Below are 55974 nucleotides of genomic sequence, written 5' to 3' on the forward strand. Positions count from 1 at the left end.
GGGGCTACATTTCGAGCTTGAAACGCTCAAATGAATCGACAGGTCGTTCATTCGCTCTTCAGTTTTCAAGGAACGCTTTTTCGCTGTCTGTCGCATGTTTCCGCGACTGCCACTCGTTCGTAGCGACAAGATCTATCTTATCACCCTCAGTTGATCTTGTCAACAACTTTTTTTGATTTCTTTTGTTGCCGCTCAGGCTGTTGATCCTCATCTTGCGGCGACAAGTAATAATATATCATGGCCTTTTCATTTGGTCAATACCTTTTTTTGATTTTTTAGGGGTGAATGAGAAACACCTTGACTGCGATCAAACATAAAACCCCTGGAACCCCTAAGATCCCTGTAATCAACGAAGTGACAGGATTAATGGGAATTCGAAAATCCACCCAATCCCCCGCGAGATTTAATAAAAACAGCACAACACTTCCGATTGCCGTATATAACAAGCTGTACCAAAGCCACCAAAGTGGCTTAACAAAGGACTTACTGATCAACATAAACGCAACCATCCCCCCAACAGCCGCCATCACCCACCAATGGATCTCCATTCGCCTCACCCTTTGTCCGATGATTTGTACAAGCATATGACATTTAGAGTTTGCTTAGAACCTGATAAGGCTTTTGATCAAATGATTGGGCGATAAAGCTTCCCAGATTCAGCTTTTTTGCTTGGTGGCCGGAGACAGGGGGGAGCGCTTCAATGGATCGCTAAAATTATAGGAAAGGAAAATCCTCTAACCTTCAACTCACCAAATCCAGTATTACTGATACGACATTATTAAGGATGTGAAACAATATCGGAGCCCATAAACTTCGGAAAAGAATATAAAGAGTGCCAAGTATCAATCCCATCACAAATAACGGTGCAAAAAATACAACGTCCACATGAAACAGAGCAAACAAAGTGGAAGAAAAAAGAACCGAAGCCACCTTTCCCACTTTGGGCAGAAGAACCCCCTGCAACACGCCACGAAACGTTATTTCCTCTGCGATGGGTCCAATGACACCGATCAACAGCAGTTGTCCCCCGGCATAGATCCATCCATGGCTTACTGCACGATTAATCCCATCTGTAATGCTGTGCTCCCTCCAAGATTGGATCTCCAAGGAAAAAAAGCGAGCCACCGGTTCGGTAACCAAAGGGTCCAACAGAAAATAAACAAACAGATACCCTACCCCAACCGCGAACATCATTGCAAGCCAATGCCGGGCAGGTAATCCACAGAACCCCACTTGACCAAGGCACCGTCTAAACAAAACGAAAGCCAAGGCCATCATCAACAGGTGAGGCAGGTAGGGCAGCAAAGTGGAAAGCCCTCCTCCCATTTCACCGGGCAGCAGATCGTACAGGATGAAAAAGCCCAAACTAAGAACTTGAGACCATGCAAAATAATAAGCCAGGTCCCGTGGGCGAAGCGTTTCGTTTCTCCTGTTCCTTTCATATCCGAACTTCTCACCCAAACTGGTACCCAAAAAGAGAAGTACTCCCAGAAACGTAATTCCCATCCATAAAACATACTGGATCATAAACCAAGAGCCCGGTGATGTTCCTTCGGTCACTTGCCACAGTCCATTGTTGCTCTTGTGCCACTGAAGGGCGGAAAATTCCAAAGGAATCATATAGAAGTAACTGAGACATAGAATCCAAGCAGCTCCCAATCGAATCTTGGATACGGTGGAACCGTTGCCCGGATTCGGCCCAAAATCCGGAGAAGTCTTTCGGGAGGAAACATGGGGTAACATCTAAGAACCTCCTTCATCATTGCATCATTGACCCAACTCTTTGAAGGATCAATATTTAGATCTCTCTTCGTCCCTCCAGTGCTTTGGTCAATGTTACTTCATCCGCATACTCCAGATCCCCACCAACAGGAAGGCCGTGTGCAATCCGAGTCACTTTCAATCCAAAAGGCTTCACCAACCGTTGAATATACATGGCGGTTGCTTCCCCTTCTATGTTTGGATTGGTTGCAAGAATCAGCTCTTGCACGGTTTCATCTTCTAAACGTTTTAAAAGATCCGGAATGCTTAATTCATCAGGCCCAATTCCTTCCATTGGAGAGATGGCACCGTGTAGAACATGATAAAGCCCGTGATACTCCCGTGTGCGTTCCATCGCAATCACATCTCTTGGGTCCTGTACCACACAGATGGAGGCACGGTTTCGACTTTTATCACGACAAACGGAGCAGACCGACTGATCCGTAATATTACTGCATACCTGACACTTTTTAAGATCTCTCTTGGCACGGACCAAGGCTTTAGCCAGGTCCATCACGTCCTCCTCTTCCATCCCCAGAACAAAAAAAGCCAAGCGCTGAGCCGTTTTGGGTCCAATGCCCGGCAAACGCATAAAACCGTCAATCAGCTTGGATATAGGGTCCGGTACATTCATGGAAACACCTCCCGACAGGATCGATCCTTTGATACAAGAAAAGCCTGTTCATCAGAACAGGCCTGGGATATTAAGGCCACCGGTCAATTTCCCAATATCTTTGTTGACCAAATCATCCACTTGTTTCATCGCTTCATTAAAGGCTGCCGTCACCATATCCTGTAACATCTCCACATCTTCCGGATCGACTGCTTCCGGATCGATCTCCACATTCAGCACTTGCTTGTGCCCATTCATAGTTACCTTCACCACTCCGCCACCGGCTGTTCCTTCCACTTCCTTTTTTCCCAGTTCCTCCTGTGCCTTTGCCATTTGTGTCTGCATTTTCTTCATCTGCTTCATCATCTGATTCATATTCTTCATGATTCAAAGATCCTCCTTATCAATCAATCCGTAATCTCCACCATATCTTTTCCAAACCATTCCACTGCACAATCCACCGGATCACTTGTCCCAGCGGAAGTGTTCGGCTGGCCGGAACCTCGGTCATTCACTGCTTCTTCAGAAACAGATGGCTTGGATGACCTGCGGGATTGTTCCCAATCCGCCTTCATTACTGTGGTCAATTGCAACGGAAAACCCAAGACCTCCTGTATCACCTGTTCAATTAAGGTTTTATGGGTCTTCTTTTCCGTTGTATCACGATGAATCTTGTTTTTAAACGCAACTAAAACACGTTCATCTGTAGCTGCAACGGGTTCACCATCAATTAGCCAGGCATGAACCGTAATCTTCTGCTCCTTGACCTTGGCCAATACTTCCGGCCAGCTTCGGATCAGTTGTTGCAAACGCTCAGGCGAGCTCTCTTGCAAAAACGCTCCCAGTCGTTCCGTTCCCGCCAGCTTTTGATTATTGGATGAACCCGGACTTTTTATCGTTTCATCGGATTGGTCCGACAATGGTTTGCTCCGCTCGGAAGGTCGAACACGGCTGAGCTCTTCCACTTTTTGTTCCAGTTTCTTCAGCTGCTGCTGTAAGCGGATCGTTGTTGCTTGGTCCTCATTGGAGCGATCTGTTTTTGGGGATTCCTGCTGACAAAGGCGTACCAGTGTCATCTCCATGACAACCCTGGGCAGTGCAGCCCATTTCATCTGTTGTTGCGCTTGAATCAATGTATCCAGCATCGTCTCCAATCGTTCAACCGATGTCTGCTCTGCTAAAGATGACCACTGACTTTCCCCTGCCAAGCGCTCTTTTACTTCCTGCAATTCCGGAGCTGCCAAAAGCAGAAGAAGATCACGGGATGATTGAATGAGGTCATGGACCAGCCGTTCCGGTTCCAAGCCATCCATCAACAATTCATTCACGGTTTCCAACGCCATGGTAAGGTTCTGATCCAGGCAAAACCCCATTAGTTCCCTGAGAGTGGACCGGGATACTGAACCTGTAACAGCGGCCACTGACGATTCATCCACTGTTTGGTCCGAAAAGGCAAGCACTTGGTCCAATAGACTGAGCGCATCCCGCATCCCTCCATCAGCTACTTGAGCAATCGTAGCCAACGCTACTTCATCCGCTTCAATCCCCTGGGATTGACAGATGGTTTGCAAATGGTGCAACATATTTCTGGCCGTATGCCGCCGAAAGGAAAATCGCTGACAGCGTGAAATAATCGTGGATGGCAATTTATGTGGTTCTGTAGTCGCTAAGATGAACAGGACATGCTCAGGTGGTTCTTCCAGGGTTTTAAGAAGCGCATTAAACGCCTCTGCAGTCAACATATGAACCTCGTCCACAATATATACCTTGTAACGAACCTCCGAAGGTGCATATTTCACTTTATCCCGAAGATCCCGAATTTCATCCACTCCCCGATTGGATGCCGCATCAATTTCCACCACATCCATCAGAGAACCATCCATAACCTTGCGACAAGCTTCACAATGATTGCAGGGTTCCGCTGCCGGCCCATCCAAGCAATTGACTGCTTTGGCCATAATTTTGGCCGCACTCGTCTTACCTGTCCCGCGGGGACCACTAAATAGATATGCATGAGAAAAATGCCCTTCGCGAAGCGCATTCTTCAGAGTCGTGGTTACATGATCCTGTCCAATCAGGTCTTCAAATGTCTGCGGTCGCCAAACACGGTACAACGCCCGATAGGACATGAGCACCCCCCCATCTCTTCCCTATCGCGGCAGAGCGCATGATAGCATGATAGATGATGTACATATCATACTACAGAACAGTCGATTTTTCCAAAACAATACCCCGCCCAATCACAGACGGAGTCAACCAGAAAAACAGGGGAGTTTAATGCGGAATACAGCACCTGTTTCTCCTGAAGAAACCTGTATATCCCCTTTGAGATCTTGGATAATTCGTTTGCATACGGGAAGACCGAGCCCGGTTCCATTTTCCTTTGTCGTATAAAATGGATCAAAAATTTTATTCATCGCTTGTGAAGAAATCCCAGGTCCGTTGTCCTGAACTTCCAACGTTAAAAAATCATCGTTGGGCAGGAAGATTAACCGAATGGACAAGATTCCTCCTTCATCCATCGCTTCAATTCCATTTTTGCAGAGATTGAGAATCACCTGTTTCAACAGTTCTTCCCCGGCCCAAACTGGGCGGCACGGTTTTTCGGGGGAAATATACCGCACCTCAATATTGTGGAGAAGGGCCTCGTTTTCAATAATCGGCAAAAGCTCTTGGATGACCTGATCCATCTTTACTGGATATCTTTTCAGACTGCGGGGTTTGTTTACTCATCATCAGAAACTCTCCGACCAGATTATTGATCCGATCGATTTCCCGGAGCATAATTTCCGTATATCCCTGACCTTTCAAATCTTTTTTCTCATCGGAAGAATGCCTCATCACCTGCAAAAATCCCCGGATAGAAGTCAGAGGATTTCGGATTTCATGCGCAGTCCCCGCTGCAATCTGACCGATCATCGCCAAGCGGTCCGTCTGACGCACTTGCATATCCAACAGATAGGATTGTGTCACATCTGTTGTGATCAAAAGTGTATCGGATGGAGTACCGTCATTCGGTTTTTTTCCAATGATTTTGTGATCCATATGAATGGCAAGCGAGCGGTTTTGATCTACCCAGCAAGCAGAAAGTCCGTGAAAAGGTTCCCCACGCAAAATCCGATTCCGAATATCATTTAATCCTTCATCCTCACCCGGATGCACAAAAAGACAATCCACAACCTTTCCAATGACCTCGTCCTTTTTTACACGAAACATTCTGCACGCTTCCGGGTTGATTTCCATCACTTTTGAATGACGAAGGAGTATCACTCCTTGGGTGAGTTCATGAAAAATTCGATCTGCATATTTTGTCAGAAGGTTGGAATGCTCCTCTTCTGGAATTGTTAGCAACAAATGGCGCCACCCCCTGGGAGTTTTTCCGCTGAGAAGCTGAATATCGGCGACCATAGGGGATGATCCAACGGGAAACAACATCCCCTTGATCGAACACAGGGGCGTTTCGTGGACTTCCATCGGTTGGTTCAATTCTGATATCTCTTGAGGGAGCATCAAAAAACGGTCCAGTGAATTCCCGATCACTTGTTCCTTATCCATCCGAAGCTTCTCTAAAAGGCTCCGGCTCACCGCCTCGACAATCCCCCGTTCATCGACGGCCACGGCGAGTTGGGGCATCTTTTCCACCCAAGACATCTGTTCTCCCGGATGCATGTTGAGATCGAAAGCGATAGAAAGCTTACGATCTCTTTTATCCCCGTTATACTTCACTGGAAGCACCTCTCACCAACAAATGACCGATTTCAAGCAACCAATATTCTTCCTCAATACTCTATAATTCGTCTTCATTTGCTAACCTCCTGCTAAAGAAAACAAATTCCATGAAACCAATAAAAATAAACAAAATAAAAAAGCGCATAACCTGTCGGTTATAGCGCTTCTACTATGTACACCGCGCCCCGCCATTGATCTTCTTCGCCTAGGCGGGCTTCATGTGATCCGCTCAGATCAGGCACTCCTGCGGCACACGGAAGATTCCCCTTAGTGCTGCTTCCGTCAGGACCTGACACAGTTCGGAGATTTCCGTTGCGCAGGACCTGTTCGTCAACACTTCTCACATGAACCGGACCCCACACAATGAAGACCGCTGACGGGTATTCGATCCCGCTAAGGCGGATTGCAGGCTACAGGGCACCGCCAGCTCCCCATCTAGCGCGGCTTTCCCATTATAACACACAACTGTTGCTTACTCAATGAAAAGAATGGAGTTAAAAAGAAACGAACCGCTGACGAACCGCCAAAAAATGAAGAAAAAACTCTTTCATACCATTAAAATAATTAATAAATCCATTATTTACAAGGAGTTGAAAACCAATGCCTATGATTCAGCGGAAATGTATAACAGGGCTTTTATGTTTCGTTATCATTCTGATATTCATGGACAACATATCGTTTATCGATTTCTGGTTGCACCTACATCTCACATTCCCATCAATCGTGATCTATGGAGGCATCATTTCCTATTATGCGGAAAAACTGGCCAAACATCGTCTGTGGCTCTCTTTGCTTTACCATTGGTTGGGAGGGATTCTTTTTCCCCTTGTCGCGTTTATTGTCACCTTACAATTTAACCTTCAATATTCGGCAATTGACGTACAAACCCTGTTTACTTTTCCCAGTGTTGTCATCGCCTTTATTTACTGGGTGATCGACCGAATCCTATTTTATGTAAGCCGGTATAAAAAAAGAGGGTTACAATAACGCATTTAATCCAAATTGCTGTGCATCCTTCTACATATATTTTCTATAGTAGCAAAAGAACCAATTATTGAAATAACAAGATTCGACAGGTATAGTAGTATAGTCAAAATAATTGAAGGAGATGGAAGGATGGACGACAATCATTCATATGAATCGGCTCAGAGTCGTGCCAAGTGGGTACAGGGATTATTTATAACCTATATCATTCTCTATCTAATTGAAGTTCCACTCTTGATCATGGAAAATTCCAGTTTATCCAATCCATATGAAATATTCCTAAATAAGGATTCAACTTACTTCACCGTGGTCAAAATCAAGGCACTGTTGGCCTTATTCCAAATTCCGCTCTTTATTGCTATGATCGTTGCTTTTTGTATGTGGGTTCATCGTATCCACCGCAATCTTTCATCCCTGGGAGCAAAAGATCTAAAATTCACACCTGGATGGGCGGTAGGCTATTATTTCATTCCCATCGCCAACTTATTCCAACCCTTTCGCGCAACCCAAGAAGCATGGAAAGCCAGTGATCCATCAGTGGAAACCAAACCAAACACCTCATGGAAGTCGCAAACCGCTCCCGGCTTTATCTTGGCATGGTGGTTGGTGTTTATTGTTTCCAATATCCTATCCAACAGTGCATTCAGAATGTCCCTACGTTTGGAAGAGACCATTGAAAACATGATCTTTATAAACAACATGTATCTTTTCAGTGATCTGGTTGATATCGTTTCTGCTCTTTTAGCCATGTTTGTAGTATGGAAACTGACAGCACGGCAGGAGGAACGGCACCGTCTTCTGTCTCAATCGGGGGAATCCCAACAACAAACCATCCAACCGTAACTCTTTCTAGTACTTGGATCGGCAAGAGAAGATGAAAAAGCCTCACCGCCCAAGGCCCAAATCACGGCAAAGGGGGTGGGGCTTATGATAAAATGATGCGACAGACATAATAAGGGAGGGTATGCTGTGACGACCAAAGCATTTGAAAAGCATTTGAAAACTGCAAACGACTTACAAACGACATATGCCGAATATAGAGCTGGTTTCATAGCCTTCGCCTTAGAAAAAAACAAACGGTCTACCCCATATATTGAGAGAGCTAGAGCATTAAAATCTGCTGCATCTTCAGCAGAAACTCCGGAAGAATTACTTGAAATCCATGATATACAAGACGCTCTGTTATATGCCTCTGGAATATCAGACAAAGCTAAGAAATTCTTGACAGATGTTAATAAAAAAGAATCCATTGAAAATTTAATCGAAAATTTTTTAAAGCCCGCTGGAGATGAATTTATCGATGAGCTCGTTTTTCGCTACTTGTTGTTCCAGGGAGACTCTCTCGGCGGAAGTATGAGAAATATTGCCGGAGCTCTTGCCCAACAAAAGTTAACACGATCAATCATTGCAGCCTTGGACATTGCGAATATCCCCTATAAATGGTTAGATTCGCGTAATAAAAAATATAACTGGTTAGATAAGCCGGAAGACGATTATGATATTGAAATATTTGCCAAGGGAATTAGCTGGAATCATAACGGTACTCCACGAACCTTAGTGTATAATATTAATGTCCCTTTGGTACGAAAAAATGTAGACATTTGTTTATTTGATTGTGAACCGGATATATATGTTTCTCAAAAAATCAACAAACAACCCAAAAGATATTTGTTACTAGGAGAATTAAAAGGTGGAATTGATCCAGCAGGTGCAGACGAACACTGGAAAACAGCCAATACTGCCCTTTCGAGAATTAGAGATAAGTTTCAAGAAAAGGGATTGAGACCAAAAACCATCTTTATTGGTGCGGCGATCGAAAAAAGCATGGCAATAGAAATCTGGAATCAATTACAGTCTGATCTCTTAACCAATTCCGCTAATTTAACAAAAGCAGAACAAGTCAGTTCTCTCTGCAGATGGTTGATTCACCTTTAATCTTGGAGGAAGGCTTCCATGAAATATGAACAAATAGAAATGGACTTATCACTAGATCATACGAATAACAATATAAACTTTGATTCAGACTATTTTTTACATAACTTTTCACACAACCATATTGCACCTGAATCTGAGCGTCAAAAGTTAGAGAAAAAATATATCAGAATTGTTGAGGTAACAGATAAGTTCAACAGGAGGATTGTAAGTTATCAGGCAAATAAAGAAGAGTCGATTCATAAGTGGATCAAATACAAAGAGGGTTTTTCATCAAGTTTAGTTAAGACACTCATTGATGAGTTTGGTTTATCTCAGGGAGATACATTATTAGATCCTTTTTTAGGCTCTGGTACAAGCAGTCTTACAGCAAATACATTGGGAATAAACAGTATAGGAATTGATATCCTTCCCATATCTCACATAGCAACTCAAGCAAAATCCTTTGTATATGATTACAATCTTAAAGAACTCGGTCAGGTATACCAAGAGATTGAAAAACTAGTCCCCAAGGATATTGGTAAACATTTTAATCACTTGGCGATTACTAAAGGTGCATTTCCCAAAACAACCGAGCAAAACCTCTTGTTTTTCACAGATTGGAACAACAATTCATCGTATAGTCATGAAACCAAAACACTTATTAAGCTAATTTTAACAAGTATATTAGAAGAAGTAAGTTACACAAGAAAAGATGGACAATACCTTCGTTGGGATTACAGATCATCTAAAGTGATTGAAAGTAATAAAAAAAGGGCTCTAAAAGGAAAACCCCCCATTAAAACGGTTCTAGATAAAGGAAAGCTTCCTACAGTTAAAGAGTCTCTATTAAGTGCTTTAGGCATAATAATTAAAGATATTAAATCAATTCAAATGCAACAGTCCAAAGTGCCTTCACACAAATTGATTAAAGAGAGTGCTCTTAGTGCGTTACCTAAAATAGAGGATGATACGATTGACGGCGTAATCACTTCTCCTCCATATTGCAATCGGTATGATTACACAAGAACTTATGCACTTGAACTGGCTTACCTCGGTGTAGATGAGAAAAAGATTAGACAGTTAAGACAGGCTCAACTATCCTGCACCGTGGAGAATAAATCCAAATTGGAACAACTAGAAGATTATTATCAAAGATTGGGGCTTGAAAAACGATACGAAAAAATTCATAAAGTGATAAAAGAAAACAGCGTATTAAATGAGGTAAACCAGGCTTTATATTTACGTAACACCAACGGTGAAGTAAACAATAAAGGGATTCTCTCGATGGTAAACGGCTATTTTGTTGAACTATCCTTTATTTTTTATGAGTTGTTTCGAATCTGCAAATCAGGTGCAAAAGTCGCTTTTGTCAATGATAATGTCCGGTACGCCGGAGAAATTATCCCTGTAGATTTTATATCGACAAAGATCGCCGAAGATATTGGATTTACTCCACTTAAAATATATACCCTTAAGCAGAAAAAGGGGAATAGTAGCCAACAAATGAGCAGATATGGAAAAGTCGCTCTACGCAAGAGCATCACAATATGGGCAAAACCTTAAATACGATTCTTACGGGAAAGGGGGTGAGTATATAAAACGGCTTCAAGTATTGCGGTGATGATCGTCGCACTTGTGGCTATGCTTGCCTCTTACCCAGATTGAGCGAAAAAAGCGGTCACCGGAAGAAGCAGCACCGCTTAGTATGTCATGCCAATCATACAAAAAGAAGCCGCCCAAAAAACTGGACGACTTCCGTTTTAGCAAAGGTTATGGCGGAGAGGGTGGGATTTGAACCCACGGTACGGCGTAAACCGCACAACGGTTTTCGAGACCGCCTCCTTAAGCCACTCGGACACCTCTCCATACCTGACGATTAATAATCATACCTGAAAAAATGGCATCAGTCAAGGTTGATTTTCTCTCAACCTCTGATGAATTTCCCTTTCACCCTTTACGGTAGGTTTCTTTTGATGCTTTTCCGTTTGCGCAGTTTTCGAAAGAAATCAGTGAGAAGTTCTGCACATTCCTCTTCCATGATCCCGTTGATTACTTCCGGTTGATGATTGAAACGCGTATCCTGCAACAGATTCATCAATGTCCCGGCACAACCGGCTTTGGGATCATACGCTCCATACACAACTGAATCCAACCGCGCCAATATAATCGCACCTGAGCACATGGGACAGGGTTCCAATGTAACATACAGATGACACCCTGTCAGCCGCCAGTCACCCAATTGTTGAGCCGCCTGTCGAATCGCAATCATTTCCGCATGAGCTGTGGGGTCTCCGTCCGTTTCCCTCAGATTGTATCCACGACCCACAATTTCTCCATTTTGAATGATCACCGCTCCAATTGGCACCTCGCCGATCCTTTCCGCTTTTTCAGCTTCCGCCATCGCTTCTTTCATCCATCGATCATGCCTCACTGCCACACCTCCTTCCCGGTTGGATGAGACACTATCCTATATTTTCAGGCTCACACCGTTGGCAATATCCAAAGATCTCAAATTTATGGTCTGTAATCATAAAATCCTTTGGCTCTCCAAGAATGGCATCCATGGGACAAACATTGATACGCCGGGTTCGGCCACATTCTTTACAAATCAGATGATGATGGTGATGATCACCCCCACAGTGCAAGCGGTAACGGCGTTCTCCTTCCCATTCCGTTCCCTCTACAATTCCCAGCTTTTCAAAGAGGGAAAGATTGCGGTATACCGTATCCACACTTAATCCCGGATACTCTCCCTGCATTTGTTCCAGTACTTCTTTCGCTGTCAGATAGCGGTCTTCACCTGTAAAGATTTGGACCAACTTTTCCCGTTTCCCAGTATATTTGTACCCTTTGGACTTTAATCGGTTTAGCGCTTGGTGCAAGTTCACGATGACCCCTCCTGATGCCGGGAATGCGTCCGACTTTTGATCTGTCTGTTCACAACATGCATCAACCGTTTTCCGCTGCTCACAAGAATGAGGATGAAAACAGAGACCAAGACAATCGTTCCACCAGAAGACCAATCAAAATAGTAAGCTGCAGCCAGTCCACTTAAAACAGACACCTGGGAAAAAGCAATCGACCAAAACATGGCTTGACGAAAGCTGGAAGCCAATTGAAGACTCGCGGCTACCGGAAGTGTGATTAAACCGGAGACCAGGAGAATCCCCACCACCCGGATGGATGCCGTAATCAATAAAGCAATCACCAAGTTGAACAGGATATTGATACTGCGACGAGGAATGCCGGACAAGGCGGCGCTTTCTTCATCAAACGAAAGAGCAAACAGTTCCTTATAAAACAGAAGAATGACAGTGGTTACCAGAATTCCTACACCAATAATCACATGTAATTCCGATTCACCGACAGCAAGAATGCTGCCAAAAAGATAACCAGCCACATCAACGCTAAAGCCGTCCGCAGCACTGATCAAGACCACACCCAGACCAATCCCCCCGGACAGGATGACCGGGATGGCCAACTCCTGGTACGAGCGGTAAAGATGTCGAAGCCGGTCCACAAAGATGGAAGCTGTCAATGAAAAAACCATTCCCATATACAAAGGATTCCATGATTGAAAAACGGGAAACTGTTTTTGCAAAAGAAGGCCGGCTGCCACTCCGGACAATGTAACATGCGACAGAGCATCCGCAATCAATGATAACCTTCGTACCACCAAAAAAAGACCCACCATTGGAGAAATGACTCCAATGATCATCCCTGCAATCAACGCCCTCTGCATAAAGTCATAGTGAAGAATCATTTCTATCATAACAGAGGATGTGTGTCATTCACATCCAACTCCCTCCTTTTCAATCATGTTTGTTCAGGATGAAACATTCTCCTCATGGCGGTGATCCATCACATGAATGGGATGACCGTAAGCATCCGTCAAAATGCGTTCTTTCTCCCTTGAAAAATCCTCCCCGTTTCCGTGGAAAAACAACCTTCGGTTTAAGCAAGCAATCCGATCCACATAAGCGGTTACGGCTCCAATATCATGGGTAACCAATAACAGGGACAAACCCTTCTGTCGATGAAGATGAACCAGCAGCTTGTAAAATTCTTCAGCAGAATGAGCATCCACACCTACAGTGGGTTCGTCAAGGATGAGGAGTTCTGGGTCACTCACCAATGCACGAGCAATAAATACACGTTGTTGTTGTCCTCCCGACAGACGACCAATATTCCGATCAGCAAAATCGTTGAGTCCCACTTGTTCGATCGCTTGATTCACCCGCTCCCAATGTTGCTGTTTCATTCGGCGGAAAAGTCCAAGCTTTCCATAAAGGCCGGAAGCAACCACTTCCCGAACAGTGGCGGGAAAGTCTTGATTAAAACTGTTGGCTTTCTGAGAAACATAACCAATCCTTGACCCTTCCCGAAATTGACGGGGTTCTGAACCGAACAGGAAAATATTTCCGGAATCGGGGTGAAGAGATCCGAGAACCAATTTCAAAAGCGTGGATTTCCCCGAACCGTTTGGCCCGACCAAAGCAAGAAATTCCCCGGCTCGCAACGTAAGGTGAATGTGTTCCAATACGGTTTGGTTCTCGTAGGAAAAAGAGACGTCTTCCATTCTCAACACCGGTTTTGTCATATGAAAATCCCCACTGTCGGGGAGTTCCTCCTTTACACAGATTTCGATTTCTCTCATTATAAAGCGTAACCTACCATTTTGTAAATCGTAATAATTACGTTTTGTCTGATTCCATAAAAAAGCGGGGATTCATCCCCTCTGGTTTTATCATTGTTGCTCCGCTGTTTTCAACTTTCTTTGCTTCAATCGTTGAGGCAATTCACGCCACATCCATTCTGCCAGCAATTTCAACAACCAAGCTCCCACACCAAATCCAATCAATATTTTGGCCTGTTCCATCATGACGGATAAATCCCCTGTGGAGATAACCGCACGCAATCCCTCAATGGAATAGGTCATGGGCAAGAACGGACTGACTCCTTGGAAAAAGGAGGGTAACAGTTCCACCGGATAGGTGCCGGAACTGGATGTCAGCTGAAACATCAATGTCAGGATGGACAGGAAACGCCCCGGATCTTTAAAGGCCGCAACGAGGAAGTGGTTAATCGATATAAACACCACGGCGATCAACACTGTAAATGCGTAAAGCCAAAGGGTTTCTTTCGCTTCAATCCCCACGACATGAAGCAGCATCCAGACGAGCAGCAATCCCTGAATCACACCGATCAGAGCCACGGACAGGCCGGAATAGGGGCGATAATCGTCAAGTAGCGGTCTCTTCATATCCAAAACGGTAAACAGGAGCATCGCTCCAACCCAAAGTGATAGGGAGATAAAGTAGGGTGCAAATCCAGTCGCATAATTGGGCACCTCATTCAGTTTATCTTCATCCACCTCAACGGGATTGGACATCTGATCCGCTTTATTCTCCTTGCCATTCAAGGCTTCCCGTGCCTCATCGACTCCATCCGCCAGTTTCTCTGTCAATGTACTTTGTCCGTCGGAGATCTGGTTTAATGCGGAGGCCAATCGATCCAGCCCACTGCTTAGTTGGTCAAGCTTCGTTGCCACCAGGGAGGCTCCGGAATAAAGTTTTCCGGTTGCATCTTCCAGTTGATTCATACCGGCTTCCACTTTTTTGATTCCTGCAACTACCTGGGATTGCCCATTATACAATTGATCAAATGAATTCTGTATCTTGTTCAAGTCTTGTTCCAGACGAGAAGCCCGATCCAGAACGGTTTCCGCCTTGCCTAAGATCCTTTCCACCCGTTCCTTCAAGTCGCTGTGATTGCTTTGTTCTTCATTTAAAATCTCTTTGACACGCATGGCTTGCGGATCATCAGCTAGTTCCGGATTGTTCTTTAACACCTGCTCATAGGATTGAAGCGCTTCGTTGTTTTTGGCATTCAGATCTTGAACAATCTTTTTCAGTTGACTGATATCTTCCTTCAGTTGACGGGCTTTTTCAGAAACGACAGCAACCCCTCGATCCAGTTTTGGGTTGTGAATCAGTTGATTGAAGGTACCAATTCCTTCTTGAACCTTTTCTGCACCATTTCTCAACTTTGGCAAATCCTTGTTGCTTGATTGGATCTGGGAGTGCATTTGGCCGAGGCCGTTTGCCACTTTTTTGGCCCCCGCCGTCAATTTTGTCGCTCCATTTTCCATCAGGCCCGTTTTCTCTTCCGCTTTTCCGGTCGCTCCAGCCAGCTTGGACGAACCATCCTTGGCTTTAATCAATTGAGCAACGGATTGATCCATTTTGTCAAACAACACTTCTGCATAGGCATGAATCATATTCTCCTCGATGCTATCCTGCAATCCTTGAATCATGCGCTTTCCAATTTGAGAGGTGAGATAACTTGACCCCTCATTGGCATAATACTTTATTTCCCCTTTCAACGGTTCCGGATCTTTCACACTGATTGCCCGTTCTGAAAAGTCTTTCGGAATCAAAACAGCGAGTCGGTATTTTCCTTTTTTTACGCCTTTCTCCATCTCTTCCCGATCCACAAAGGTCCAGCCGAACTGGTCATCCTCCTTCAGCCGATCGACCAGCTCCTTACCCACGTTTACATTTTTCTCTTTGTATGATACTCCCTCATCTTCATTCACAACGGCAACCGACAGATTTTCCATCTCTCCATAGGGGTCAAAAAATGCTGAGAGATAAATTCCACTATATAGCAAGGGAATACATATAATACCTAATAAAATCACAATCATACGACGTTCTTTCCACATATCATTTAAAGCGAGAGTACGTTCTCTCCGCTTGCGCCACCACATCATCACAAATCCTCCTCAATAAACTGACTGGTCAGTTCAATACTAATTATATAATGGGTATGCCATTTTGAAAAGGTTTATTCTTGATACCCTGAAATCACCACACCTTGATACACCATCTGTTCTATGCTATCCACCATTTGACTGATTCGTTCCTCAGATATCGATTGCGTCTGTGGATCACGGAATACTTCCTGAAGAACCAACACACTGACCGCACCAAATATAGAAAAAGAGGTATCCGACTCGTTGGAGGGATAAAAACGTTCCTGAGAGATCCCTCGATGGATCACCCGTTCGATAATATCGACCAGTTCACGAATACGTGCGCGAAACTCCCATTGTCTCTCTACCGATCCCCACGCTTCACTGATCAGCAGTTTGGCAAAGGTTCCGTTCTGAACCAGGTAGGTTACCATCATTTCCAGTAAATTGCGCAATTGTTTGACAGGATCATCCGTATCACTCATGCACCGGTTCAGCATCTCCTTGATTTTCTCCATTCGATTGTTCATTAAGGCGACAAACAGCTCTTCCTTGCTTTTAAAATGATAATAGATCGTTCCTTTGGCCACTCCAGCATGACGGGCGATTTCGTCCATTTTTGACCGCTCAAACCCGTGTTGGGCAAAAATTTCTACAGCTGCCTGAAATATTTGTTCCGTCTTTTCCTGGCTCATCTGTTGTCCTCCATTCCATCCAAAATAGAAATGCCTCCCTTGGAAAAAAGGAAGGCAGCCGACGTTTCTCTGGTACGCCCGAGAGGAATCGAACCTCCGACACGCGGTTTAGGAAACCGCTGCTCTATCCACTGAGCTACGGGCGTATAATCTCATTATACATCTTAGCATGGTTGATAACGGATAATCAACCCTGAGAAAAGGAAGAGCCGCCCTTTATTTGGCGGCTGGAAACCTGCTGAAAACGTGTACCTTTCCGCATTTTCTCCCACAAAAGGCAATGAACCTGTCCAATGCCAACCAACGATTGAGACCTGCAACAGCTCTTCAGCTTGCTGAATCGATTCCCTTCCCAGAAATGTTTATCGGGAATTCCTCCTTTTGCTATACCGTTTTTTTCGATACCAACCGTTCCACTTGTTCATCATTTGAGGCAGTTCAAGGAGAAGCCTCAAAAAGGAAACCGTTGCAACCAGCAGTTGAACCCACTTTTCCATGAAACCCCCCCTTTAAGTGGGATGGGCTCCTGTCCTTATACAGCATTATAGAACATATGTTCTATAATGGATAGTCATTCGACAAAAGTTTTGATAAATTTTATGCAATCGAAAAACCTTTGCCGATTTAATTGGCAAAGGTTTTTCGCAAAATGAAGCCAATTTTATTTAATTTGCACTTGGTATTCCCGCATCCACAAATCCAGTTGGATAATAAACGCAAAAAATTGGGGTACATTCATCAATTGACCAAACCATGGAAAGTGCTCCTCGGTCAAATCCCTTTTCGTGAACTGCCGCAAGGCATCTTTATTCAAGAGATCCAGTGCCGGAGAGGTTCCCTTGTTTAATATGTCCACCACCCTGTCCTGAACCTGTCGGAGATAAAGCGGATGATGCGTCTTGGGATAGGGGCTTTTTTTCCGCCACAGAACATCGTCAGGCAACATTCCATGCATCGCTTTGCGCAACAGTCCCTTTTCACGCCCATCCGCCTGTTTTAAAGACCAGGGTACATTCCAGAGATAATCCACGAGATGGTGATCACAGAAGGGGACACGCACTTCCAATCCCACAGCCATACTCATCCGGTCTTTCCGATCAAGCAGTGTCGGCATCCACCGGGTGAGACTCAGATAAAAAATCTCCCGCATTCGTTCTTCCCCAGAACTCTCTCCCTGAAGACGAGGAACTTCATTCAGCGCTTCCTGATAGCGATCCGCAACATACTCCAAGGGACGAATATGATTAATCACATCGGGAGAGAGGAAACGGACTTTTTCCTCTGTAAAACGAGCCCACGGAAATGTATTCGCATTGATTAACTCCGGACGCTGAAACCAGGGATACCCGCCAAAGACTTCATCTGCGCATTCACCTGACAATACGACGGTCGCTTCTTTTTTAATCTCACGACAAAACAGATACAAGGAAGCATCCACATCCGCCATACCGGGCAAATCTCTTGCATACAGAGCCTCCTTCAATGCCGGTACCAAGTCAAAGGAATCAATCAGAATATGATGATGCTCCGATCCAATATACTCAGCCATCCTTTTTACCCATGGAGCATCGGCATTCGGTTGAAACTCATTCGTTTTAAAATAGCGATCGTTATCCACATAATCCACGGAAAACGTATTTAACGTTTTCATGCCTTTTTCCTGAAAGTAACGCGCCGTACAGGCGGAAATGGAACTGGAGTCCAATCCACCCGATAACATCGTTCCAACCGGTACATCAGAAACCAGCTGGCGACGAACGGCATCCGTAAACAATTCCCGTACCCGTTTTACCGTCCGATCCATGTCCTCTTCATGCGGGTGACTCTTTAACGACCAGTAAGCCTGGCACTGAAGGTGATCCCGTTTCGCTCTCAACCAAGTACCCGGCAGGAGCTCCTTGACTCCTTGAAACACACCATGCCCCGGTGTACGGGCAGGCCCCATCACCAACACTTCCGCCAATCCTTCTGCATCCAGCTTGGGAGTCACATCCGGATGAGCCAGCAACGCTTTTAATTCGGATGCAAACAGCATCCGCCCCTCTTGTATCTTGTAAAAGAGCGGTTTGACCCCAATTCGGTCCCGGGCCATAAACAGACTTTCCTCCATCTCATCCCAAATGGCAAAAGCGAAAATTCCGTTTAAGTGTTTTGGGGCCTCCACTCCCCACTCTGCATAAGCAGCCACAATCAACTCCGTATCCGAACGACTCTGTAATCTATGGCCACGGGATTTCAGTTCACCGGCCAACTCATCCATATTGTACAATTCACCGTTATAGGTGATGATCAGATTTCTGTTTCCATATCGTCGCACCATCGGCTGGGAACCGCCTTCCGGATCGATGACAATCAGCCGTTGGTGACAAAGACCGGCTCGTTGGGAAAGCCACATTCCCTGTGCATCCGGACCTCTGCAAACCAACTGTCGATTCATGCGTTCCAGTGTCTCCCGCTCCCGGCTCAAATCCTGCTCCCAGTCAATCCAACCGGTTATACCGCACATGGTCAACTCCCTCCCAGACGGAGATGGTGAATGCGCAATCAGAATAAACCACCTTTATTCGGTGGTTTGATGCCCAATACATCATATGTGGGAGAAGAAAAGAGGTGCGAGATAGAAACTATCTTTTTATGTGGGGTTTCAAATCTTCTTTCGGATCTGATTTCCTCAATGGTCAGAAAAACCGGGCAGGGGTGAACCCACCTAGTTTTTCTTCTTCTGTATAAGTCTTAGTCTAGTCTATCATTCCTCTGCATGGTAAAATATTCATAGGCAAGGGAGAATGGAAAAGCCTCACCGCCTGGGCCGAGTTTACGGCAAAGGGGGTGAGGCGTATGGAATGGCTACAAGCTATTGCGGCGATCATCGTCGCACTTGTTGCTATTGCCCGCCTCTTTCTGGATTGGCGCGAAAAGCGTCACCGGAAGATGCGGCGCTGAACCGCTGTAAGTAGGGTCGTAATTTAAATGCCATAAGTAAAGCACCACCTTTACTTATGGCTACAGGCCCACGGTGGGGCAGTCCTACACTATTCTCTCTTGCCTTTATTATACACGTTTCGTTTGAGGATATTCAACAAGCAACGTGTGAGAATATCATATACAGTTCATATGCCAAAATTCCGTCGCCCCGGTCATGTAAAGATTCACTGGAGCAATATAAAAGAGAAGGAAAGAATCTCATAATAAGCAGACTTGTTCCGCCTTTTTAAATTATAAATTTATTTGGACTACAATGCCTATAGCAGCGACTATATCTTCAACCTGATCTTCGGACAAAACCCCTCTCTGCTCTTCAAAACGATCTACCGATAATGACTTAACTTGAAACGCATCCGCACCAGAGAGCTTATCCAATCCATTTTTAGCATTAGGTTCGAGCTGTACAAACCATGGCACCCCTTCGTAAGATGGCTTCCATTCAGTTATGGGAACAACGACTTTTAAAGGTAACCTACCGATATAATCAGCGCTTACAATAACACAGGGGCGGATTTTTTTCATTTCCGCCCCTTTCGATGGGCTCAGATTTACATTCCAAACCTGGCCTCTACTCATTTTACTCATACAAATCCTCCAAAGCAGCACCCTCAAAAGCCGTTAGTTCCTCATTTTCCGCATATTGCTTAACTAAATCTGATGAAGGCTCTGAGAGCTGCATAGTCTCAGCATCAAACAGAGATTGCGGGGTTTTGTTTAATAGTGTAGCAGCAAAAGACGGAGTTACAAGTTTTTCAGCTAGCGCTCGGTGTACAAGTTGATCGAGTCTGTACGGTTTTTCTGGGGCCACATGCTCTGGTTCCTCTGAACGCCATCCTCGGGCGCTAAGACGCCTAAATAGTGACGTATAAGTTGATTTGTCGATGATTTTTAGATCATAGGCACGGCGAATCCAAAGTTGGATGCTGACACCATACTTTCGTTTAAGGAGTCGCAGTTCATTGAAACTCAGATTTGATCTTTTTTTGCCTAGTTCAGCGTAAACCGCTTCATCCGGAACCAGAAATGCACCAGCAAAACGGTGGGCAGCTTTTTCGATGTCCACATCTGGGGATTCATCGTGAACAAGGTGCCCCAGTTCATGGGCTAAGTTAAAGCGCTGACGATCCCCTGGAACATTTACGTTAAATGCAATAACAGGAACTTGGGCATCGTTTTTAACCCAGCATGAAAACCCATCGAATCCTTTAGGGCCTTCAATAGCTATTACTTTTACACCACTTTTTTCAAGTCGACCGCATAAATCATCAATCGGGTCTGTCCCAAGCTTCCATTTTTCCCGCAATTCATTAGCAGCCAGTTCTGCATCCTTAACGCTGTTAATTCGGATTTGTGGCAAGACCTCTTTTAGCGACAATTCATCTGGAAAAAGATCATCGACCATTAAATAACGTTCAACCGTTTCAAGAATTTTTGCCTCAATTGTCTCCTGTAAGCGTTTCCCTATCTTAGAATGCTTCCGGTATGCGGGAGCAATTGTATCCACTTTGACTTCTCGAAAGAAAAACTCGACACCAACAGACAAGGATTTAGCAAGACGTAAAAGGGTGCTTTGACGAGGAGCGGTCTCTCCTTTTTCAAATTTTGAAACGGCTGTTTTAGACACTCCAACCTGATTCGCCAGCTCTTGCATAGTTAGTCCCGCTCTAACCCTGGCTAGCCTAATTCTTGAACCAATATTCATATTGGTCACCCCTTTTGTTTACATTCTATGCTTTCTTTTGCACTTTGTAAACCATAAGTTTACCTATAAGATTGCCAATGAGATCCTGTTTCAACCACCGGTACGGTTCTCCATGATCAGGTTGTGAGGCCCAATATACAAAAAGAAGCCGCCCAAACATTGGACGACTTCCTTTTTTCATTGGCAGAGAGGGTGGGATTCGAACCCACGGTACCCGCGAAGGTACGGCGGTTTTCAAGACCGCTGCCTTCAACCACTCGGCCACCTCTCCATAGCGTACAGTTCTACATTATATTTCTTGTCCTCGCTTTTGTCAATAGGAAATCACTGGATGAAAAACAATAAAAACATCGAAGGGTGTGAGAAGTGCCCCTCCGATGTTTTGAATCATTTTTCAATTTTTTTCAATCCACCCATGTAGGGTTGCAATGCTTCCGGAATCCGGATGCTTCCGTCCGCCTCTTGATAATTCTCCATAATGGCTGCTACCGTACGCCCCACTGCGAGACCGGAACCATTTAGGGTATGGACAAATTCCGGTTTGGCACCGGCTTCCCGTCGAAATCGGATGTTGGCCCTCCGAGCTTGATATTCTTCAAAGTTACTGCAGGAAGAGATCTCCCGGTATGTATCAGAGCTGGGCAACCATACCTCCAGGTCATATTTCTTGGCGGCAGTAAAACCGAGATCAGCCGTACACATCAGCACCACTCGGTAAGGAAGGTTTAATAATTGAAGAACCTTCTCCGCATGTTGCACCAAATGTTCCAATGCCTCATAGGATTCCTCCGGTTTAACCAGTTTCACCAATTCCACTTTGTTAAACTGATGATTCCGGATCAAACCTCTTGTATCCCTTCCTGCGGAACCGGCTTCCGAACGGAAATTGGAACTGAAAGCAACAACCTTTACGGGAAGTTCCTGTCCATTTAAGATCTCTCCCCGGTGGTAATTGGTGACAGGAACTTCCGCTGTCGGGATCAGGTAATAATCAGTCTCTGCCACCTGAAATGAATCCTCTGCAAACTTGGGCAATTGTCCCGTTCCCGTCATACTGTCCCGATTCACCATGTAGGGCGGGATCATCTCGGTATAACCATGTTCTTCAGTGTGCAGATCCAGCATAAAATTGATCAATGCCCGTTCTAGACGGGCTCCAATTCCCTTGTAGAACACAAAGCGGGAACCGGTTACCTTGCTTGCACGTTCAAAGTCGAGAATACCCAGTTCTGTCGCCAGCTCCCAATGAGGTTTGAACGGAAAAGCAAAATCGGGAAGATCACCCCAATGACGTACCGGTTGATTATCCTCTTCACTCTCCCCGATGGGAACGCTCTCATGAGGAATATTGGGGATCGTCAGCAAAACATGTTGCAATTGGTCTTCCACGTTGCGAACTTCCTGGTCCAATTCCTTGATCCGGTCCCCTACACGGCGCATTTCTTGAATGGTTTCTGTTGCATCTTCACCCGATTTTTTCTTTTGAGCAATGGCTTTTGAAACCACATTCCGCTGATTTTTCAGTTGCTCCACCTCTTGAAGCAACGTCCGGCGACGCTCATCCAGTTGGATAATGGAATCCAACCCGCTCACATCTTCTCCTCTGTGTGCCAATCTTTGCCGAATGGAGGGCATCTCTTGTCTCAACAATTTCAGATCCAACATAAACCTCACTCCCTTCAAAAAAATAGAAACCTCCATCCCCCAAGGGACGGAAGCTCCGCGATACCACCCTGATTGGTCGGAATGTATGTTTCCAACCCACTCTATGACGGGATAACGGTCCGCCTTCCCCGGTTGCGCTTCGTACGGAAACCCGATTTACACGCACAGCTCCAAGAGGGATTCCCCGTTTTGGCGGGACGGTTCACACCCACCACCGTCTCTCTGAAACCGCTTAAAAACGAGTACTGATTCTTATCATTGCCTGTATGCTTATCCATTTAATCAAATGGTGGTCATCTTCATGGAATCCTGAACCATCGTTACAAATAAAGAATGAAGCCGATGATCCTCTGTCAATTCCGGATGAAACGCAGCCCCCAGGAGGTGCCCTTGACGGACAACCACAATCCGGTCATCGACAGAACTTAACACTTCCACTCCAGGTCCCACATCTGTAACGGAGGGGGCTCGAATGAAAACCGCTTCATAATCATCCGCCACACCGGAAATATCCAACGCTGTCTCAAAACTTTCCCGTTGTCTTCCAAAAGCATTTCGACGAACGGTAATGTCCAACAAACCCAAATGACAGGAACTAACTCCTTCAATTCGACGTGCCAACATAATCAATCCGGCACAGGTTCCAAAAAGTGGCTTCCCTGCCAACCCCATCTGTTTAATCGGTTCAGTCAACTTGTACTGATGCATCAGTTTACTGATGGTTGTTGATTCACCACCGGGAATCACCAATCCATCCAATGTTTCCAATTCATGCGGATGTTTAACGGACAGAGCTTCCGCTCCTGACTTTTCCAACATCCTTACATGTTCCTCTACCGCGCCCTGCAAGGCGAGAACACCGATCTTCATGGCAATCCCTCCCGGACTCCCTTTACCAGCCGCGCTCCTGCATGCGGTCAGCCTGTTCCAACGCAGAGATTTCAATTCCTGGCATCGCGCTGCCTAGGTTTTTGGATAGTTCAACGATCCGGCTGAAGTCCTCATAATGTGTCGTCGCTTCCACAATCGCTCGCGCAAATTTGGCCGGTTGTTCCGATTTAAAAATACCGGAGCCGACAAAAACGCCATCGCTGCCCAAATGCATCATCAATGCAGCATCTGCCGGAGTTGCTACTCCACCAGCCGCAAAGTTGACCACGGGCAAGCGTCCCTTTTCGTGAATCTCCAACAGGAGTTCAAAAGGGGCACCGATGTTTTTGGCTTCTGCCATCAGTTCATCCCGTGACATATTTTGTACTTTGCGGATTTCCGCCATCATTTGACGCATATGTTTGACAGCTTCCACAATGTTTCCCGTTCCGGGCTCCCCTTTGGTCCGAATCATGGAAGCTCCTTCACCGATTCTCCGGAGTGCTTCCCCCAAATTGCGTGCTCCACATACAAAAGGAACCGTAAAAGTGCTTTTGTCAATATGATATTTATCGTCTGCTGGGGTCAACACTTCACTTTCATCGATATAATCGACTCCCATCGCTTCCAGAAGACGGGCTTCCACAAAATGACCGATTCGCGCTTTGGCCATCACAGGAATCGTTACTGCATTCATCACTTCTTCAACCACCCGCGGGTCGGCCATACGAGCTACGCCGCCAGCCGCACGAATATCGGCAGGAACGCGTTCCAATGCCATGACAGCCACCGCACCTGCATCTTCCGCAATTTTAGCTTGCTCAGCATTGACGACATCCATAATGACGCCGCCCTTCTGCATCTGTGCCATTCCTCGTTTTACACGCTCTGTTCCAGTGGCAAATCTACCGCTTTGATCCGTCATTCATTCTTCCTCCCAATCTCCCGGAATCCGGTTTCATTAAGATTCATTGTAACGAAACGCCCGCCTGTTGACAATACAACCCCTCAGTCAATCATATAAACCAATCAGCCAGTATCCCAAGCAATTGAGTAAACCACCCGGCTTTTTCCACATCCTCCTTTACCACGATACGAGCGGGTTTGACTCCAGGGATCTTTTCTCCATCATACAGGATTCGGGCCTTTCCAACCACCGTTCCGGCCTGAACCGGGGCTTCCAATTCATACTTCAACTCTACTTGTACGGAATAACGGTTCTCCTCCCCATCTTTTACGAGAATCCTCCGAGTGTCCGCCGACACGACGGGTACTTTCCTCTCGCTCCCATTTTGCACTTGGATATAAAGGTCTTCAGAAATCTCTTTCCCTTTTTTTAGTTTGGGTTTCATCTGATATTCTTCATACGCATAGTCCAAAAGCTTTTTTGTTTCCGTAAACCGCCGATTTTTGGAGGGGGTTCCCATCACTACCGTAATCAAGCGCATTCCTTTCCTTTTCGCTGTACCGACAAAATTGTAACCGGCCTTGGAAGTAAATCCGGTCTTGACTCCGTCCACCCCTTTGTAAAAATGCGGGAGACCGGGAAGCATCGTGTTTCGGTTGATCACGGTATGTTTTTTATTCCCTTTCTGAAAGGTGTATGTAGGAAGGGAAATGATTTTATTCACCTCAGGATGTTTTTGGAGCATGTGACGGGTCAACCGGGCAATATCCAATGATGACATGCGAAGTTTGCCATCGACCTCCGGAGGATCCGGATAACTGTGTCTCGGTAGCCCTGTAGCATTGGTAAAATGGGTATTCTTCAGACCCAGGCGTTCCGCTTCCCGATTCATTTTTTTCACAAATGCTGTTTCACTGCCTGCCACATGTTCAGCCAGAGCCACAGTGGCATCATTCGCGGAATAAACAGCCATCACCGTAAAGAGTTCTTTAACGGTATGGGTTTCACCCGCTTTGAGATATACCTGGGATTCTCCGATGGAGGCTGCACGATGGGAGACATTTACCGGATCATCCCAATCCAGTTTCCCCGCTTTCATTTCCTTGAGTACAACATATTCCGTCATGATCTTCGTCAGACTTGCCGGTGGATAAGCGTGATTTTCTTTCAATCCGTTTAGGATTCTGCCCGTTTCCATTTCCATCAGGACATAGGAACGAGCGTTTAAAGGTTGGGGTAACTCAGCATATGTATTCTGAGCTTCAACGGCTGGTCGGGCAGGTAAAATAAACAGCAGACAACAAAAGAGAATGAAGAGTATTTTCTTTTTACCGACCACCTAGTATGCCACTCCGTTTCATGAAGATATAGGATATACCACAAAGGCAGCCAAATGATGCCATTTCACATCTCCCATCATACCGGAAGAGAAACCAGAAGAAAATGGATAACAATATTTTTTCCAAAAATAAAACACAGGGAGTATTCCCTGTGTGAGGTTCATGACAAAGTGGGGGAGAGGGGATTTCCGTCTCCGCATCTCTTTCCTCCAGCAAAGAAGTGGAAGGAGTCCGCTTCACCCCCTCCGGTCGCAACCAGCGGACAAAATATCCGCTAAGCGGTTGGAACTTCCAGGGGTTCCGCTGGGTCGTCGGAAAAAGGATGCTCCACCGGATATCCCCTTCTTATTATTTTTGTCAGCAGTCTCTTCCCTGTGTTTTGGTCAGATAACAGCCAATCAGAGGTTATAATTGGGAGCCTCTTTTGTAATCTGGATATCGTGCGGATGGCTTTCTGCGAGGGAGGCATTTGTAATCCGGATAAAACGGGAACTTTCTTTGAGAACGTGGATATTTTCCGTACCACAATATCCCATTCCCGCCCGAAGGCCTCCCAGAAGCTGGTGAACGGTATCCGCCAATGGTCCCTTGTAGGGAACGCGTCCCTCAATGCCTTCAGGAACCAGTTTTTGCTGGTTTTCCTGGAAGTAACGGTCTTTACTTCCTGCTTTCATCGCTCCCATCGATCCCATTCCACGATATACCTTAAACTGACGTCCCTGGTAAATTTCCGTTTCCCCTGGGGATTCTTCCGTACCTGCGAAGATACTGCCCAACATCACCGCATCCGCTCCGGCCGCCAGAGCTTTTACAATATCTCCGGAGAAGCGGATTCCGCCATCGGCAATAATGGGTACTTGATATTGACGAGCCACGGTGGCACAATCATAAATCGCTGTAATCTGAGGAACACCGATTCCGGCCACCACACGTGTCGTACAGATGGAACCGGGACCGATTCCCACTTTCACCACACTGGCTCCTGCTTCAATGAGATCCTTTGTCCCCTCCCCTGTAGCCACATTACCGGCAATAATGGTGAGGTCGGGATACTCCTTGCGAAGTTTGGCCACTGCTTTCAATACACCTTCAGAGTGGCCATGCGCCGTGTCCACCACAAGTATGTCCACTTCCGCTTCCACCAAGGCAGCGGCCCGTTGCATGGTATCAGAAGACACCCCGATCGCCGCACCAACCAGAAGACGACCCTGATGATCTTTGGCGGCATTTGGAAACATCGTTGCCTTTTCAATGTCCTTGATGGTAATCAGACCCTTTAAAACACCATCGTCATCCACCAGTGGCAACTTTTCTATTTTGTGCTTCTGAAGAATCTCCTCCGCATCACGCAGAGTCGTCCCCACAGGAGCTGTAACCAGATGATCGCGGGTCATTACCTCGGAAATCGAAATCGAATAATCCCTTATAAAGCGCAAATCCCGATTGGTGATAATCCCTACCAATTTTTTTTCCCGATCAACAATAGGGACACCGGAAATGCGAAATTTGGCCATTAGGCTTTCCGCATCATAAACTTTATCTTCTGCATAAAGATAGAACGGTTTGGTGATTACACCGCTTTCCGAGCGTTTCACCCGGTCCACTTCCTCGGCTTGTTCAGCAATTTCCATGTTTTTATGGATAATGCCGATCCCGCCTTGCCGGGCCATGGCAATCGCCATGGGTCCTTCAGTCACTGTATCCATTCCGGCACTGATCAATGGAGCATTCAGCTGAATCGTCTCTCCCAAACGCGTGGTGACGTCCACATCTTTTGGAAGTACCTTTGATTTGGCAGGCAACAGCAAGACGTCATCAAAAGTGAGGCCTTCTTTGGCAAACTTTGTTTCCCACATTTAAATTCCGTCCCCTTTTTAATAAATCCCTGTTATAGTTTTTGCAATCTTAACAGACGGCAAAATCCCTGTCAAGTTGCGATTTGACAAGGGTTTAGAGGCACGTCATGTTCCGAAAACAATATATTTTCAAATAGAACAAATACACATTAAAAATAAGTTATCCACAATCCCAGTAAGTTATCCACAGGTTATCCACAGTTTTTTGTCATCTGGTCATAAACTGAAGGAATCTCAGACAGAATAAGCCTATCCAATCTTTTGTGGAAAGCGGGTCCGACATGAATTCTTCGATTCGGCGCATTCCCTGCGATTCACCCACAACAAAAATGTGGAATCTCTTTTTGCTTTTGGAGAATGAATCCACTGTGCGACCTTTTCTGGAGAAAAAATATCAAAAAATAGGAATCGATCAACCACAAAAAGTTGCATTTTGGACAGCGCCGTCACTGATCTTTTATGTGAAACAGGCAAGGGAGTACTATCGGGCTGCACAAAAGAGCGACTTATTTGTTCGTCCTCTATTGGTTTATTACGGAATGATGACCCTGTCCAAAGCGCTGATGCTGACGCTTGATCCAGAATACCCGAAAAATTCCTCTCTGCTGCGTCACGGTGTCTCCACCCGAAAACGGAAGCGAGAACATTTCCGCTTTTTTACGGATGAGGTGAAGGCACAACGGGAAGGACTTTTTTCAGCATTGGCACAAACGTATGGTTGGAACGAAATCATTGGGGAAAAATGGATCATGCAAGAGATGTTTGCTTTAATCCCTGAAATACAGGATGGCTATCGGCAGCTTTTTTCCAAGGAAACGCTTTATCCCATTGCTCTTCCTGATCTTTCAGCAGATGCAAATGAGGGCATGCCTTTCATTGTGGAAGAACGGATCTTGGATGTTCTTCATCTTACCCCTCAGGCAATGGTGAATCGACTAAACAACTTCCCAGAAACAGAGGTTCAATTTTCCTATGGAGAGAAACCTTTCCTTAAAAACCGTCTCTTGTTATACTGGCATCATCCTTCTGTCCAACATGTGGACCAGTGGAGTCTCGGATTTCATCATCCCATGTTCCGGGAAGATCTTTCCGGAGGGTATTTTCTGTGTCCAAACGTAAGGGATCACACCCGCTGTCTGCCTGAACGATTTGTTCACTATATCCTCTTGTTTGCTCTCAGTATGCTGTGCCGATATGAACCTCCTCTGTGGGGAGAAATCATTTATGGGATGATCTCGGAAGAACGCGTCTTAATTGAGGAATTTCTGCAGGTAACCCAGCGAAAATTTCCCAATTTGATCCTGAATGAACTGTTTGAAGAAAAAATTCTTTTTCAACAGATTTGATCCCGAACAAAATATAAAAAGCTCGCTGACTGAACAGCGAGGCTTTTTACTCACTCTTTTACAACCCCCAGAACAAATCCATCATATCCTTTTGTCCCCACCGTTTGAATGGCCGTTGAATCAATACGTGGCTCTTCCGATAACCAATCAACCATTTGACGAATACCCTGTACACCTAAATCTTCACTGTTATCATCGATGACATGTCCTTTGCGTACTACATTATCCACAATAATAACGGCTCCCGGTCTGGAAAGTTTTAATGCCCATTTCACATAGTGAGGGATGTTGGGTTTGTCCGCATCAATAAAAATGAGATCAAAATCGGAAAATCCTTTGGGTTCCAGCGTTGGCAGTGTATCAAGAGCAGCTCCCACAAGGATTTCAACCTTTCCATCCAATCCTGCATTTTTGATATTCTCATGTGCCACTTTTGCGTGTTGATCATTGGATTCAAGCGTGATCAGCTTTCCATCGTTCGGCAATGCACGTGCAAGCCAAATACTGCTGTAACCGCCAAGTGTCCCGATTTCCAAGATGTTTTTTGCGCCTTTCAGTGTGGCAAGTAAATAAAGCAACTTCCCCTGGTTTGGAGAGACATCAATCGCAGGCAAGTTGGCTTCTGCATTTGCTTTTCGCACAGAATCCATGATCGGATCAGAGGCATGAAGATTTGTACTGAAGTAATGGTCGATCTCCGTCCATTTTTCGGATTGGTCCATCCTATTCTCTCCTTCAATCAATAGTCCTTAATCCATTCAACGGACTCCATTTCATTTCCTGCTAACAAAGATACTAAAAAGCTTCGCTGTTCATTCAGCGAAGCTTTTACCGGATTTATTCCTCTGCGTTCTCCTCTTCTTCCTCATCGGTAGGGACGCGGGCCAAAGTGGCCACTTCATCCTCTTTGAGTGAAATGAGCTTCACTCCCTGAGCATAGCGGCTCATACGGGAGATCCCGTCGATGTTCATACGGATGACAACTCCTGAAGTGGTAACAATCATCAGATCTTCATCCGGAGAAACCACTTTCAGACCGACGACTTGACCCTTTGTTTTGGTGACATTCTGTGCTTTGATGCCTTTTCCGCCACGGGACTGGTTTCGGTAGTCGGAAAGCGGAGTCCGTTTGCCGTAACCCTTGCTGGTGACAACCACCACTTCCCGATCCGGGTCTACGACTTCCATTCCAACCACTTCATCATTTTCTCCCAGAGCAATCCCTTTCACTCCGGTGGCCGTGCGACCCATTTTTCGCACATCCGTTTCAGAAAAGCGAATGGACATTCCCCGACGGGTTCCCAGGATGAGCTCCTGTCGCCCATCGGTCAAGCGAACACCTACCAGTTCATCCCCTTCACGAAGGTTAATGGCAAAGAGCCCGTTTCGGCGAATATGGCCGAACTCTTCCAAAGGCGTCTTTTTCACCACACCAAACTTCGTTCCGAAAAAGAGGTAATGATCAGAGGTAAACTCCTTCACCGGGATGATGGCTTCAATATATTCTCCCTGATCAATCTGGATCAGATTGATCACCGGAGTCCCCCGTGCCGTTCGGGAAAGTTCCGGAACTTCATATGCCTTCATCCGGTAAACCTTGCCTTTGTTGGAGAAGAACAGCAAATGGTTGTGGGAATTCGTTACAAACAGGTGTTGAACAAAATCGTTCTCACGGGTACCCATTCCGGAAACTCCCCGGCCTCCCCGACGCTGTGCCCGGTATCCGGAAAGCGGCATACGTTTGATGTATCCCCGATGCGTCATCAAAATCGCCACTTCATCTTGCGGAATCAGATCTTCATCCGCAATATCGCCTTCATCTGCTGTAATTTGTGTCCTTCGTTCGTCACCATATTTTTTCTGGATTTGTTTCAGTTCTTTCCGTACCACGCCCCGGATCTTTTTCTCGCTGTCGAGGATGGCACGCAGATTGGCAATGGTTTTCAAAAGTTCGTTATACTCGGACTCGATTTTTTCCCGTTCCAAACCGGTTAAGCGTTGCAGACGCATATCAAGAATGGCTTGAGCCTGCTTTTCGCTCAATCCGAACCGCTCAATCAGCCCCTCTTTGGCCTCTTGCGTGTTCTGTGAGCCACGGATCAACTCAATAACCTCATCGATATGATCCAGGGCGGTTCTCAAACCTTCCAGAATGTGAGCCCGTTCTTCCGCTTTCCGCAAATCATGCTGGGTCCGGCGACGAATCACTTCTACCTGGTGTTCCAGATAGTGGTGAAGTACCTGTTTCAGGTTGAGCACCAAGGGCTTTCCATCCACCAAAGCCAACATGTTGACACCAAAACTGGTTTGCAGGTTGGTATGCTTGTACAGGTTATTCAGAAGCACTTTGGGATTGACATCCCGGCGTAACTCAATCACGACTCGCATACCGTTCCGGTCCGATTCATCACGTAAATCCGTGATTCCGTCAATTTTCTTGTCGCGAACCAGTTCTGCGATCTTCTCCACCAGTTTTGCCTTGTTGACCTGGAAGGGGAGCTCATCTACCACAATTCGCATTTTGCCGTTGCTGGCTTCCTCAATCCGCGTCTTGGCCTGCATCTTGATACTACCGCGGCCGGTTCGATAAGCTTTTTTAATCCCCTCTCGACCCAGAATCAAGCCAGCGGTGGGGAAATCGGGACCTTTGATATACTCCATCAGCTCATCAATTGTAATATCCGGGTTCTTAATGAGAGCCAACAATCCATCAATCACTTCTGTCAGGTTATGCGGAGGAATATTGGTCGCCATCCCGACAGCAATCCCTGCTGCTCCATTGACCAACAGGTTTGGAAAACGGGAAGGCAACACTACCGGCTCTTCCAGACGACCATCATAGTTGGGAATATAGTCAATGGTCTCTTTTTCGATATCCCGGAGCAATTCCTGTGTAATGGATGCCATCCGTGCTTCCGTATAACGCATCGCCGCCGGGGAATCCCCATCGACCGAACCGAAGTTCCCATGACCATCCACCAGCATATACCGGTAAGAAAAGTCCTGTGCCATGCGAACCATGGTATCATATACGGCCACATCCCCATGAGGGTGGTAAGATGCCAAAACATTCCCGACAACGTTTGCTGACTTTCGGTATCCCTTGTCGGGAGTCATCCCCAATTCGTGCATGGTATAGAGGATGCGTCGGTGTACCGGTTTTAGACCATCCCGGACGTCAGGGAGGGCCCGGCTGACGATGACGCTCATCGCATAATCCAGGAACGAACTGCGCATTTCCTGGCTGATATTAATCTCGTTGATGCGCTGGGTTTCTTCAGACATTCGCTTCCCTCCACTCGTTCTTAGTTCTGTTCATTAAACATCCAAGTTTCGTACCTGCCGAGCATACTCCTGGATAAATTGCCGCCGGGGTCCAACTTTATCTCCCATCAGCGTTTCAAACACCTGATCGGCATCCATCGCATCCTGCAAAGAAACCTGTAACAGGGTTCGGCTTTCCGGGTCCATTGTGGTTTCCCACAACTGGGTGGCAGTCATCTCACCCAACCCTTTGTACCGTTGAATATTTACTTTCCCCTTGCCTTTGATTTCTTTCAGGAGTTTCTCTTTTTCGGAATCACTGTACGCATACAGCACTTTTTTCCCTTTGGTAATCTGATACAAAGGCGGCTGGGCGATATAGATATACCCATTTTCAATCAACTCACGCATATAGCGGTAGAAGAAGGTTAGCAACAGGGTTCGGATATGCGCTCCATCCACATCCGCATCCGTCATAATAATGATCTTGTGATAGCGGGCTTTCTCCAGCTGAAAGTCATCTCCGATTCCTGTCCCCAATGCCGTAATGATGGTTCGAACCTCTTCATTGGACAGCGCTTTGTCCAGACGGGCTTTTTCCACATTGATAATTTTACCGCGCAGTGGAAGGATCGCCTGAAACATACGATCACGCCCCTGCTTGGCCGTTCCACCGGCAGAGTCCCCCTCCACCAGGTAGAGCTCACTCATATCAGCCTTCCGGGAGGTACAATCAGCCAGCTTTCCCGGTAAAGAGCTGACTTCCAAAGCATTTTTTCGGCGGGTCATCTCGCGGGCCTTGCGAGCGGCTTCCCTTGCACGGGCAGCCATAACCGCCTTATTGATCACTTTTTTGGAGACATCCGGATGTTCCTCCAAAAAGATCAGGAACTGTTCGGCAAAAATGGATTCCGTAATCGTTCGCGCTTCGGAGTTTCCCAATTTGGTCTTGGTTTGCCCTTCAAATTGCGGGTCTGGAATCTTGACACTGATAATGGCCGTCAGACCTTCCCTGGTGTCATCCCCTGTAAGATTATTATCCTTTTCTTTTAAAAGATTGTTCCGACGGGCAAAATCGTTGATTGTACGGGTAAGGGCCGATTTGAATCCCGCTTCGTGCGTTCCTCCCTCATGGGTGTGAATATTATTGGTGTAGGAATAAATGTTGCTGGAAAAACTGTCGTTGTATTGAAGAGCAATTTGAACTTCAATATCATCCTTTTGTCCCTCAATATAAATCGGCGGTTGATGAAGGGTTTCCCGGTTTTTGTTCAGATGTTCAACAAAGGAGCGGATTCCTCCATCAAATTTGTACTCATGGGATTTCCCATCCTCCCGCCGATCGCTCAGTTGAATCCGCAGTCCTTGGTTGAGGAAGGCCAGTTCCCGTAAACGATTCTGCAAAATGGAATAGTCATATACCGTTGTCTCTGTAAAGATCTCCGGGTCCGGTTTAAAGATCACCCGGGTACCCGTCTCTTCTGTTTCGCCAACCACTTTCAGATCAGATTCCGGAATCCCGCGGCGATAACGCTGGACATGGATTTTCCCTTCCCGCTTCACTTGGACTTCCAACCATTCCGACAGGGCGTTTACAACCGAAACCCCCACCCCGTGAAGTCCACCGGAAAACTTGTAGCCATCTCCATCAAATTTCCCTCCGGCATGGAGCACAGTCATGACCACTTCCACTGCGGGCCGACCCATTTTGGAGTGAACCCCAACCGGGATTCCGCTCCCATTATCTTCCACGGTTACACTGTTGTCTTCGTTTACAGTTACAGAAATCGTGTCACAACGTCCGGCCAGCGCTTCATCAATACTGTTATCCACGACTTCCCAGACCAGATGATGCAACCCCCGCGAGCTGGTAGAGCCGATATACATCCCCGGACGTTTTCGGACAGCTTCCAATCCTTCCAGTACCTGAATCTGTGACTCATCATAGTTGTTGTTTTGTACCGTCACCTTTGCACTCACCTACTCTTTGTCTTCCTTTTTCTCCGGATCTCCGTTGATCGTCTCACCCATTGCCCGGTTTCCTTCCAGATCTGCTCTTTTCATCAATGTAAGAGAAGAGATGGGTGAAGCATAAACAATGGTCCGGGTAACTACAAAAGACTTTACTTCTTCCAGATCGGAAATTCTCTCCAAACGCCCCTGATTCCCCGTTTCATTTAAAAAAGGGGCCAAGGTGGTGGGAGACTTTCGCCCCCCTGCATCCAAGATGGTAATCACTTCACTGGCTCGAATCATTTTATTGCCGCCGAGATGGATAAACACCGTCTCACCTCTGTTTGGAAATACTTCCTTGGTGAACCTGATAGATGCTGGCCCGTTCCAAGGTCTCCCGGTCAATTCCTTCCAGACCGGTTGTTGTTACAAAGGTCTGGACTTTCCCACGTATTGCCTCCAATAGATGGGTCTTCCGGAAATCGTCAAGCTCAGATAAAACGTCATCTAATAAAAGAATTGGATAAGTGCCTGTTTCCTGATAAATCAATTCAATTTCTGCCAACTTGAGAGAGAGCGCCGCGGTACGTTGCTGTCCTTGGGAACCATACGTGTGTAAATCTGTGCCCCCCGCGGTGAGGCGAAAGTCGTCCCGATGTGGACCGACCAATGTAACTCCCCGGTGGATTTCCCGATCGCGCATTTGACCGAGTTCCTGATGCATCACCTTTCTCAGCTCTTCCGGACCCATACTCGCTTTTACGGAGATGGAGGGCTGATAGTCAAGGGTTAAGTTTTCACACCCTTGAGTGATGGAACGGTGAATTTCTCTTGCCCAGCGAGAGAGTTGTTCCACAAATGTAAACCGTTTTATCCACACTTTTGTGGATAAATCAATCAATTGCTGATCCATGACATCCAGCATCACAGTATCATGGATCTTTTTTCTTCCCAATTCCTTCAAGAAGCGATTTCGATGCGTAATCAACTTGTTATATTGGGTCAAGTGATGGATATAGGTTGCACTCACTTGACCCAACTCCATATCTAAAAATCGCCTTCGCACTTGTGGACTTCCCTTGACGATGGATAAATCCTCCGGTGCAAATAAAACAGCGGTGAGAGAGCCGATATATTCACTCAGACGACGCTGTTCCACGCCATTGCGTATCACTTTTTTCCCTTGGGGAGTCAGGCGGATCTCCAGTCTTTGAATCGAGTTCTCCTTCATCACTCTTGCTTTCAGCACAGACAGGGATTGATTCCATTGAATCAACTCCCGATGGTTGCGACTCCGGTGCGATTTTCCGATGGCAAGAGTATAGAGGGATTCCAGGATGTTAGTTTTTCCCTGCGCGTTAGGTCCGACGAATAAGTGGAGCTCCCCATGGCAATTCAATTGAAGTTGTTCAATGTTGCGGAACTGTTTCAGCTCCAATTGCTCCACATGCATGGTCGCTCCCCTTTCAATCCTCCCGAACCGGACATACGCTGCCGAATCCTTCAATGTCCACAACATCCTGTGGATAAATCTTTTTCCCCCGACGGTTTTCCGGCTCCCCATTCACCCTTACCTGATATTCTTCCAGAAATATCTTAGCCTGACCACCTGTACTCAGAAGGTCAAGCTTTTTCAGAAGTTGCCCCAGGGTAATATATTCTGTGTGAATCGTTATGGACTTCATGAACATCCCTCACCTTTCCAACGCTTGTCAACGCGTGCGAATCGGCACAATCAGATGCAAAGCATCTTCTCTGTCCGCCGGCTGAATCAAAAAGGGAGTCATTGTACCGGTCAAGAGAATCTGTATCTCTTCAGAATCCACTGCACGCAAAGCGTCCAACATATATTGAGCATTGAAGGAAAGACTCAATTCCTCCCCTTTCACCTGGGCGCGAACCTCTTCCATTACACTGCCTACATCCTGTGCGGTGGATTGGACCTGAATCAGCCCCTCTTCTTTCACTGTCCATTTTATCACATTATCCCGACCATCCCGGCTAATCAACGCAGCACGATCCACCGATTGCAATATTTCTTTTGTGGAAACACGGATCTCTGTTTTGCCACCATCGGGTATCACACGGTTTGTATCCGGATAGGTGCCATCAAGAAGCCGTGAGAAAAAGAGGAGTCGGTTCGCTCTGACAAGGATTTGGTTTTCCGAAAGGATGACATCCACCCAATCCGATTGATCCGCCAAGATCTTGCCCAGTTCCGACAGGCTTTTACCAGGAACCACAACATTTTCGATCGAAAAATCTTCCGGTGCCTCCACATCTGCCTGACGGCGGGATAAACGATGACTATCTGTTGCCACGCAGGTCAGACGACCGGATTCCATTTTCCACAAAACACCCGTTAACACCCCACGGGCTTCTGCTGAGGAAACGGCAAATCCTGTTTGGCGAATCATAGACTTTAAGAGGTCAGCTGGCAAGCTGAACATCCGTTCTTCGTGAAATTCCGGCAGTCGGGGATATTCTTCCGGGTCCAATCCCTTTAATTCAAATTGCGCCTGTTCAGAACAGAGGACGGTTTTCCACCGTTCATCCACATCCCAGTCGATTTCATCTCCCGGCAATTTTCGAACGATATCGGAAAAAATCCTTCCAGGTAACACAACACTACCCATTCTATCCACTTTTACCTGTTCTTTATCATCTTTACGGATAGGGATGCATACCTGGATCGTCAAGTCTGAGTTGCTTCCCGTCAACCATAGCCCTTCTTCGTCTACTGTTGCTTTAATCCCTGTCAGTATAGGAACTGTCGTTTTGGTGGATACTGCTTTTGAAACCTGAGAAACCGCTTCTGTTAAAGCAGTGCGAGCGATCCGAAATTTCATGGGATACCCTCCTCATTTTGATCTGTCAGATCATTTATCAACCATACATGATTATTTTCGTACAAAGAGAAAGAGCCCCTCTACTATTCAACCATTCTTTTTCTGTCTGTGAAAAGATGTTGGGTAAAAAATAGGGAAAGAGGCTGAGTTCTATTCGGAGTGTATATAACATATATATTATAGTTAAAAGATCGTCGTAGTAGTAATAGGGGCTGTGGATATGTGGATAAGTGCCTTCAACCCAGCAATAAAGCCTATACACGCTGTGGATAACTTGTGTATAGGCTGTTGATATTTATCCACATTTGTCCACATTTGTCCACAGGGGGATAATTTTAAGTCTCCACACGCTTGAAAGCAAGGCATGGGTTTCTTGGATATAGCGTACCTGAGTTCGGGGCTGTTTCATCAGCCCATCTCATACAATTAGAATGTACCCTCACGGGCGGAACGCCTGTTACCAGCGTTTTGGTTCCTTATCGCCTGCTCTTATGGTTTTACCCAGCGGAAGAGATCCGTTCGGCGCGTCGTAACGATTTCAAAGAATAGCCCACGATCAGTGGGATGAAAACCGCTCATACGTTCGATTATACCAGGAATTGGGTTGCTCTTGCTACCCCCAATGGGGGTTCTCTTTTATTTCCGATTGAAACTGTACGAGTGAACATTTTTGCAAGGTTCTTTTAGGTGCTTTGTACCATCCGTTTTTTTATATCTTCGACAGCCTGTTGAAGACTGCGGTCCATTGCGAGCGTTCGGGAAATCTTTTCATGAGCATGAATGACAGTGGTATGATCTCGCCCTCCAAATTCTTCACCGATTTTGGGCAGGGAACAGTCTGTCAGTTCCCGGCAAAGGTACATCGCAATTTGACGGGGAAGGGCAACGTTTTTGGTTCGTTTTTTTCCTTTTAGATCTTCGATGTTCAGGTGATAGTAGGAACAGACATTTCTTTGTATATCCTGAATGCCAATCACTTTGGGTTTTGCATCAGATACAATATCCTTCAATGCTTCCGCGGCCAGTTCGACGCTCACAGGTTGGTTGATCAGGTCTGAGTAAGCGACAACCCGTGTCAATCCCCCCTCCAGTTCCCGAATGTTTGTGTCGATCCGATCTGCGATAAATGCCATGACTTCACTGTCAATCACAAGCTTTTCCGCTATTGCTTTTTTACGAAGGATGGCAATCCGGGTCTCCAGATCCGGAGGTTGAATATCTGTGATCAATCCCCATTCAAACCGGGAACGGAGTCGGTCTTCCAGTGTGGGAATCTCTTTGGGAGGTCGGTCGCTGGAAATGACAATTTGCTTGCTCTCGCCATGCAGTGCGTTAAAGGTATGAAAAAATTCTTCCTGCGTTTGTTCTTTTCCGGCCAAAAACTGAATATCATCAATCAACAAGATATCCACATTTCTATATTTGTTACGAAAATCATCCGTTTTGTTGTCGCGGATGGAATTAATAAATTCATTGGTGAATTGCTCGGATGAAAGATAAACCACGCGGGTGTGAGAAGGTTGGGAAAGGACATAGTTACCGATGGCGTGCATCAGGTGAGTCTTTCCCAATCCAACACCTCCATAAATAAATAGAGGGTTGTAGGCTTTGGCAGGTGCTTCCGCTACAGCGAGGGAAGCCGCATGGGCAAAGCGATTTCCTGATCCGATAACAAAGGTGTCAAATGTATACCGGGAATTGAGCATATTGGATTTGATTTCTTTGTCATCGGGTGTATGGGTCGTAAATTGAATTCCCACCACAGATCCTGTAACTTCCTGCAGCGTGTCACGAACGAGATTCGCATATCGGGATTCCAGCCAATCCCGTGCAAATTCGTTGGGTGCGGCGACGATGAGTGTATCATCTCGAAAGGCGACAGCCTCCGTTGCCTGAAGCCACGTTTCAAAGCTTGGTTTGGAGACTTTTCCTTGAATCTGTTCCAACGTCTGTGCCCAAAGTTCTTGTATGTGTGTATCCAGAGAGGTCCCTCCTTCCCGATATTTATTTATCCACAAATTTATCCACAGGAGGAATCCTGTTATCACGGAGGATTCCCCCCCTATCCACAGTTTCCACAGGTTGTGGATAACTTCTCTGAATCAGGGGGGTGTGGATGATTCCTCAAGTTATCCACAACCTGTGGATAACTTGGTTTTCAATCAGACTTATCCACAATGGAAAGCATGAACATCATACCAAATTTATTCAGGCATCACAACGAGTTTGGAAATTTATCCACATAATCCACAGGGGTGGGGATAGAATGTATCCACAGGGTGTGATTTTGTGGATAACTTGAGGAAATCTGTGGATAATCCGTGGATAACTATGTGGATAACCGTTTCTGTTTCAGTTATCCACATGTGGACAAATCCACCGTGTCCATTCTTGACATTTTTTTGGATACATAGATATAATGAATAGGAATGTCATCCGGATGGATTGTCTGCCGAACTTTGAGGCTGGAAAGGAGGGAGTCCGGCTCTGTTGCGGCTGAAAGATGGACCAGCTTTCTCTTAAAGGGAAAGGCTGTGTTTTGCATCACTTGCTGTCAATGGAAACCGGATAAAGATATGAAGCGTACATTTCAACCGAGCAACCGGCGCCGGAAGAATGTTCATGGCTTTCGGAAGCGCATGAGCACCAAAAACGGCCGGAAAGTGCTGAAAAACCGTCGTCGAAAAGGAAGAAAGATTTTGTCTGCATAAGGCCACTCCTTATAAGTGGTCTTTTTTCCTATTAGATGATTTCTGATAGACAGAGGTTTATTTCCCGCCCGTTCCGATACATACTGGTATTGATTTCGGTGTCCCGGGAAAAAGGAGGGGGATTCCTTGCAAAAGGAATACCGTTTAAGGCGACGAGGAGATTTTCGTCGTGCTTTCCGTACGGGAACATCGGTGGCCAACCGCCAGTTTGTGGTTTACCGGAGTGAACGAAGAACAGGTGGACCGGTTCGAATCGGGATTTCCGTCAGTCGGAAAGTGGGAAATGCTGTGACTCGCAATCGGATTAAAAGACTGGTGAAGGAAATAACAAGGTCATGGATGGATTCTCTTCCAGAACGAACTGACATTATTGTGATTGCCCGCAAACCGGCGGCGGATATGGATTACCACCGTATGAAATCTAGCCTGCATCATGTCTTTAAAAAGAGTCGGCTTTTTCAAAACAGAAAGAAGAACAACCATGGGGGAGGATCACCATGAAATCGATGGCTCTTCTGCTTATCCGTTTTTATCAACGGTTTATCTCGCCACTCACTCCGCCGACCTGTCGGTTTGTTCCCACCTGTTCCCAATATGGTCACATGGCCATCTCACGTTATGGTATACTGCACGGTGGTTGGCTGACGATCAAGCGGATCGCCAAATGTCATCCGTTTCATCCTGGGGGCCATGATCCTGTGCCCTGATTGCCAATTTTATATTATTTGCTCTGATTTCATACGGTCCTTCAATCGAAACCGGATGATTCGAAGGAGGAATCTTTGTTGTTCAAACGACGTATAATTCCGGTCATGCTATTAATCATGGCCATGCTGGTGATGGGGGGATGTACTCCCAATCCGGATCAGTACAAGCCTATCGACCCGGAAACGGCAGGTTTTTGGGACCTTTACTTTGTATACCCTTTGCAACAGCTGTTGGACTACACCCAGGATATGCTGGGAAACTATGGCTTGGCCATTTTGGTAGCCACCGTCCTGATTCGTCTGTTGGTTCTTCCTTTGACTCTCAAGCAGATGAAGAGTTCCCGTGCGATGCAGAAATTGCAACCGGAGATGCAAAAACTGCGGGAGAAGTATAAGAATAACCAGCAGAAGATGCAGGAAGAGACGATGAAACTCTTTCAGAAACATAATGTGAATCCGATGGCAGGCTGTTTACCGACATTGATCCAGTTTCCTATTTTGATTGCCTTTTACCAGGCTATCATGAGGGATCAAAGCATAGCGGATTCCAGTTTCCTCTGGTTGCAATTGGGAGAGGCAGATCCATTTTATATCCTACCTGTGGTTGCTGCTTTAACCACGTATCTTCAGTCCGTGGTTATGGGGATGAGTGACAATCCACAAACACGCGTCTTTATGTTTATGATGCCGATTATGATTTTTGTGCTGGCATTCAGCTTTCCTTCGGCTTTGGCTCTGTATTGGGTCTATAGCAATCTCTTCACCATGGTTCAGTATTATTTCCTGGGTGATAAATATAAGGCGAAACGGGAGGGTGCAACCCGTTGAAAAAAATAACCGTAACGGGAAAAACGGTGGAATCGGCCGTCGAGCATGCCCTCGACCGGTTAAATGCTACCCGGGACGGGGTTCGTATTACTGTGTTGCAAAAACCCAGCCGGGGGTTTTTGGGGTTGATCGGAAACCGGAAGGCCCAAGTGGAAGTGGAGCTGCTTGCTACTCCAACCGATGAGGCTGTTCGGTTTCTCCAGAATGTACTTCCCCGGATGGGTCTTGAAGCTGTAGAGATGGACGTGAACAAGGCATCCAGCCATGTCTTGATCAACTTTACAGGGGAGGATCTGGGGATTTTGATCGGTCGCAGGGGTCAGACCCTGGATGCTCTTCAATACTTAACCAATGTGGTTGCGAACCGGAATACCCATCCGTATACCCGCTTTATACTGGATGCGGAGGGCTACCGTGAACGACGTCGGCGAACGTTGGAGGAAGTGGCTGACCGGGTTGCCAAAAAGGTGATAAGAACGAAACAGTCAACTGTTTTAGACCCGATGAGCCCTATGGAACGGAAAATCATTCACAGCCGGATTCAAAAGTATCCACATTTGACGACCTACAGTGAAGGTGAAGAACCCCAGCGCAAAGTGGTGGTGGCGTTAAAAGATAACCGTTCAAACTGATCCGTTACGGCTTTTATTGCAAACTCTCCCTGTGGGGAGTTTTTTTATTTGATTTCCAATAACCGTATGCTAAGATTAGACCTTAGGATAGATCCTAAGGATTAATGACAAACATTGAGGTGAAGCGGGATGGACACAGATACAATTGCGGCCATCTCAACCCCGTTGGGGGAAGCGGGAATTGCTGTCATTCGGATGAGTGGCCCGGAGGCGATCCGTCTGGCAGATCGGATATATCAAGGAAAAGTCAGGCTTTCTGAAGTGGAAAGTCATACCGTACAATATGGACACATTGTGGACCCGGATACGAAAGAACGAGTGGATGAAGTTTTGGTGACGGTGATGCGGGCTCCCCGCACCTTTACGCGTGAAGATGTGGTGGAGATCAGTTGTCATGGAGGCATGATTCCCGTTCAGAACGTGTTGGAGGCGGTATTTGCGGCAGGGGCCCGTCCGGCGGAACCGGGTGAATTTACCAAGCGCGCGTTTCTGAATGGCAGGATTGATCTTTCCCAGGCGGAAGCGGTGATCGATTTCATCCGATCCAAAACGGATCGGGCCGCACAGGTTGCCATGCATCAAGCCCAGGGACGATTGTCCCAGCTGATTCAAAGCCTGAGGCAGGACATTTTGGAGACATTGGCCCATTTGGCTGTGAATGTGGATTATCCAGAATATGATGCAGAACAATTGACCGCACAGGTCATCCTGGAAAAGTCACAGAAGATTGAACAGGAGATTGATCAACTCCTGAATACGGCCCGTCAGGGTAAAATCTACAGGGAAGGGATTGCGACTGTGATTATCGGCCGCCCCAATGTCGGCAAATCCTCCCTTTTAAATGCGCTGGCTCATGAGAATAAGGCCATTGTCACCGAAATTCCCGGCACCACACGGGATGTGATTGAGGAATACGTCAATGTTCGGGGGATTCCTCTGCGGTTGGTGGATACAGCAGGAATCCGTGAAACAGAGGATGTTGTTGAAAAAATTGGTGTGGAACGTTCTCACCGGGCTTTGGAAGAAGCGGATCTGGTCCTGATGGTCCTAAATTATGCCGAGCCGTTATCAGAAGATGATAGGAAATTGCTTCAGGTGGCTTCCCAACATACAACGATTGTGGTGGTCAATAAAACAGATCTGGAACCGGGATTTGACTTGGAAGAGGTAAAACAGGAGATTGGTGATCTCCCTGTGGTCAGGATGTCGATTAAAAAGGAAGAGGGACTAAATCGTCTGGAAGAAGAAATTGCCCAGTTGTTTATGGAAGGGAAAGCTCCGTCTGCCGATGCCACCTATGTGAGCAATGCCCGTCATATCTCACTTTTGAAGCAGTCAAAACAACACATTCGGGATGCCATCGAAGGGGTTCATGCCGATGTTCCCTTGGATATGATCGAAATCGATTTAAAAAATGCCTGGCAGTCTTTGGGGGAAATTATCGGTGATGCCGTGAAAGAAGATTTGATCGATCAAATCTTTTCCCAGTTCTGTCTGGGGAAATAAAGGAGGGGATGGAATTGCCAACGTCCGGAGAAAAATTTGATGTGATTGTAATCGGTGCCGGGCATGCTGGCTGTGAAGCAGCTCTAGCCGCTGCCCGCATGGGGTGTTCCACGTTACTGCTCACCTTAAGTCTGGACACGATTGCCTATATGCCCTGTAACCCTTCTGTCGGGGGACCTGCCAAGGGGCATGTAGTTCGTGAAGTGGATGCTCTGGGTGGTGAAATGGGTCGGAATATCGATAAGACCCATATTCAAATGCGAATGCTGAATACCGGAAAGGGACCGGCCGTGTATGCTCTGCGGGCACAGGCGGACAAGGTGTTGTACCAACAGGAGATGAAAAAGGCTTTGGAGAATGAGCCCAATCTGGTTTTGCACCAAAATATGGTGGAGAAACTGTTGGTGGAGAATGGTGTTTGCCAGGGAGTGGTGACGCGAACCGGGGCAACGTTATACGGAACAACGGTGGTTTTAACGACGGGAACCTATTTGAGAGGGAAGATTATTATTGGGGATTTGACTTATGAAAGTGGTCCCAATAATCAACAACCTGCCATTCGATTGGCTGAAAACCTTCATGAATTGGGATTTGAAACCGTTCGCTTTAAAACCGGAACCCCGCCCCGTGTAAATAAACAGACCGTGGATACCGATCAGATGGAAATTCAACCGGGAGATGATGAACCGCGGGCTTTCTCCTATGAGACGACGGATTATATCACAGATCAGCTGCCTTGTTGGTTGACCTATACTAATGAAAATACACATCAGTTTATTCGGGATAACCTGCATAGAGCTCCCATGTATTCCGGTACGATTGAGGGCCAGGGACCCCGGTATTGTCCCTCCATCGAGGATAAAATTGTCCGCTTCGCTGATAAGAATCGTCACCAGATTTTTTTGGAACCGGAAGGTCGTCATACATTGGAAATGTATGTACAGGGGTTGTCCACAAGTTTGCCGGAAGAGGTGCAACAAGCCATTCTGCGTACCATCGATGGAATGGAAAATGTGGAAATGATGCGAACCGGATATGCGATTGAATATGATGCGATTGTACCTACGCAACTCTGGCCCAGCTTGGAAACCAAACGGGTGGAAAATCTGTTCACAGCCGGGCAGATCAATGGCACTTCCGGTTATGAGGAAGCTGCCGCCCAAGGGATCATGGCAGGGATCAACGCGGCTCGAAAAGTACAGAAAAAAGATCCGGTTATTTTGGATCGGTCACAGGCTTATATCGGGGTGTTGATTGATGATCTGGTGACCAAGGGAACCAATGAACCTTATCGTCTGCTTACTTCCAGAGCGGAGTATCGCCTGTTGTTACGTCATGATAATGCAGATCTCCGTTTGACGGATATCGGATATGAAGTGGGTCTGATAACGGAAGAGCGTTATCGCCGCTTCACAAGGAAGAGAGAAGCAATCGAAAAAGAGATTGGGCGACTTCGGGAAACGAAAGTGAAACCCTCTCCTGAGGTGCAATCCCTTCTGAGAGAAATCGGTTCCAGTGAATTGGATAATGCAGTGGAGCTGGCCAAATTGATTAAACGACCGGAAATCAAATACGAACATATCCAACAACTCGCCCCGGCTGAAGAACCGATTGCCTCCGATGTGGCAGAACAAGTGGAAATTCAATTGAAATACGAAGGATATATTAAAAAGTCCCTGCAACAGGTGGACAAAATGCGAAAAATGGAAAACAAGCAAATTCCCAAATGGGTGGACTACGATCAAATCAAAGGCATTTCCATGGAAGCCAGGGAAAAGCTTAACCAAGTTCGTCCTTTATCCATCGGGCAAGCGTCACGGATTTCCGGTGTCAACCCATCTGACCTCTCCATTCTGCTGGTGTATATTGAACAGGGAGGTAGTCATCGCGTCAGTGGTTCATAGAGGGAACAGCAGGTTAATGAAACCCTCTAACGGTTGGAACCTGGGGAAGTTTCGCACTTCCTTTTTTGTATCGAAAGGATATTTCTCAACTAGTTCTGGATTTGACCCTGACGGTTAAATCCGGTTTCTTTTTTCTTGTCAAAGGGGGATTGTTTATGGCTTACCGAAGTTGGCTGGGAGAACATGTTCAGCAAATGTTGGATCTGGAACTGACAGGGGAACAGCTGGATCAATTTTCTCTCTACTATCGCCTGTTGATGGAGGGGAACCAAAAACTGAACCTGACAGCCATTACCGAAGAAAAAGAAGTGTATATCAAGCACTTTTACGATTCTCTCACCCTGGGAGCGCAGTTACCATTATCAGAAATGGAATCCGTGATTGATGTGGGAACAGGAGCGGGATTTCCGGGAATCCCTTTGAAGATTGCCTATCCTCACCTTCGCGTGGTTTTGTTGGATTCGTTAAAGAAACGGGTGCTTTTTTTGCAGGAATTAGTGGATCATTTACATTTGAAGTCTGTGGAGTCCCTTCATGGTCGTGCCGAAGAAGTAGCCCGGAATCGTTCATATCGGGAGTCCTTCGACTTGGCAACCGCAAGAGCAGTGGCTAAGCTGAATATATTGAGTGAATATTGTTTGCCCTTTGTTCGAGTGGATCGTTGGTTTGCAGCGATGAAAGGACCAGATGTGCAAGAGGAAATCAGGGGAGCTAGAGGAGCGGTGCAGAAGTTGGGAGGAAAATCGATTCAATCCTTATCCATGTCACTGCCGGAAAACATGGGAGAACGTCATCTGTTGTTGATTCAAAAGGATCGTCCCACACCTCGGTCCTTTCCCCGAAAGGCAGGAACTCCTGCCCGAAAGCCGTTAAGCTGACAACCGATCCGTTATGCTAAAAAAGGTAGCCCAGCAAAGGGCTGCCTTTTTTAGCCTAGATTATTGATGAGATTGTGGAGTCCCCGAAGGGCCAACTTCCTCTTTTCCAATTGTTCATCCTGGGGATTTTCTCCGGAAAAAGGTTCGTAAAAGTCGTCGAAGGATTGACCGAATGGATCTTCAATGCTAATATCGTCCTTTTTTAAACTATCTGCTTGGGGCTCTGTGGAATTTTTCAGGATGCTTCGTGCAGCTTCCTGATTCAGATAACCTGACTTGGGTTCCGGTTTTTGTTTATTTCGATGTTGGGAATGGGATCTCGAAGCACGAGAGGGACTCTGAGTCCTTTCATCCGTGTGATGCTTCGGAAATTGTCCTTGTAAAGGCTTTGGCTTTGATTGAGAAAAAGGATTCCCTGGATCATGGTGATTTGTTCGTGGTTTTTCCTTCGGTGTTGGAGAATTCCCCAAGTTGGACAGAGGCTTTTTTCTGCTCTCTTTTTCCTGAAAAGGCTCATAAGTTAATGTTTGGGTCTCATTTGTCGTTGATCTGTTTGTCTGGTTCTTTTTCCCGGATTCCCAAACCATGGAATGGGGTGAATCCGTCTCTTGTGCAGTGGTTCGAGATTCACGGGGATGGAAGGAGTCCTTATGGGAAGAACTTGTTTTGTTTTTCCCCTGTCTTGAATCGATCGGGATCGGTTGATCCAATGAATTCTTGGAATCTATGTCATTTTTGAATGAAGGGCTTGATCTGGAATCCCTTTTTTTTGTTGGCGAAGACGGTTCGGAGGCAAACGTATAGGGTGAGTCCTGAAATGGTTTCGTTTGCTCGGTGTCTTTCTCCTTTTTGTATGAAACGAAGGAGTCTGCTGGACGTCGATCCGTGTTTAACCGTTGTCGAAGCTTCTTATCCCGTTCCCGAAAGATGGATTCACCAGGTGGATTCGCTTGTTGGTTTATCCAAGAATCAGACTGAGAACCAGAACGGTGCAGGATTTTCTTTCGGGTGTTCAGATCCCGTTCCCGCAGAATTGTTTCCTGGGAATGTTGATTGAATGAAGCGGACTGTGACAGGTTTTCCCTATGATTTCTCTGAAAGGAATAATCCGTTGTTTCTGGTTGTTCTTCTGCATCCATGACGGATTCCGTTTGATCTTTATCATCCTGGCTTGAATATTGTACAGATTCGGGTTCAGAAGAGAACTGGGAGTCCGGGGTCTCCATTGTATCTTGCTCCGGTGCTTGAAGAATATAAACCGAGTGATGGGAATCCGAGCTGATTTTTTCAAATCGGACGCTGGGAGGCCAATCACTTGTCTCTTCCGGGCGGACAAGCTGTGTATCAACACCGGTACGCACTCCATGGGGGGAATCATGTTGGGAGGCGCTGCACATAACGGAGGCGATGGCACCCGGGCTCAACTGAAGAAGAAGTGCCTGTTTTCCATTTTGGGCGGCTCTTTTGGCTGCTTCTTCTCCATCTGATCCTTTACTTATGATGATTACATCATAATCATCTCCCGAATAGGCCATTTTGTTCCCCTCCTTTCCCCCTGTGGTTCCGGGTTGACAGGACTCCCGGATTTCCAGGGGAATGTAATGGATAAGCTATGGTCATCTGATTGGAAAGGCTATGGAATCCCCCAGGGCCAATGACCCTGGGGGATTCTCCCTAGGCTTTAATCTATATTTTATTGATTTTGCTCGGTTCGCTGACTGACCCGCTTTTCTGCGGAACGGGGAACACTAAATTCCTCCTGAATCGTAGTGGTGACTTCTTTTTGTGATTTTACGGGAACGGTCTTTGACTTTGATTGAGTAAATTTACAGAGTCCAAAAGCATTGGCAAATTGAGCGTCAATTCCGTAATCCTCGGCAAAAATAAGTTTGTCGTCGCCAAATTGCTCCCGATAATAGGCTTTAAAGGGAATGGATGATCCACCGGTCAAAATGATATAGGTGATATCATCGGCGTAGTCGAGACGGTTCCACACTTCTTCTACCAAAGAGGTTCCAATCTCCTGAATACAACCTTTCACAATTTCACTTACATCATATACTTTTCCTTTAAAGCTGATTTCACCGGATCGGATCACCCGGTTTAGACTCCAAATGGGATATTCTTTCCCTTGCTTTTCAGGGTCCACTTCGCGGGAAAATTCTGTGAGACGCTTGGAAAGCAAGTGATACACATTCAGCATGGCGTGACGTGATGTAAAGCTTTGCCGTTTAATAATGGTTTCACCATGAAGGGTTTCTACATCGGATGTTCCAAAACCAAGATCGTTAATACTTACTTTTTGTATAAAGAGATCTTCGTTTAACAGTTGTCCTTCCCGATCCAGTGCAATGTGGAAAAGGGTAGCCATAGGCTGACTGATGACGTAAAGGTTTTCATGTTTGATTTCAAATTCAATTTTCCGATAAGGAAGGTTTCCCTGCTTGATTTCAAAACTGTGTTTGCCAATCAAACGGCGTTTTAATTCCTCTTTGTAGTCAATATAGCTGTCTGTGGGGAGGGCGACTGATACGACGGGTTCACTGTGATCGCTTCCTTGAAGCATTAAGCCAGTGCTTACACGGAACATGTGAAGGTATTCCTCTTCGCGGAACCAGGTGGGACTGAACAGCCGGCGCTCATGGGAGTCAAACAATTCATCATCCGAGGATTGGTCAATGGCCAGCTTTCCGATAAACCATTCCTGATCCCCTTCTCTTTCACGGTACATGATGTTATGGGGATCATTGTTATAGGTAATTTCACCGACACGATTGGGAACCACCATATTGCGGATAAACATCTTCAGAAATTTGTCTCCTACACGACTTACAACTTTGGTTCCGTAATATCCTTGATCATTTCCTATGTAAATCGGTTCGCTCATTATTTTGTTCCTCCCGTTTCTTGTCGAAGATCGTCATATTCTTCTTCATTGATTCTATCAAGCAGAGTTGGAAAGGGTCAACCGAAATAGGGGCTAAGATCAGGGGTATACTCTATATTTCTACCGTTTGGCTCATTCATCTAAACGGAAGGGTTAGTAGAAAGGTTTCCTTTTGGAGGAGAGAAGTTTATGGAAGAACTATAACCTTTTGCAGGGGAAATAGATGTTTCACGTGAAACGTGGGATGAAAAACGGCAGTTCCTGTAAAATAAAAGGGTGAAGTCCTGTGGTATCGAATATAAGATAAGTGATACGATCTCTCAGGCTTAGGTGGTGTCAACGATGAAAGAGCCCTTTGGCCGTCTTTTTGGTATGGCTGATAAAGCAGACGGTGATGAGGTAAAGCATTTGGATGTGGATCGGGTTCGTCCAAGTCCATACCAGCCACGAACTGTTTTTGATGATGAACGCATCGAAGAACTTTGTCAAACCATTCAAAGTCATGGGGTGATTCAGCCAATTGTTGTCCGTCAGGTTCAAGGCGGGTATGAACTGATTGCCGGGGAAAGAAGATTGCGCGCCGTAAAACGCTTGAAGATGAGAAAGATTCCAGCCATTGTTCGTGAAATGTCCGATACGGAAGCCGCATCTGTTTCCTTGATTGAAAATCTGCAACGTGAAGGATTGACAGCACTGGAAGAAGCGATTGCTTATCATCAATTGATTCATCTTCACGGGCTAACTCAGGAAGGATTGGCACAAAAACTGGGAAGAGGTCAATCTACGATTGCGAATAAGCTGCGTTTACTTCAATTGCCACAAGAGGTACAGGAAGCGGTTCAAAAACGATGGATAACGGAACGACATGCCAGAGCTTTACTGGGATTGAAAGAACAAGAACTTCAAATCAAACTGCTAAAAGAAATTATTGAAAAAGATCTGAATGTAAAGCAAACGGAAGAGAGGATCTGGAGGGTTCGGAATCAAAAAGACAAATCCATATCAAAACGGAAAGCTTTTTCCAGAGATGTACGAATTGCTGTAAATACCATCCGGCAGTCTGTTGATATGGTGAAAAAAAGCGGTCTTTCCGTCCGTTCCGATGAAAAAGAATTTGATGATTTTTATGAAGTGGTTATACGCATTCCAAAGTAAAAGGTGTACAATTTCATCATAGAAGTAGGAAAGTTAATCGATCGATATTGGAGAACAATTGCCAAATGGAAAGCCAACTAGGAATGAGGTGTAGAGTGTATGAGTCGGGTTATTGCAATTGCTAATCAAAAAGGCGGAGTGGGAGTGCGTCCGTAAGGGAGTTTGAACATTGCCCAGATGAGGGCTGGGATTGGAGAGAAATCCCATGGTCAACCGGCTTACCGGAGGTGGAAACGCTGCAAGGGAACATAGCATGCCGGTAAAGCACATAGACTGGGAAGCCAGCGAACAGTCTGATGTGCGAGACCAAAGAAGTGATATGGCCAAGGCTGGATTGCCTGAAACCCAGTTTCTTTGCCCAAACCGCCGGGGTGTGCGAAAGCTGGTTGAAACGCATACGGAAAGGATTATAACGTTTGTTTTCCATGAACTTTATACTCTCTGTCCTTTCCCAACGCATCCATGATGTGTGAAAGAAACGAACGGGAGCCTAAGTCACTTTTTTATGTTCAAACATCCTAAACGGAGATAACCTAAGGCAGTTCGTCAACGGGCTGTTGAAAAACTGCTATGGTTACGGAGTCCTCGTAGTAGTCCGAGACAGGGAAAGCTTGTCACATGGCGAAGGAGGACAGGCTGTTCACACGATAAGATACGGAGGTATGCGAAATGCAAAAAGCTGAAGTTATCTTATCGTTACTGAGTCATAAGGCAAGGAATGATGAGCACTTTGTATTCCGTCGGTTGTACCGTTATCTGTACAATCCGGACTTCTATCGGTATGTCGGTACGAAAATGGGTGGAATGCATTTTACCGTGGATGGTTACCTGGAAACTTTGCACCATATTATCCAAAAATTGAGGAATGAAACATACCATCCGATCCGGTCAAATGTTTTAAGGGATAAAAAACACTTCCCTCGGTATTCTCAAGACCAATGGCTACAAGCAGTGGTAAGGGAAATTTTGGAAAGTATCTATGAACCCTCATTTTTGGATACTTCACACGGTTTTAGACCCAATAGAAGTGTTCACACAGCCCTTTACACTTTGAAAAAAACATGGAAGGGAGCCCAGTGGGTCATCCAAGGAACGATTCCAAACGTTTTTGAACAAATGGATCATCATCTGCTGATCCAAATCATTGCAAAGCGGGTGGATGATGGACGGTTTTTAGAACTGATCCGAAGGTTTCTTAAGGCTGGCTGCGTCCATATCCCCTCTCCTTGTTCAGAAAGAATTCAAAGAAGCGGGCTGGGTCCATTATTGGTCAATATTTATCTAAATGAATTGGACCAGTGGATTGAGAGAGTGGTGAATCGGTACAACCATTCACAGGAGATACGCATTCAATATATCCGGTATGCGCACCAATGGATGATTTTTGTCCATGACTCCAAAACAATGGCCCAACGGCTGCTGGACCAGGTTTGCATATTTCTCGAAACCGACCTTCATTTAGCGTATGATAAACAGCAGAATACCCTAAAGAATCCCCGAAAAGACAATGTTCAGTTTCTCAGGCATGAAATCGCAATGTTTACCAAACCATCCCAAACAGGGCAAAACACACCGATGCCATCGGTTCAGCTGTTGGTGCCAAGTGATGTGATACGAAAAAAATTGAAACCGTTCAGAAAAAGGGGAAGGCCGGTTCATCACCATGCCAGAGTTCATTTGCCTCTTCAGGATCTCATTCAAATCTATCATGATGAAATCAAACAACTTTACTGCTATTACTGCCTGGCTACAGATGTAAATACAAAGCTGAGAATGTTTCGTTTTTTTCATTATCATAGCTTGGTCAAAACGATTGCCCACAAGGAAAAATCATCGGCCAAAAAAGTGATGGACAAATATGGTGTAACAATTCAGCAAAAAGGGGGAACTGGAACCCGGAAGTTGCTGGGTGTTCCGTATCGAGACAGATCCGGGAAACGTAGAATGAGAACCTATTTTCAAGAACCGCTTGTCATGAGGAATGATCCACCCAATTTCTGTGAGTAAAGCGGCATGCAGATTGGCTTATCGTTTCTTGCCTGGCAAAAAGAGACTCAGGAACAGCTGGAGAGCCGGATACTCCGAAAGGTGTACGTCCGGTTCGGAGGGGGGTTCACAAAAACCTGCCATGAAAACGTGGTAAGGCGTTGGGTTCCTACCCTACAAGACAACAACGTCCATAAATTTGGGAGCGAGTCTTGTTAAGCAAGGAAAGCGTGTTCTCATTGTGGATATTGACCCGCAAGGAAATACGACGTCCGGTCTGGGAATCAACAAAGCGGATGTCAACCAATGTATTTACAATGTGTTAATTGAAGAATTGCCCATGACGGATGTTTTATTGAAAACCCCCATCAGTGGTCTGGATTTGGTACCAGCAACCATTCAATTAGCAGGTGCTGAGATTGAACTGGTTCAAATCTTTTCGCGGGAGCATCGGTTAAAGCGTTCTCTTCAATTGATTCAGGATCAATATGATTATATCCTAATTGATTGCCCCCCATCGTTGGGTGTGCTTACGATCAACTCTTTGACAGCGGCCCATGCTGTATTGATTCCAATTCAATGTGAGTTTTATGCTTTGGAAGGACTTGGACAACTTCTGAATACAGTAAAAATTGTACAAAAACATTTAAACAAGCGATTGGAGATTGAGGGTGTATTATTGACCATGTATGATGCTCGCACCAACCTCTCCATTCAAGTCATGGACGAAGTGAAAAAATACTTTCAGCAGAAGGTGTACCAAACCGTCATTCCACGAAATGTTCGGCTGAGCGAAGCTCCCAGCCATGGAGTCCCGATTCTGGAGTATGATGCACGGTCCAGAGGTGCGGAATGTTATGTGGAATTGGCAAAGGAAGTGATTCAAAATGGTGAGCAATAAAGGACTGGGTAAAGGATTGGGGGCACTGTTTCCTGGTGCGCAGGCGGATGAAGAGGATGTTACGAATGAAATTTCATTGGATGAATTGCGTCCGAATCCCTATCAACCAAGGAAAAATTTTGACACGAAAGCTCTAGAAGATTTGATTTCATCCATAAAAGAGCATGGAGTCGTTCAACCTCTGGTGGTGCGAAAAAGTATCCGAGGTTATGAAATTGTGGCTGGAGAAAGAAGGTTTCGGGCAGCCAAAGAGGCGGGCTTGGAACAAGTACCAGTAGTCGTTCGGGATTTTTCTGATGAACAGATGATGGAGATCGCTCTGATTGAGAATTTGCAAAGGGAAGATCTTAACCCTATAGAAATTGCCCAGGCGTATCAGAAGTTGATGCAACACTTTTCCATCACTCAAGAAGAGCTTTCGGTCCGTGTGGGAAAAAGTCGGCCTCATGTGACCAATTATCTCCGTCTGCTTCAGTTGCCTCAAAAAATCCAAGAGGATGTTTCACGTGGAACATTGACTATGGGACATGCACGGGCCCTTCGGGGGGTTCAGGATCATGATTTGCAGTTGAAATTGGCGAAAAAAGTGGTCAAGGAACAAGCCAGTGTTCGGCAGTTGGAAGAGTGGATACAACAAATGAATCAAAGCAAAAGAAAAAAACAAAAGAAAAAAAGTGATGCTGCAAATCTGGAATTGAAACGGTATGAGGAAGTGTTGCAAGAAACGTTCAGCACTCCTGTTCGAATTCGCCATGGGCAGAAAAAGGGGCGAATAGAGTTTGAGTACTACTCTGAAAAAGAGTTGGAGCGTTTGATAGAGATCTTTCAACATTCGTTTGCCGATTGAAGGACGCAATGGAGGAATGATCATGATTTATCTGGATAACGCCGCAACCACGTGGCCTAAGCCGGAAAGTGTCTCCAAAGCAATGAAAGACTGTCTCCAAAATTATGGGGCCAATCCAGGGAGAGGGGGGCATCAACTTTCCCGGATGGCGGCCCAAACCGTGGAAGAAACACGTCGGCTTTTGGCACAGTTATTTCATGTTCAAGATCCCAAAAATATGATCTTCTGCCAAAACGGGACGCATGCCATGAATTTGGCGTTAAAAGGGTGGTTGAGAAAAGGGGATCATGTCATTACAACCGGCTGGGAACATCATGCGGTTGCCCGTCCGCTGGAAGCGATGAAAAAGGATATGGGTATTCAAGTGGAGTACATCCCTTCTGGAACAGAGGGACCGGTGGATCTAAAACGGCTGGAATCTGCCGTTCAATCCCATACCCGCTTAATTGTCAGCACACATGCATCCAATATCAACGGGGTTCTCATTCCAATTGAAAAAATCGGAGAAATCGCAAAGAAGAAAGGGGTTCCCTTGCTGGTAGATGCCGCTCAAACTGCTGGTATGGTTCCCATCGACGTGGAGTCGATGGGGATTTCTATGTTGGCTTTTCCGGGTCATAAGGGATTATTGGGGCCTCAGGGTACAGGAGGGCTTTATGTGGCACCTGACCTTCCACTTCAACCATTGATCTACGGCGGCACGGGGAGTCGCTCAGAGGACTTTCAACAGCCGGAAGAGCGACCAGGGGCCTTTGAAAGTGGTACATTAAATACACCGGGAATCGCTGGTTTGGGAGCTGGGATTCAATTTGTGCTGGAGAAAGGAATCAATGAAATTCACCGTTATGAATCCCTTCTGACGCAATATCTGGTGGATGGGTTAAAGCGGTTGGAAAAGGTTCGTGTTTTTAATTCGGAATATCCTTCGGTTTCCGTTGTCTCCTTCACTGTGGATGGTGTGGAACCGTTGGAAGTGGCTATGATCTTGGATGAGCATTATGAAATAGCGGTTCGTGCCGGATACCACTGTGCCGCTTTGGCTCACCAGACCATGGGAACGGATCAACATGGAACGGTTCGTGTTAGCCCAGGATATTTTAATACCAAGGAGGATCTGGATCAATTGTTTGAGGCGTTGGATGAAATCGTGAAAGCTTTTTCCGGTTTGTAACGGAAGTCACTTTAAAAAACGTGTTTAAGGGATATGAATTTTAAGATCCGTGATATGGTTGAGGTCCTCCGGGATGCGCTTAAGAGCGTCTGTTGGTATCGGAAGGGGCTCAATCATTTTTATGACCGATTTTCATCAAACATTTATGGTGTTGCTTCAACAATCAGAACCTCAAGGTGGAAAAGGTTGGAGACTTCTATACGGTTTCAATGCAAACAGTGTGGATACACCTGTCATGCTGATTTGAATGGGGCGATCAACATCGGTAAGGCGATATCGGGACTCGCCACCTAGGGTACTGGTAACAGGTACGCCGCTCATGTGGGTACACGCCTAACTGCATGGGATGGACTGATGAGACAGTCCTGAACTTGGGAGTTGTCCGAAACAGAAATGGATTGAGGGTGGCTAACTACCCAAGAATCCCACGGCTTCAGCCGTGTGGAGTCTCAAGAAAAGTATGGCGAGTATATAATCCGCCCCAACACCGCCCTAAGAATAAAAAACCGGCTCCTTGGTCAGGATGCCGGGTTTTTGAAAAGCTTGATCACCTTGCGTTTCTTATTGTCTGGTGATCCGTTACGAAAAACTTACAAAACTCTACAAAGAGTCTATGTTTTCTTCCTGATTCATCGTATCCCGCTTCGGCACGTACTCCCTACAACGGTTTG

Annotated in this window: 50 protein-coding genes, 3 tRNA genes, 1 other RNA gene, 2 pseudogenes and 1 other annotated feature; of the genes and pseudogenes, 20 read left to right on the plus strand and 36 right to left on the minus strand. The window is 46.0% G+C overall.

All coding sequences use genetic code 11. From position 1 onward, the window contains the following. Window positions 1-275: 275 nt before the first annotated feature. From FN782_RS15625 to ffs, 8 genes are all read right to left on the minus strand, one after another. Window positions 276-548, minus strand: coding sequence for a pro-sigmaK processing inhibitor BofA family protein (locus FN782_RS15625; protein ID WP_185956373.1), 273 nt, complete (start codon window positions 546-548; stop codon window positions 276-278). A 193-nt stretch (window positions 549-741) separates the two neighbouring features. Beyond that, entirely contained in the window at window positions 742-1743 is a 1002-nt protein-coding gene (locus tag FN782_RS15630) for a CPBP family intramembrane glutamic endopeptidase (protein ID WP_142506737.1), read from the minus strand. A gap of 55 nt (window positions 1744-1798) precedes the next feature. Further along, the gene (gene recR / locus FN782_RS15635) at window positions 1799-2395 is read right to left on the minus strand and encodes a recombination mediator RecR (RefSeq protein ID WP_142506738.1); all 597 of its coding nucleotides are present in this window, start codon (window positions 2393-2395) and stop codon (window positions 1799-1801) included. Window positions 2396-2446: 51 nt separating this feature from the next. Then, a complete protein-coding gene (locus tag FN782_RS15640; RefSeq protein WP_142506739.1) occupies window positions 2447-2758 on the minus strand; it encodes a YbaB/EbfC family nucleoid-associated protein in 312 nt (103 codons plus the stop codon). Between the two features lie 23 nt (window positions 2759-2781). Next, window positions 2782-4503, minus strand: a complete 1722-nt coding sequence (gene dnaX, locus FN782_RS15645) for a DNA polymerase III subunit gamma/tau (protein WP_142506740.1) — start codon at window positions 4501-4503, stop codon at window positions 2782-2784. 123 nt (window positions 4504-4626) lie between these two features. After that, window positions 4627-5064, minus strand: a complete 438-nt coding sequence (locus tag FN782_RS15650) for an ATP-binding protein (protein ID WP_142506741.1) — start codon at window positions 5062-5064, stop codon at window positions 4627-4629. Next, window positions 5027-6100 (minus strand): histidine kinase dimerization/phospho-acceptor domain-containing protein, encoded by a 1074-nt coding sequence (locus tag FN782_RS15655; RefSeq protein WP_142506742.1) that lies wholly within the window; start codon window positions 6098-6100, stop codon window positions 5027-5029. Before FN782_RS15655 ends, FN782_RS15650 begins: the two co-directional genes overlap by 38 nt. A gap of 181 nt (window positions 6101-6281) precedes the next feature. Next, an RNA gene (gene ffs / locus FN782_RS15660) (signal recognition particle sRNA large type) lies at window positions 6282-6547 on the minus strand. Window positions 6548-6703: 156 nt separating this feature from the next. On the opposite strand from ffs, the gene FN782_RS15665 reads away from it, so the two are divergent. The 4 genes from FN782_RS15665 (at window position 6704) to FN782_RS15680 (ending at window position 10564) form a co-directional block, all read left to right on the plus strand. Further along, the gene (locus tag FN782_RS15665) at window positions 6704-7090 is read left to right on the plus strand and encodes a hypothetical protein (protein ID WP_185956374.1); all 387 of its coding nucleotides are present in this window, start codon (window positions 6704-6706) and stop codon (window positions 7088-7090) included. Between the two features lie 129 nt (window positions 7091-7219). Further along, the gene (locus FN782_RS15670; RefSeq protein ID WP_142506744.1) at window positions 7220-7930 is read left to right on the plus strand and encodes a DUF4328 domain-containing protein; all 711 of its coding nucleotides are present in this window, start codon (window positions 7220-7222) and stop codon (window positions 7928-7930) included. Window positions 7931-8056: 126 nt separating this feature from the next. Further along, the gene (locus tag FN782_RS15675; protein ID WP_142506745.1) at window positions 8057-9022 is read left to right on the plus strand and encodes an AvaI/BsoBI family type II restriction endonuclease; all 966 of its coding nucleotides are present in this window, start codon (window positions 8057-8059) and stop codon (window positions 9020-9022) included. A gap of 18 nt (window positions 9023-9040) precedes the next feature. After that, window positions 9041-10564 carry a DNA methyltransferase gene (locus FN782_RS15680; protein ID WP_246064994.1) on the plus strand — a complete coding sequence of 508 codons (1524 nt, stop codon included), beginning with the start codon at window positions 9041-9043 and terminating at the stop codon, window positions 10562-10564. Window positions 10565-10774: 210 nt separating this feature from the next. Here FN782_RS15680 and FN782_RS15685 read toward each other — a convergent pair. The 18 genes from FN782_RS15685 to guaB form a co-directional block, all read right to left on the minus strand. Next, a tRNA-Ser gene (locus FN782_RS15685) sits at window positions 10775-10866 on the minus strand. Between the two features lie 89 nt (window positions 10867-10955). Next, a complete protein-coding gene (gene tadA / locus FN782_RS15690) occupies window positions 10956-11432 on the minus strand; it encodes a tRNA adenosine(34) deaminase TadA (protein WP_142506746.1) in 477 nt (158 codons plus the stop codon). Window positions 11433-11463: 31 nt separating this feature from the next. Next, complete coding sequence (locus FN782_RS15695; RefSeq protein ID WP_142506747.1) at window positions 11464-11889, minus strand: Fur family transcriptional regulator; 426 nt, start codon at window positions 11887-11889, stop codon at window positions 11464-11466. Continuing rightward, a complete protein-coding gene (locus FN782_RS15700) occupies window positions 11886-12773 on the minus strand; it encodes a metal ABC transporter permease (RefSeq protein ID WP_142506748.1) in 888 nt (295 codons plus the stop codon). Before FN782_RS15700 ends, FN782_RS15695 begins: the two co-directional genes overlap by 4 nt. Before the next feature lie 54 nt (window positions 12774-12827). After that, window positions 12828-13601: a metal ABC transporter ATP-binding protein gene (locus FN782_RS15705; RefSeq protein ID WP_142506749.1), complete on the minus strand. Its 774-nt coding sequence runs from the start codon at window positions 13599-13601 to the stop codon at window positions 12828-12830. 147 nt (window positions 13602-13748) lie between these two features. Continuing rightward, window positions 13749-15776, minus strand: coding sequence for a YhgE/Pip domain-containing protein (locus tag FN782_RS15710; RefSeq protein WP_142506750.1), 2028 nt, complete (start codon window positions 15774-15776; stop codon window positions 13749-13751). 74 nt (window positions 15777-15850) lie between these two features. Further along, complete coding sequence (locus tag FN782_RS15715) at window positions 15851-16453, minus strand: TetR/AcrR family transcriptional regulator (RefSeq protein ID WP_142506751.1); 603 nt, start codon at window positions 16451-16453, stop codon at window positions 15851-15853. Between the two features lie 70 nt (window positions 16454-16523). Further along, window positions 16524-16599 (minus strand) — tRNA-Arg (locus tag FN782_RS15720). 216 nt (window positions 16600-16815) lie between these two features. Next, a complete protein-coding gene (locus tag FN782_RS17345) occupies window positions 16816-16950 on the minus strand; it encodes a hypothetical protein (protein ID WP_281285980.1) in 135 nt (44 codons plus the stop codon). Window positions 16951-17114: 164 nt separating this feature from the next. Next, window positions 17115-18959 (minus strand): asparagine synthase (glutamine-hydrolyzing), encoded by a 1845-nt coding sequence (gene asnB, locus FN782_RS15725; RefSeq protein WP_142506752.1) that lies wholly within the window; start codon window positions 18957-18959, stop codon window positions 17115-17117. A 710-nt stretch (window positions 18960-19669) separates the two neighbouring features. Beyond that, window positions 19670-20023, minus strand: coding sequence for a type II toxin-antitoxin system PemK/MazF family toxin (locus tag FN782_RS15730; protein WP_221930196.1), 354 nt, complete (start codon window positions 20021-20023; stop codon window positions 19670-19672). Continuing rightward, window positions 20016-21140: a helix-turn-helix domain-containing protein gene (locus FN782_RS15735; protein ID WP_142506753.1), complete on the minus strand. Its 1125-nt coding sequence runs from the start codon at window positions 21138-21140 to the stop codon at window positions 20016-20018. Before FN782_RS15735 ends, FN782_RS15730 begins: the two co-directional genes overlap by 8 nt. A gap of 181 nt (window positions 21141-21321) precedes the next feature. Continuing rightward, window positions 21322-21411 (minus strand) — tRNA-Ser (locus FN782_RS15740). 116 nt (window positions 21412-21527) lie between these two features. Then, a complete protein-coding gene (gene serS, locus FN782_RS15745; RefSeq protein WP_142506754.1) occupies window positions 21528-22805 on the minus strand; it encodes a serine--tRNA ligase in 1278 nt (425 codons plus the stop codon). 39 nt (window positions 22806-22844) lie between these two features. Then, window positions 22845-23073 (minus strand) — a binding site (T-box leader). A 14-nt stretch (window positions 23074-23087) separates the two neighbouring features. Then, entirely contained in the window at window positions 23088-23675 is a 588-nt protein-coding gene (gene pdxT, locus FN782_RS15750; protein WP_142506755.1) for a pyridoxal 5'-phosphate synthase glutaminase subunit PdxT, read from the minus strand. A 22-nt stretch (window positions 23676-23697) separates the two neighbouring features. After that, complete coding sequence (gene pdxS / locus FN782_RS15755) at window positions 23698-24600, minus strand: pyridoxal 5'-phosphate synthase lyase subunit PdxS (RefSeq protein ID WP_142506756.1); 903 nt, start codon at window positions 24598-24600, stop codon at window positions 23698-23700. 91 nt (window positions 24601-24691) lie between these two features. Further along, the gene (locus tag FN782_RS15760) at window positions 24692-25921 is read right to left on the minus strand and encodes a D-alanyl-D-alanine carboxypeptidase family protein (RefSeq protein WP_142506757.1); all 1230 of its coding nucleotides are present in this window, start codon (window positions 25919-25921) and stop codon (window positions 24692-24694) included. 399 nt (window positions 25922-26320) lie between these two features. Next, entirely contained in the window at window positions 26321-27778 is a 1458-nt protein-coding gene (guaB, locus tag FN782_RS15765) for an IMP dehydrogenase (protein ID WP_142506758.1), read from the minus strand. Between the two features lie 281 nt (window positions 27779-28059). On the opposite strand from guaB, the gene FN782_RS15770 reads away from it, so the two are divergent. After that, window positions 28060-29124: a YaaC family protein gene (locus FN782_RS15770; RefSeq protein WP_142506759.1), complete on the plus strand. Its 1065-nt coding sequence runs from the start codon at window positions 28060-28062 to the stop codon at window positions 29122-29124. A gap of 50 nt (window positions 29125-29174) precedes the next feature. On the opposite strand, the gene FN782_RS15775 is transcribed toward FN782_RS15770, so the two are convergent. From FN782_RS15775 to dnaA, 8 genes are all read right to left on the minus strand, one after another. Then, a complete protein-coding gene (locus tag FN782_RS15775) occupies window positions 29175-29846 on the minus strand; it encodes an O-methyltransferase (protein ID WP_142506760.1) in 672 nt (223 codons plus the stop codon). Between the two features lie 115 nt (window positions 29847-29961). After that, window positions 29962-32409 carry a DNA gyrase subunit A gene (gene gyrA / locus FN782_RS15780; protein ID WP_142506761.1) on the minus strand — a complete coding sequence of 816 codons (2448 nt, stop codon included), beginning with the start codon at window positions 32407-32409 and terminating at the stop codon, window positions 29962-29964. A 33-nt stretch (window positions 32410-32442) separates the two neighbouring features. Next, window positions 32443-34368: a DNA topoisomerase (ATP-hydrolyzing) subunit B gene (gene gyrB / locus FN782_RS15785; RefSeq protein WP_281285982.1), complete on the minus strand. Its 1926-nt coding sequence runs from the start codon at window positions 34366-34368 to the stop codon at window positions 32443-32445. Then, window positions 34369-34671, minus strand: coding sequence for an extracellular matrix regulator RemB (gene remB, locus FN782_RS15790; protein ID WP_142506762.1), 303 nt, complete (start codon window positions 34669-34671; stop codon window positions 34369-34371). A 4-nt stretch (window positions 34672-34675) separates the two neighbouring features. After that, window positions 34676-35794 (minus strand): DNA replication/repair protein RecF, encoded by a 1119-nt coding sequence (recF, locus tag FN782_RS15795; protein WP_142506763.1) that lies wholly within the window; start codon window positions 35792-35794, stop codon window positions 34676-34678. A 13-nt stretch (window positions 35795-35807) separates the two neighbouring features. After that, window positions 35808-36026: a S4 domain-containing protein YaaA gene (gene yaaA / locus FN782_RS15800; protein WP_142506764.1), complete on the minus strand. Its 219-nt coding sequence runs from the start codon at window positions 36024-36026 to the stop codon at window positions 35808-35810. Window positions 36027-36053: 27 nt separating this feature from the next. Then, a complete protein-coding gene (gene dnaN, locus FN782_RS15805; RefSeq protein ID WP_142506765.1) occupies window positions 36054-37190 on the minus strand; it encodes a DNA polymerase III subunit beta in 1137 nt (378 codons plus the stop codon). Window positions 37191-37873: 683 nt separating this feature from the next. Beyond that, a complete protein-coding gene (gene dnaA, locus FN782_RS15810) occupies window positions 37874-39172 on the minus strand; it encodes a chromosomal replication initiator protein DnaA (RefSeq protein ID WP_185956376.1) in 1299 nt (432 codons plus the stop codon). 594 nt (window positions 39173-39766) lie between these two features. Here dnaA and rpmH point away from each other — a divergent pair. The 8 genes from rpmH to rsmG all read left to right on the plus strand — a co-directional run bounded on the left by rpmH (window position 39767) and on the right by rsmG (window position 46356). Continuing rightward, window positions 39767-39901 carry a 50S ribosomal protein L34 gene (gene rpmH, locus FN782_RS15815; RefSeq protein WP_108025879.1) on the plus strand — a complete coding sequence of 45 codons (135 nt, stop codon included), beginning with the start codon at window positions 39767-39769 and terminating at the stop codon, window positions 39899-39901. Between the two features lie 126 nt (window positions 39902-40027). Next, on the plus strand, window positions 40028-40402 hold the full coding sequence (gene rnpA, locus FN782_RS15820; protein WP_142506766.1) for a ribonuclease P protein component: 375 nt from the start codon (window positions 40028-40030) through the stop codon (window positions 40400-40402). After that, complete coding sequence (gene yidD, locus FN782_RS15825) at window positions 40399-40608, plus strand: membrane protein insertion efficiency factor YidD (RefSeq protein WP_142506767.1); 210 nt, start codon at window positions 40399-40401, stop codon at window positions 40606-40608. The genes rnpA and yidD overlap by 4 nt, the downstream gene beginning before the upstream one ends. Before the next feature lie 117 nt (window positions 40609-40725). Then, a complete protein-coding gene (yidC, locus tag FN782_RS15830) occupies window positions 40726-41436 on the plus strand; it encodes a membrane protein insertase YidC (RefSeq protein ID WP_142506783.1) in 711 nt (236 codons plus the stop codon). After that, entirely contained in the window at window positions 41433-42068 is a 636-nt protein-coding gene (jag, locus tag FN782_RS15835; protein WP_142506768.1) for an RNA-binding cell elongation regulator Jag/EloR, read from the plus strand. The genes yidC and jag overlap by 4 nt, the downstream gene beginning before the upstream one ends. Window positions 42069-42197: 129 nt before the next feature. Beyond that, complete coding sequence (mnmE, locus tag FN782_RS15840; protein ID WP_142506769.1) at window positions 42198-43574, plus strand: tRNA uridine-5-carboxymethylaminomethyl(34) synthesis GTPase MnmE; 1377 nt, start codon at window positions 42198-42200, stop codon at window positions 43572-43574. Between the two features lie 14 nt (window positions 43575-43588). Further along, window positions 43589-45478 (plus strand): tRNA uridine-5-carboxymethylaminomethyl(34) synthesis enzyme MnmG, encoded by a 1890-nt coding sequence (gene mnmG, locus FN782_RS15845; RefSeq protein WP_246064996.1) that lies wholly within the window; start codon window positions 43589-43591, stop codon window positions 45476-45478. A 155-nt stretch (window positions 45479-45633) separates the two neighbouring features. Then, a complete protein-coding gene (gene rsmG, locus FN782_RS15850; protein WP_142506771.1) occupies window positions 45634-46356 on the plus strand; it encodes a 16S rRNA (guanine(527)-N(7))-methyltransferase RsmG in 723 nt (240 codons plus the stop codon). Between the two features lie 50 nt (window positions 46357-46406). Here the strand turns inward: rsmG and FN782_RS15855 are convergent, their stop codons facing one another. Next, complete coding sequence (locus tag FN782_RS15855; protein ID WP_142506772.1) at window positions 46407-47891, minus strand: hypothetical protein; 1485 nt, start codon at window positions 47889-47891, stop codon at window positions 46407-46409. Between the two features lie 158 nt (window positions 47892-48049). Then, the gene (locus tag FN782_RS15860; RefSeq protein ID WP_142506773.1) at window positions 48050-49243 is read right to left on the minus strand and encodes a ParM/StbA family protein; all 1194 of its coding nucleotides are present in this window, start codon (window positions 49241-49243) and stop codon (window positions 48050-48052) included. A 342-nt stretch (window positions 49244-49585) separates the two neighbouring features. On the opposite strand from FN782_RS15860, the gene noc reads away from it, so the two are divergent. The 7 genes and pseudogenes from noc to FN782_RS15895 form a co-directional block, all read left to right on the plus strand. Further along, window positions 49586-50398, plus strand: coding sequence for a nucleoid occlusion protein (gene noc, locus FN782_RS15865; RefSeq protein WP_142506774.1), 813 nt, complete (start codon window positions 49586-49588; stop codon window positions 50396-50398). 205 nt (window positions 50399-50603) lie between these two features. Next, complete coding sequence (locus FN782_RS15870; protein ID WP_221930197.1) at window positions 50604-50864, plus strand: hypothetical protein; 261 nt, start codon at window positions 50604-50606, stop codon at window positions 50862-50864. A gap of 203 nt (window positions 50865-51067) precedes the next feature. Next, window positions 51068-52405, plus strand: a complete 1338-nt coding sequence (locus FN782_RS15875) for a reverse transcriptase/maturase family protein (protein WP_142506776.1) — start codon at window positions 51068-51070, stop codon at window positions 52403-52405. A 136-nt stretch (window positions 52406-52541) separates the two neighbouring features. Continuing rightward, a pseudogene (locus FN782_RS15880) lies at window positions 52542-53285 on the plus strand (ParA family protein); the annotation flags it as partial. Further along, a complete protein-coding gene (locus tag FN782_RS15885) occupies window positions 53272-54132 on the plus strand; it encodes a ParB/RepB/Spo0J family partition protein (RefSeq protein WP_142506778.1) in 861 nt (286 codons plus the stop codon). The pseudogene FN782_RS15880 and the gene FN782_RS15885, both read left to right, overlap by 14 nt. 22 nt (window positions 54133-54154) lie before the next feature. Beyond that, window positions 54155-55303, plus strand: a complete 1149-nt coding sequence (locus FN782_RS15890; protein WP_185956375.1) for an aminotransferase class V-fold PLP-dependent enzyme — start codon at window positions 54155-54157, stop codon at window positions 55301-55303. Between the two features lie 198 nt (window positions 55304-55501). Next, window positions 55502-55597: pseudogene (locus tag FN782_RS15895) on the plus strand (zinc ribbon domain-containing protein); the annotation flags it as partial. Between the last annotated feature and the right edge of the window lie 377 nt (window positions 55598-55974).

The organism is Melghirimyces algeriensis (assembly GCF_900182565.1).
Classification (GTDB): Bacteria; Bacillota; Bacilli; order Thermoactinomycetales; family DSM-45169; genus Melghirimyces; species Melghirimyces algeriensis.

What these genes read in the sequence shown, in the direction of transcription:
- FN782_RS15625 (WP_185956373.1), bottom strand. Translation starts at nt 548, where the DNA reads ATGGAGATCCATTGGTGGGTGATGGCGGCTGTTGGGGGGATGGTTGCG.
- FN782_RS15630 (WP_142506737.1), bottom strand. Translation starts at nt 1,743, where the DNA reads ATGTTACCCCATGTTTCCTCCCGAAAGACTTCTCCGGATTTTGGGCCG.
- recR (WP_142506738.1), bottom strand. Translation starts at nt 2,395, where the DNA reads ATGAATGTACCGGACCCTATATCCAAGCTGATTGACGGTTTTATGCGT.
- FN782_RS15640 (WP_142506739.1), bottom strand. Translation starts at nt 2,758, where the DNA reads ATGAAGAATATGAATCAGATGATGAAGCAGATGAAGAAAATGCAGACA.
- dnaX (WP_142506740.1), bottom strand. Translation starts at nt 4,503, where the DNA reads ATGTCCTATCGGGCGTTGTACCGTGTTTGGCGACCGCAGACATTTGAA.
- FN782_RS15650 (WP_142506741.1), bottom strand. Translation starts at nt 5,064, where the DNA reads ATGGATCAGGTCATCCAAGAGCTTTTGCCGATTATTGAAAACGAGGCC.
- FN782_RS15665 (WP_185956374.1), top strand. Translation starts at nt 6,704, where the DNA reads ATGCCTATGATTCAGCGGAAATGTATAACAGGGCTTTTATGTTTCGTT.
- FN782_RS15670 (WP_142506744.1), top strand. Translation starts at nt 7,220, where the DNA reads ATGGACGACAATCATTCATATGAATCGGCTCAGAGTCGTGCCAAGTGG.
- FN782_RS15680 (WP_246064994.1), top strand. Translation starts at nt 9,041, where the DNA reads ATGAAATATGAACAAATAGAAATGGACTTATCACTAGATCATACGAAT.
- FN782_RS15700 (WP_142506748.1), bottom strand. Translation starts at nt 12,773, where the DNA reads ATGATAGAAATGATTCTTCACTATGACTTTATGCAGAGGGCGTTGATT.
- FN782_RS15705 (WP_142506749.1), bottom strand. Translation starts at nt 13,601, where the DNA reads ATGACAAAACCGGTGTTGAGAATGGAAGACGTCTCTTTTTCCTACGAG.
- FN782_RS15710 (WP_142506750.1), bottom strand. Translation starts at nt 15,776, where the DNA reads ATGATGTGGTGGCGCAAGCGGAGAGAACGTACTCTCGCTTTAAATGAT.
- FN782_RS15715 (WP_142506751.1), bottom strand. Translation starts at nt 16,453, where the DNA reads ATGAGCCAGGAAAAGACGGAACAAATATTTCAGGCAGCTGTAGAAATT.
- FN782_RS17345 (WP_281285980.1), bottom strand. Translation starts at nt 16,950, where the DNA reads ATGGAAAAGTGGGTTCAACTGCTGGTTGCAACGGTTTCCTTTTTGAGG.
- asnB (WP_142506752.1), bottom strand. Translation starts at nt 18,959, where the DNA reads ATGTGCGGTATAACCGGTTGGATTGACTGGGAGCAGGATTTGAGCCGG.
- FN782_RS15730 (WP_221930196.1), bottom strand. Translation starts at nt 20,023, where the DNA reads ATGAGTAAAATGAGTAGAGGCCAGGTTTGGAATGTAAATCTGAGCCCA.
- FN782_RS15735 (WP_142506753.1), bottom strand. Translation starts at nt 21,140, where the DNA reads ATGAATATTGGTTCAAGAATTAGGCTAGCCAGGGTTAGAGCGGGACTA.
- serS (WP_142506754.1), bottom strand. Translation starts at nt 22,805, where the DNA reads ATGTTGGATCTGAAATTGTTGAGACAAGAGATGCCCTCCATTCGGCAA.
- pdxT (WP_142506755.1), bottom strand. Translation starts at nt 23,675, where the DNA reads ATGAAGATCGGTGTTCTCGCCTTGCAGGGCGCGGTAGAGGAACATGTA.
- pdxS (WP_142506756.1), bottom strand. Translation starts at nt 24,600, where the DNA reads ATGACGGATCAAAGCGGTAGATTTGCCACTGGAACAGAGCGTGTAAAA.
- guaB (WP_142506758.1), bottom strand. Translation starts at nt 27,778, where the DNA reads ATGTGGGAAACAAAGTTTGCCAAAGAAGGCCTCACTTTTGATGACGTC.
- FN782_RS15770 (WP_142506759.1), top strand. Translation starts at nt 28,060, where the DNA reads ATGAATTCTTCGATTCGGCGCATTCCCTGCGATTCACCCACAACAAAA.
- FN782_RS15775 (WP_142506760.1), bottom strand. Translation starts at nt 29,846, where the DNA reads ATGGACCAATCCGAAAAATGGACGGAGATCGACCATTACTTCAGTACA.
- gyrA (WP_142506761.1), bottom strand. Translation starts at nt 32,409, where the DNA reads ATGTCTGAAGAAACCCAGCGCATCAACGAGATTAATATCAGCCAGGAA.
- recF (WP_142506763.1), bottom strand. Translation starts at nt 35,794, where the DNA reads ATGCATGTGGAGCAATTGGAGCTGAAACAGTTCCGCAACATTGAACAA.
- yaaA (WP_142506764.1), bottom strand. Translation starts at nt 36,026, where the DNA reads ATGAAGTCCATAACGATTCACACAGAATATATTACCCTGGGGCAACTT.
- dnaN (WP_142506765.1), bottom strand. Translation starts at nt 37,190, where the DNA reads ATGAAATTTCGGATCGCTCGCACTGCTTTAACAGAAGCGGTTTCTCAG.
- rpmH (WP_108025879.1), top strand. Translation starts at nt 39,767, where the DNA reads ATGAAGCGTACATTTCAACCGAGCAACCGGCGCCGGAAGAATGTTCAT.
- yidD (WP_142506767.1), top strand. Translation starts at nt 40,399, where the DNA reads ATGAAATCGATGGCTCTTCTGCTTATCCGTTTTTATCAACGGTTTATC.
- yidC (WP_142506783.1), top strand. Translation starts at nt 40,726, where the DNA reads ATGGCCATGCTGGTGATGGGGGGATGTACTCCCAATCCGGATCAGTAC.
- mnmE (WP_142506769.1), top strand. Translation starts at nt 42,198, where the DNA reads ATGGACACAGATACAATTGCGGCCATCTCAACCCCGTTGGGGGAAGCG.
- rsmG (WP_142506771.1), top strand. Translation starts at nt 45,634, where the DNA reads ATGGCTTACCGAAGTTGGCTGGGAGAACATGTTCAGCAAATGTTGGAT.
- FN782_RS15855 (WP_142506772.1), bottom strand. Translation starts at nt 47,891, where the DNA reads ATGGCCTATTCGGGAGATGATTATGATGTAATCATCATAAGTAAAGGA.
- FN782_RS15860 (WP_142506773.1), bottom strand. Translation starts at nt 49,243, where the DNA reads ATGAGCGAACCGATTTACATAGGAAATGATCAAGGATATTACGGAACC.
- noc (WP_142506774.1), top strand. Translation starts at nt 49,586, where the DNA reads ATGAAAGAGCCCTTTGGCCGTCTTTTTGGTATGGCTGATAAAGCAGAC.
- FN782_RS15870 (WP_221930197.1), top strand. Translation starts at nt 50,604, where the DNA reads ATGGTCAACCGGCTTACCGGAGGTGGAAACGCTGCAAGGGAACATAGC.
- FN782_RS15875 (WP_142506776.1), top strand. Translation starts at nt 51,068, where the DNA reads ATGCAAAAAGCTGAAGTTATCTTATCGTTACTGAGTCATAAGGCAAGG.
- FN782_RS15885 (WP_142506778.1), top strand. Translation starts at nt 53,272, where the DNA reads ATGGTGAGCAATAAAGGACTGGGTAAAGGATTGGGGGCACTGTTTCCT.
- FN782_RS15890 (WP_185956375.1), top strand. Translation starts at nt 54,155, where the DNA reads ATGATTTATCTGGATAACGCCGCAACCACGTGGCCTAAGCCGGAAAGT.